The organism is Frateuria sp. Soil773 (assembly GCF_001428405.1).
In the GTDB taxonomy this organism is placed as follows: Bacteria; Pseudomonadota; Gammaproteobacteria; order Xanthomonadales; family Rhodanobacteraceae; genus LMSL01.
Map to the genome: position 1 here is coordinate 1 of NZ_LMSL01000012.1, position 57,671 is coordinate 57,671.

At 70.0% G+C, this 57,671-nt stretch carries 42 protein-coding genes; 27 read left to right on the forward strand and 15 right to left on the reverse strand.

The annotated features are described in order from the left end of the window. Positions 1–487 precede the first annotated feature (487 nt). The 3 genes from dinB to ASG87_RS05940 all read right to left on the reverse strand — a co-directional run bounded on the left by dinB (position 488) and on the right by ASG87_RS05940 (position 3,770). Entirely contained in the window at positions 488–1,576 is a 1,089-nt protein-coding gene (gene dinB, locus ASG87_RS05930) for a DNA polymerase IV (RefSeq protein WP_082582774.1), read from the reverse strand. 84 nt (positions 1,577–1,660) lie between these two features. After that, positions 1,661–2,005, reverse strand: a complete 345-nt coding sequence (locus ASG87_RS05935) for an antibiotic biosynthesis monooxygenase (protein ID WP_056002288.1) — start codon at positions 2,003–2,005, stop codon at positions 1,661–1,663. An 811-nt stretch (positions 2,006–2,816) separates the two neighbouring features. Further along, on the reverse strand, positions 2,817–3,770 hold the full coding sequence (locus ASG87_RS05940) for a UPF0104 family protein (RefSeq protein ID WP_056002291.1): 954 nt from the start codon (positions 3,768–3,770) through the stop codon (positions 2,817–2,819). 120 nt (positions 3,771–3,890) lie between these two features. On the opposite strand from ASG87_RS05940, the gene ASG87_RS05945 reads away from it, so the two are divergent. Both ASG87_RS05945 and ASG87_RS05950 read left to right on the forward strand, forming a co-directional pair. Next, positions 3,891–5,222, forward strand: a complete 1,332-nt coding sequence (locus tag ASG87_RS05945) for an amino acid permease (RefSeq protein WP_056002294.1) — start codon at positions 3,891–3,893, stop codon at positions 5,220–5,222. Positions 5,223–5,298: 76 nt separating this feature from the next. Beyond that, positions 5,299–7,446 carry a hypothetical protein gene (locus tag ASG87_RS05950; protein ID WP_056002297.1) on the forward strand — a complete coding sequence of 716 codons (2,148 nt, stop codon included), beginning with the start codon at positions 5,299–5,301 and terminating at the stop codon, positions 7,444–7,446. A gap of 132 nt (positions 7,447–7,578) precedes the next feature. On the opposite strand, the gene ASG87_RS05955 is transcribed toward ASG87_RS05950, so the two are convergent. The 5 genes from ASG87_RS05955 to ASG87_RS05975 all read right to left on the reverse strand — a co-directional run bounded on the left by ASG87_RS05955 (position 7,579) and on the right by ASG87_RS05975 (position 11,127). Next, positions 7,579–8,922 carry a hypothetical protein gene (locus ASG87_RS05955; protein WP_082582775.1) on the reverse strand — a complete coding sequence of 448 codons (1,344 nt, stop codon included), beginning with the start codon at positions 8,920–8,922 and terminating at the stop codon, positions 7,579–7,581. A gap of 70 nt (positions 8,923–8,992) precedes the next feature. Continuing rightward, positions 8,993–9,403 (reverse strand): hypothetical protein, encoded by a 411-nt coding sequence (locus tag ASG87_RS05960; RefSeq protein ID WP_056002299.1) that lies wholly within the window; start codon positions 9,401–9,403, stop codon positions 8,993–8,995. Beyond that, positions 9,400–9,870 carry an Mpo1-like protein gene (locus ASG87_RS05965; RefSeq protein WP_056002302.1) on the reverse strand — a complete coding sequence of 157 codons (471 nt, stop codon included), beginning with the start codon at positions 9,868–9,870 and terminating at the stop codon, positions 9,400–9,402. Before ASG87_RS05965 ends, ASG87_RS05960 begins: the two co-directional genes overlap by 4 nt. A gap of 28 nt (positions 9,871–9,898) precedes the next feature. Continuing rightward, positions 9,899–10,231, reverse strand: a complete 333-nt coding sequence (locus ASG87_RS05970; RefSeq protein ID WP_056002305.1) for a multidrug efflux SMR transporter — start codon at positions 10,229–10,231, stop codon at positions 9,899–9,901. After that, the gene (locus ASG87_RS05975) at positions 10,231–11,127 is read right to left on the reverse strand and encodes a phosphoribosylaminoimidazolesuccinocarboxamide synthase (RefSeq protein ID WP_056002309.1); all 897 of its coding nucleotides are present in this window, start codon (positions 11,125–11,127) and stop codon (positions 10,231–10,233) included. The genes ASG87_RS05970 and ASG87_RS05975 overlap by 1 nt, the downstream gene beginning before the upstream one ends. A gap of 101 nt (positions 11,128–11,228) precedes the next feature. Here ASG87_RS05975 and ASG87_RS05980 point away from each other — a divergent pair, with 101 nt between their 5' ends. From ASG87_RS05980 to ASG87_RS06050, 16 genes are all read left to right on the forward strand, one after another. Then, on the forward strand, positions 11,229–11,546 hold the full coding sequence (locus ASG87_RS05980) for a c-type cytochrome (RefSeq protein WP_056002312.1): 318 nt from the start codon (positions 11,229–11,231) through the stop codon (positions 11,544–11,546). Next, positions 11,543–12,352: a co-chaperone DjlA gene (djlA, locus tag ASG87_RS05985; RefSeq protein ID WP_056002314.1), complete on the forward strand. Its 810-nt coding sequence runs from the start codon at positions 11,543–11,545 to the stop codon at positions 12,350–12,352. Before ASG87_RS05980 ends, djlA begins: the two co-directional genes overlap by 4 nt. A 91-nt stretch (positions 12,353–12,443) precedes the next feature. Next, positions 12,444–13,112, forward strand: a complete 669-nt coding sequence (gene rpe / locus ASG87_RS05990; protein WP_056002317.1) for a ribulose-phosphate 3-epimerase — start codon at positions 12,444–12,446, stop codon at positions 13,110–13,112. Positions 13,113–13,256: 144 nt separating this feature from the next. After that, on the forward strand, positions 13,257–14,249 hold the full coding sequence (locus ASG87_RS05995; RefSeq protein WP_157510905.1) for a hypothetical protein: 993 nt from the start codon (positions 13,257–13,259) through the stop codon (positions 14,247–14,249). 440 nt (positions 14,250–14,689) lie between these two features. Continuing rightward, on the forward strand, positions 14,690–15,379 hold the full coding sequence (gene pdsR, locus ASG87_RS06000; RefSeq protein WP_056002323.1) for a proteobacterial dedicated sortase system response regulator: 690 nt from the start codon (positions 14,690–14,692) through the stop codon (positions 15,377–15,379). After that, positions 15,367–15,960, forward strand: a complete 594-nt coding sequence (locus tag ASG87_RS06005; protein WP_056002325.1) for a hypothetical protein — start codon at positions 15,367–15,369, stop codon at positions 15,958–15,960. Before pdsR ends, ASG87_RS06005 begins: the two co-directional genes overlap by 13 nt. Before the next feature lie 24 nt (positions 15,961–15,984). Continuing rightward, a complete protein-coding gene (locus ASG87_RS06010; RefSeq protein ID WP_056002327.1) occupies positions 15,985–18,012 on the forward strand; it encodes an ATP-binding protein in 2,028 nt (675 codons plus the stop codon). Positions 18,013–18,231: 219 nt separating this feature from the next. Next, entirely contained in the window at positions 18,232–19,707 is a 1,476-nt protein-coding gene (gene trpE, locus ASG87_RS06015; RefSeq protein WP_056002330.1) for an anthranilate synthase component I, read from the forward strand. A 155-nt stretch (positions 19,708–19,862) separates the two neighbouring features. Next, positions 19,863–20,045 (forward strand): hypothetical protein, encoded by a 183-nt coding sequence (locus ASG87_RS20570; RefSeq protein ID WP_200949006.1) that lies wholly within the window; start codon positions 19,863–19,865, stop codon positions 20,043–20,045. A 305-nt stretch (positions 20,046–20,350) separates the two neighbouring features. Then, positions 20,351–20,788, forward strand: a complete 438-nt coding sequence (locus ASG87_RS06020) for a hypothetical protein (protein ID WP_056002333.1) — start codon at positions 20,351–20,353, stop codon at positions 20,786–20,788. 103 nt (positions 20,789–20,891) lie between these two features. Next, entirely contained in the window at positions 20,892–22,391 is a 1,500-nt protein-coding gene (locus ASG87_RS19885) for a hypothetical protein (protein WP_235499578.1), read from the forward strand. A 48-nt stretch (positions 22,392–22,439) separates the two neighbouring features. After that, positions 22,440–25,925, forward strand: coding sequence for an exodeoxyribonuclease V subunit gamma (recC, locus tag ASG87_RS06035; protein ID WP_056002337.1), 3,486 nt, complete (start codon positions 22,440–22,442; stop codon positions 25,923–25,925). Further along, positions 25,922–29,488, forward strand: a complete 3,567-nt coding sequence (locus tag ASG87_RS06040; protein ID WP_056002340.1) for a UvrD-helicase domain-containing protein — start codon at positions 25,922–25,924, stop codon at positions 29,486–29,488. The genes recC and ASG87_RS06040 overlap by 4 nt, the downstream gene beginning before the upstream one ends. Then, the gene (gene recD / locus ASG87_RS06045; protein ID WP_056002343.1) at positions 29,485–31,275 is read left to right on the forward strand and encodes an exodeoxyribonuclease V subunit alpha; all 1,791 of its coding nucleotides are present in this window, start codon (positions 29,485–29,487) and stop codon (positions 31,273–31,275) included. Before ASG87_RS06040 ends, recD begins: the two co-directional genes overlap by 4 nt. Before the next feature lie 440 nt (positions 31,276–31,715). Next, complete coding sequence (locus ASG87_RS19190; RefSeq protein ID WP_200949009.1) at positions 31,716–32,078, forward strand: glycoside hydrolase family protein; 363 nt, start codon at positions 31,716–31,718, stop codon at positions 32,076–32,078. Positions 32,079–32,206: 128 nt separating this feature from the next. Next, a complete protein-coding gene (locus tag ASG87_RS06050; protein ID WP_157510907.1) occupies positions 32,207–32,641 on the forward strand; it encodes a hypothetical protein in 435 nt (144 codons plus the stop codon). Positions 32,642–32,697: 56 nt separating this feature from the next. Here the strand turns inward: ASG87_RS06050 and ASG87_RS06055 are convergent, their stop codons facing one another. The 7 genes from ASG87_RS06055 to ASG87_RS06085 all read right to left on the reverse strand — a co-directional run bounded on the left by ASG87_RS06055 (position 32,698) and on the right by ASG87_RS06085 (position 43,815). Further along, positions 32,698–33,759: a serine hydrolase domain-containing protein gene (locus tag ASG87_RS06055; protein WP_056002349.1), complete on the reverse strand. Its 1,062-nt coding sequence runs from the start codon at positions 33,757–33,759 to the stop codon at positions 32,698–32,700. A gap of 160 nt (positions 33,760–33,919) precedes the next feature. Further along, positions 33,920–34,597, reverse strand: a complete 678-nt coding sequence (locus tag ASG87_RS06060) for a M15 family metallopeptidase (RefSeq protein WP_056002391.1) — start codon at positions 34,595–34,597, stop codon at positions 33,920–33,922. A 131-nt stretch (positions 34,598–34,728) separates the two neighbouring features. After that, a complete protein-coding gene (locus ASG87_RS06065) occupies positions 34,729–36,357 on the reverse strand; it encodes a serine hydrolase (protein WP_326937883.1) in 1,629 nt (542 codons plus the stop codon). 241 nt (positions 36,358–36,598) lie between these two features. Further along, positions 36,599–37,810: a dipeptidase gene (locus ASG87_RS06070; RefSeq protein WP_056002352.1), complete on the reverse strand. Its 1,212-nt coding sequence runs from the start codon at positions 37,808–37,810 to the stop codon at positions 36,599–36,601. A 13-nt stretch (positions 37,811–37,823) separates the two neighbouring features. Further along, positions 37,824–39,125, reverse strand: coding sequence for a diaminopimelate decarboxylase (gene lysA / locus ASG87_RS06075; protein ID WP_056002355.1), 1,302 nt, complete (start codon positions 39,123–39,125; stop codon positions 37,824–37,826). Positions 39,126–39,180: 55 nt separating this feature from the next. After that, the gene (locus ASG87_RS06080) at positions 39,181–42,249 is read right to left on the reverse strand and encodes a TonB-dependent receptor (RefSeq protein WP_056002358.1); all 3,069 of its coding nucleotides are present in this window, start codon (positions 42,247–42,249) and stop codon (positions 39,181–39,183) included. A 42-nt stretch (positions 42,250–42,291) separates the two neighbouring features. Next, positions 42,292–43,815 carry a transglutaminase domain-containing protein gene (locus ASG87_RS06085; RefSeq protein ID WP_056002361.1) on the reverse strand — a complete coding sequence of 508 codons (1,524 nt, stop codon included), beginning with the start codon at positions 43,813–43,815 and terminating at the stop codon, positions 42,292–42,294. Between the two features lie 148 nt (positions 43,816–43,963). Between ASG87_RS06085 and ASG87_RS06090 the strand changes: the two genes are divergently transcribed. From ASG87_RS06090 to ASG87_RS06130, 9 genes are all read left to right on the forward strand, one after another. After that, positions 43,964–45,115, forward strand: a complete 1,152-nt coding sequence (locus tag ASG87_RS06090) for a DUF819 family protein (protein ID WP_056002397.1) — start codon at positions 43,964–43,966, stop codon at positions 45,113–45,115. Between the two features lie 26 nt (positions 45,116–45,141). Beyond that, positions 45,142–46,548: an SH3 domain-containing protein gene (locus ASG87_RS06095; RefSeq protein ID WP_056002400.1), complete on the forward strand. Its 1,407-nt coding sequence runs from the start codon at positions 45,142–45,144 to the stop codon at positions 46,546–46,548. Between the two features lie 44 nt (positions 46,549–46,592). After that, positions 46,593–47,690, forward strand: coding sequence for a dipeptide epimerase (locus ASG87_RS06100; RefSeq protein WP_056002364.1), 1,098 nt, complete (start codon positions 46,593–46,595; stop codon positions 47,688–47,690). A gap of 10 nt (positions 47,691–47,700) precedes the next feature. Then, the gene (locus tag ASG87_RS06105) at positions 47,701–48,555 is read left to right on the forward strand and encodes a MurR/RpiR family transcriptional regulator (protein WP_056002367.1); all 855 of its coding nucleotides are present in this window, start codon (positions 47,701–47,703) and stop codon (positions 48,553–48,555) included. Positions 48,556–48,650: 95 nt separating this feature from the next. Further along, positions 48,651–49,421, forward strand: a complete 771-nt coding sequence (locus ASG87_RS06110) for a L,D-transpeptidase family protein (RefSeq protein WP_056002370.1) — start codon at positions 48,651–48,653, stop codon at positions 49,419–49,421. After that, entirely contained in the window at positions 49,418–50,656 is a 1,239-nt protein-coding gene (locus ASG87_RS06115) for a cation:dicarboxylase symporter family transporter (protein ID WP_056002373.1), read from the forward strand. The genes ASG87_RS06110 and ASG87_RS06115 overlap by 4 nt, the downstream gene beginning before the upstream one ends. After that, positions 50,653–51,795 carry an FAD-dependent oxidoreductase gene (locus tag ASG87_RS06120; RefSeq protein WP_056002376.1) on the forward strand — a complete coding sequence of 381 codons (1,143 nt, stop codon included), beginning with the start codon at positions 50,653–50,655 and terminating at the stop codon, positions 51,793–51,795. Before ASG87_RS06115 ends, ASG87_RS06120 begins: the two co-directional genes overlap by 4 nt. Before the next feature lie 436 nt (positions 51,796–52,231). Then, on the forward strand, positions 52,232–55,288 hold the full coding sequence (locus tag ASG87_RS06125) for a TonB-dependent receptor (RefSeq protein WP_162258322.1): 3,057 nt from the start codon (positions 52,232–52,234) through the stop codon (positions 55,286–55,288). A 106-nt stretch (positions 55,289–55,394) separates the two neighbouring features. Continuing rightward, positions 55,395–56,990 (forward strand): tetratricopeptide repeat-containing sulfotransferase family protein, encoded by a 1,596-nt coding sequence (locus tag ASG87_RS06130; protein ID WP_056002382.1) that lies wholly within the window; start codon positions 55,395–55,397, stop codon positions 56,988–56,990. Positions 56,991–57,671 lie beyond the last annotated feature (681 nt).

Here is a 57,671-nt window from a genome sequence, read left to right on the forward strand (position 1 = left end):
AGGTGGGTTGCCTGTCCGTTCCTCCCCTCCTGACGTGGCATCATCCGTCCGCAGTCGCCGGCCCTCCCTCGCCCACGTTCCCGATCTGCAGGTATCCCCCTGAAACGTCATCCCAGCGAACCCCGAAAAGGGGGCAAGAGCTGGGATCCAGCGTCGTTGATCTTTGGTGCACCAAGTCACTGGATGACTCGCTGCGCTCCCCCTTCGGGGCGAGCCTTCGGCTGTTCAACGCTCGCAAGGCTCGCTTTTGTCCTGCTTGACCAGCCCTTCGGCTGTTGAAAAGCGCCTCGCAGGAATGATGAACAGGCAGCTGGAACCACCGATAGATCGTGAACAGTCTCCTAGACGTCGCCGGGCGGATGAACAGCGCCGTGCCCAATGGCCTCACGTGCCTATGGTTCGAGAATGCGAAGCAATGCCTTGAACTGCCCGCTTCGCAAACTGTCGAGCAGCGCCGACCCAAGGCAGCTTTTCTGGAACGCTTCACCTAGTCGAACAGATCACTTTGGGCGAAATAGCTGTCCCGGTCGACGAAGCCGGCAAGTCCCACGCCTACGAGGCGGTAGCGGACATCGACAGGCCGGTCGACGCGTTCCCGCAATGCGCAGGCGATATCGGCCAGTTGCCGTGCCGACGAGGGACGCAATGCCGGCGTCAGGCTGCGGGTCAGCGTATGGAAGTCGGACGTCTTCAGCTTCAGGACGACGGTGCGCGCGACGCGGCCGTGCTCTCCTTCGCTTTCGCGCTGGTGGGCCGCCCAGGTCTTTTCCGCCAGGCGACGGATGTGCGGTTCGAGTTCGTCCAGCGTGAGGTCGTGCTCGAAGGTGTCTTCGGCCGACACCTGCAGGGTCGGGCGATCCGGCTGCACGACGTGTTCGTCTATGCCGGCCGAAAGCTCGTGCAGGCGCCGGCCCCAGCGTCCGAAGCGCTGTTCCAGTTCCGACAATGGGCGGACGCGCAGGTCGCCGACGGTCCGTATGTCGAGCGCCGCGAGCTTCGCTTCCATCACCCTGCCCACGCCGGGAAGACGGTTGACCGCGAGCGGCGCGAGAAACGCCTCGACCTGCTGCGGCCGTATCACGAAAAGCCCGTTGGGCTTGTTCCAGTCCGAGGCGATCTTGGCCAGGAACTTGTTCGGCGCGACGCCGGCCGATGCGGTGAGCCGGGTTTCCTCGCGGATCGCCTGGCGGATGGCTTCGGCGGTTGCGGTCGCCGAAGGGAGCTTGCTGAGGGTCGTGGTGACGTCGAGGTAGGCTTCGTCCAGGGACAGCGGTTCGATCAGGTCGGTGTGCCTGGCGAATATCTCGCGTACCTGCCGCGACACCGCCTTGTAGCGCGTGAAGTCCGGCGGCACGAAGATGGCCTGAGGACATAGCCGTTCGGCCCGCGACGCGGGCATGGCGGAACGTACGCCGAAGACTCGGGCTTCGTAGCTTGCCGCGCACACCACGGAGCGCGCCCCGCGCCAGGCCACCACCACTGGCCGGCCGCGCAGGGAGGGATCGTCGCGTTGCTCCACCGATGCGTAGAACGCATCCATGTCGACATGCAGGATCTTGCGCGGAATCGGCGGCACGAAAGGGTGTGGTGTCGGGGACTATCGCGATTCTAGTCGCGTCGGGCCTGCCGTTGCCCGGCAAGAGAATGGCTTGCCGCGAAGCTATTCGAGCGCCTGGCGGGAATCGGCCGGTGCCTGGGTGCGTTCAAGCAGGCCGTAGTCGCGGTCGATCGTGGCGACGCGCAGCCGATAGTCGGCGAACAGGCCGCCACACCCGGCCCGCTGCACCCGGCGGTGCGCATCGAGTTCGCGCCATTGGCGGACCGCGGCCTCGTCGCGCCAGAACGAGAGCGACAGCAGCTTGCCGGGGTGGGACAGGCTCTCGAATCGCTCGATCGACACGAAACCGTCGATGGCGTCCAGCTCCGCCCGCAGCGCGGCGGCCAGGTCGAGATAGGCGGGCTGCATGCCGGCGGCCGGTACGACCTCGAAGATCACGGCGATCATGCGACAGGCCATGTTGCCTGTTTGCCGGTGACGCTTCGGACAAAGCGCCGCCCAAGGCATGGATCAGGCAACCTCATACCGGTCCGCGCGGAATTCGTGCCGGTTCTTGGAGCAGTGAGCGGCAGGCCAGGTATCGGCGCGGCGTTTCCGTGAACTGCCGGCGCAGCAATGGATGGTCGTTGCCCCGATGCTTCGGGGCCCCGTGCTTTCCACGCTATTTGCCCGACGGAGCGGCTATGGACAGGACTGGCGATGAGCATGAGGAGGCGACCCGGTGGGATGGGAGTCACTTTAGGTCTCTGCTGGCATGGACATTTCGCTTGCCGGCGAAACAGACGGCAAGGGATGAGTTGAACCGATAGCCGGTGCGGCGATCAGTCGCGAGCGATTGCGACGGCAGGGTCCGCCGATGGCGCAGGGTGCCCTGGCCGCCTTCACCACCGCGAACTACCCGGTGCGCCACGTGCGCCGGATGCGTCATGTCTACAGGGAGAGTAAGGAGTGGTGCCAGATGCCGCTCTAGGCGTTGGCACGGCACGACGACGGCCGCTGGCGAATCTTTCCCGCAGAGAGGGAATCCATCTGGCGGTAACACGGCGCCTGCGGGGGCAGAGCCGCGTACTGGCCGAGCGGGTGCCGGAAGCGAAGTCCGGGTCGAGGTGCTGGATCGCTACATTCTTCGGTGGTGTGCGGTTGAGCACGCTCTGTTTCGGTTCGGCATGATCGGCAGCCGGCGCATCGAGCCGGCGTTGTGCCGGCTGGCCGGTCTCCTGCACTGAGCGCCTGCATGCGGCAGGCCGGTGTGGGGACTTCAGTCCGTGCCGGCCGCCAGGCGCCGGTGCGCCTCGAAGGCCGCCAGCGCGCCGATACCGAGGACGAACGGCACGAGGTAGTAGATCACCCGGTAGCAAAGCAGCGCGGCCAGCACCTCGGCGCGGTCGCCGGAAGGAAAGCCACTCAACAGGATCGCCTCGAAGATGCCCAGCCCACCGGGCGCGTGGCTGACGATGCCGGCCAGCACGGCGGCCAGGTAGATCGGCACGAAATCGACGAAGCCCGGCGCCACCGACGGCGGCAGCAGCACGTACATGGCGCCGATCGCGGCGCTCATCTCGATGCCGCCGACCAGCAACTGCGTCGAGGCCATCGACGCGCCGGGCAGCGCGAGCGTCCACCCGCGCAACCGCAGCGTGCGCGGCTGCCGCGCGAGCCAGGCCAGCAGGAGCACCAGCAGGGCCAGCAGCGCCGCCCCGGCCAGCCGGCCCCAGCCGTGGGCGAAGGAAGGTTCCAGGCACAGCCCGATCACGCCGAGCACGGCGTAGCCGAAGCCGACGCCGAGGCTGGCGAGGCTGGCGATGCGCGCGACGTCGCCCACGCCGAGGCCGACGGTGGCATAGATGCGGTAGCGCGTCGCGTTGGCCGTGACGGCATGGAAACCGAGCGTGTTGGAAATCGCATGGGCGAGAGCGCCGGCGAAGGCGGCAAGCGCAACCGGAACGCGGCCGGGCAGCGCGCTGCGCGTCGCCAGCACGTCGAAAGTCGCCAGCATCGCCAGGCTCGTGGCGGTGGCGGCCAGCGCCATGGCGATCCGCGTGCGCGGCATCTGCGCCAGCGATGCCGTCACGTCGCGCCAGCGCAGGTCGCCCAGGTAGCGATGCAGCAGCCAGGCGGCCAGCGCCAGCGTGCCTGCCGAGAGCAGCCACGACACGGCGCGCCACGGGTGCGTGGAAGTGCCGGGTTCGGAACGCGGGGGATGGGGCTTCATGGCGGCCGAACATACGACGGATTCCGCGTGCCTGGCGAGTGTTCATCGTCATGGCGGTGACCGTGCGCCTCCAGTCACGCTATCGTTCACCGATCCGTCGCGAGGAAGCCCCCCCTTTCCATGTCCGCCGATTCTTCCAGCTCGTACCTGCGCCGCCTCGGCACCTGGGACGCCGCCATGATCGTGATCGGCGGCGTGATCGGCGCGGGCATCTTCCGCACGCCGTCCACCATCGCCGAACGCACGACCTCGGGGACGCAACTGCTCGCGCTGTGGGCGATCGGCGGCCTGCTCACGCTGGCCGGCGTGCTGTGCTACGCCGAGCTGGGCGCAAGGCGCCCGCAGGCCGGCGGCACCTACATCTACCTGCGCGAGGCGTTCGGCAAGCTGCCGGCGTTCCTGTTCGGCTGGACGATGGCGCTGATCAACTACCCCGGCAGCGTGGCGGCGGTAGCCACCACGTTCGCCGACTACTTCTGCTCCGCGATCGGCCTGCCGGCGATCTTCGTCAAGCCGGTGGCGGTGGGCGCGATCGGCTTCATCGTCGGGGTGAACCTGTTCGGCATCCGCGCCGGCGCCTGGATGCAGAACATCTTCACCGTGCTGAAGCTGGCGGCGATCGCGCTGCTGGTGGTGGTCGGCCTGGTGCTGGCGCGCGGCCACCTCGGCCTGGCGCTGACCCCGGACACCGTGCGCACGGTGCCGCCGGGCGCGCTGTTCGGCGCGCTGCTGCCGGTGCTGTTCACCTACGGCGGCTTCCACTACCTCAACGATCTGGCCGGCGAGGTGCGCGAGCCCCAGCGCACGCTGCCGCGCGCGCTGGGGCTGGGCATGCTCGGGGTGATGGTCTGCTACGTGCTGGTCAACTTCGCCTACCTCGCCGGGCTCGGCCATGACGGCCTGTCGAGCAGCCATGCGCCGGCCGCGGACCTGATGCAGCGCCTGTTCGGCGCCAAGGGCTCCACCCTGATCGCACTCGGCATCGCCTGCTCCACCTTCGGCTACTGCAACATCGCGATCGCCGGCGGCGCGCGCGTGCTGCAGACGATGGGGGCCGACGGCATGTTCTTCAGCGCGGTGGGACGCATCGAGTCGCGCAGCCGCGCGCCGCAGGTGGCGCTGGCCACGCTGGGCGTGTGGGCGATCGTGCTGACCCTGTCGGGCAGCTTCGGCCAGTTGCTCGACTACACCACGGTGGGCGAATGGCTGGCGCATGCCTTCGGCATCGCCACGCTGTTCTGGTATCGCCGCTACCTGGCCGACCAGCCCTCGCCGTACCGGGTGCCGTTCTACCCGTGGCTGCCGCTGGTCTTCGTGTGCACGGTGCTGGGCGTGATCGTCGCCACCGCGATCCACAACCCGGGCGATGCCGGCATGAGCCTGCTGATCATCGCGCTCGGCGTGCCGGCCTACTACGGCTGGCGCTGGCTGGAGCGGCAGAACATGGTCTGAGGGGCCTGCCCGGCGGCAAGCCGGGCTTCAGCGGCCGGCGGCATACTGGAGCCCTTTCGCCGAGGGCCCGGCCGCCATGAAACGAATCGCCTTCGCCTGGATGTGCTGCCTGCTGGCGCTGGGTGCCTGCAAGGCCGGCGACGGCGCGTGGCAGGCCGACCTGGCCCATCCGGCGGACGGTACGCGCGTCACGCTCGATCACGTGCAGCGCAGCGGCGCGGCGGAGGCGACGCGGGAGGGCGCCACGCTGCAGGGCTATGCCTTCCAGCCGTCCGCCTTGCCGCAACTGGGCGTCGAACCGGCGAAGGGTGGCTGGGACTGGTCGGGGCAGGGCGAACTGCACGTGCAGGTACGGAACGCGATGCCCTGGGCGGTGACGCTCGGCATCGATATCGACGGCATAGCGCATGGACAGCGCCTGCACGCCACGGTGGGCCTGCCGCCGGGGCCGGCGCAGACGCTGGCGATCCCGCTGCATGCCACCTCGCCGCGCGCCTTCGGCATGCAGGCCGGCCCGCCGATGCCGTTCGCGGCGGAAGGCGGCTCCCGCGTGCTGGCGACCACGGTGGAGGGCGGGCTGGACCCGCGCCGGGTGGGCGCGATCCGTTTCAGCGTGCCGGCGCCGCAGGCGGTGCAGACCCTGCGTTTCGGCCGGCTCGCCGTCGTGCCCGGCACGCCCACGCTGCACGCCGCCTATGCCGGCATCGTCGACCGCTACGGCCAGTACACGCGCGGGCAATGGCCGGAAAAGATCGATGGCGACGAAGCCCTGCGCAGGGCTCAGGCCCGCGCCCAGGCCGGCCTGGCGACGCAGGCGCCGGCCGGCCTGGACGCCTACGGCGGACGTATGGACGGCCAGGCGCTGGAGCGGACGGGCTGGTTCCACACGCAAAAATCGGCCGGCCGCTGGCAACTGGTCACGCCGGACGGCCATCCGTTCTTCTCGCTCGGCGTCAATGCGGCGACTTCGGACGGCGGACGCAGCTACGTCGAGGGCCGCGAATGGATGTTTAAGGACCTGCCGCCGGCCAGCGGCCCGTGGGCCGGGTTCTACGGCGTGGGCGACAGTCGCAATGGCGACGTCGGCGCGAACGCCGGCCTCGGCTACGACCACGGCCGCTGGTTCGATTTCTACGCGGCCAACCTGCGGCGCCTCGACGGCGACGGCTGGCAACCGGCCTGGCGCGCCCGCACGCTGGAGCGCCTGCGGGCCTGGGGCTTCAACACCATCGGCAACTGGAGCGACGAAGCCGTCGCCCGGGCGCACCGCATGGCATTCACCCGCTCGATCAACATCGCCGGCGACTACGGCAACGTCGCCACCGGCTACGACTACTGGGGCCGCATGCCCGACCCGTTCGACCCGCGCTTCGCCCAGGCCGCCGAAGCTGCGGCGGCCAAGGCGGCGCAGGGCGTGCGGGACGACCCCTGGCTGCTCGGCTATTTCGCCGACAATGAGCTGGCCTGGGCCGGCGCCGGCCCGCAGGGACGCTGGGCGCTGGCGCAGGGCACCCTGCGCGGCGAGCCGCGCAGCGCGGCCAAGCAGGCGTTCATCGCGATGCTGAGGAAGCAATACGGGGCGCCGGAAAAACTCGGCTCGGCCTGGGGCATCGCGCTGGGCGACTGGCAGGCGCTGGAGGCCACCGGGTTCGCCGCACCGGCGCCGGACGAGGCGCATCCGGCGATCGCGGCGGACTACGGCGCCTGGCTGCGCCGGTATGCCGACGCCTACTTCCGCACGGTGGCGGAGGCGATCCGCCGGCACGATCCGCACCACCTGTTCCTCGGCGGGCGCTTCGCGGTGAACACGCCCGAAGCCGTCGCCGCCTGCGCGCGGTATTGCGACGTGGTCAGCTTCAACGTCTACGCCGACCTGCCGCAGCACGGCATCGACCTGGCGGCGCTGCATGCGCTGGACAAGCCGGTGCTGGTGAGCGAATTCCATTTCGGCTCCGACGACCGCGGTCCGTTCGGCAAGGGCGTGGTATCGGTATGGAACGAGGCGCAGCGCGGCGAGGCCTACGCGCGCTTCGTCGCGGCGGCGGCCGGCGATCCGGCCATCGTCGGCGCGCACTGGTTCGAGTACGCCGACCAGCCGGTGAGCGGGCGCCTGCTCGATGGCGAGAACAGCCATGTCGGCCTGGTCGGCATCACCGACCTTCCGTTCGGCAGCTTCGTCGAGGCCGTGCGCGCGGCAAATGCGCAGGCCCTGCGGAAGCCGTGACGGCGCATGCCCGCGGTAATGCGGCGAAGCGCAGCCCGAGCAGAAGACGCCCGGATGGACGCTGCCCGCAGGCGCGGTGCGAAACCTGCCGCCGGCGCCGGAAGCCGGCCCCGACGACGTCGCCGGCAAGCGTCAGCGCGGCTTGCGCTCGCGCCGGCGGTGCTCGCCTTCCGCCATCGCCTTGAACCGGTTGATGCTCTGCAGCCACAGCGCATTGCCTTCGGCCTCGCTTTCGCCGGCGTCGGGAATGCGGTTGAACGGGATGCGCATCGGTGCGGCGTCGTGCGCCAGCGCCGCCTGCATCCCGGCGAAGTAGACCTTGTTGAGGCCGAACTTGGCGTTGATCCGGTCGACCACCGCATCCACCGGGCGCTGCGCGATATCCGGCGCGAACAGCGAGCCGCTAGTCTGGCCGTGCTCGGCCAGGCGGTGCAGGGTGACGCTCACCGACAGCGGCACGGCGCGCGCGCGGCCGGGCAGGGCCTGTCCGGGGCGGCGCTCGCGGTCCAGCGCCAGGTTGAGCAGGTGCAGCAGCTCGCGGCTGTCGTCGGTGGGATCGAAGGCCAGGTCGCCTTCCCAGCGCCGCTCGACGCCGATGAAGCGGATGCGCACGGCCATCGCGCCGGCCAGCAGGCCGTCGCGGCGCAACCGCATCGCCGCCTTCACCAGCAGCTTCTTGAGCACGGCGAGCGCGCCGTCGGGCGTGCGCAGTTCCGGCCCCAGCACGTGCGAGTGGCCGAGCGAGCCGCGCTCGGTGGGCGCGGCGGGCAGCCAGGCGCCGCGCAGCAGACCCCACATGCGCTCGCCCTCGATGCCGCCCCAGGCGCGGCGCAGGGTCAGCTTGGACGCGGCGGTGAGTTCGGCCACCGTGTCGATGTCCTCGTCGTGCAGGCGCGCTTCCATCGAGGCGCCGATGCCGCACAGGTCGCGCAGCGCCAGGCCGTGCAGGGCATGCGGCAGGTCGGCCTGCTCGATCACGGTGAGCCCGTCGGGTTTGACCATGTCCGAGGCGGTCTTGGCCAGGAAAGGATTGGGCGCGATGCCGATCGAGCAGCGGATCGCGCCGCCGGGCGCGGCGCGCGCGATCTCCGCCTTGACCTGCCGCGCGATCCGCTCGGCCTCTTCGCGGCGGCGCTGGCGGCCGACCAGCTCGCAGGCCATCTCGTCGATGGAGCCGACGTGGTCGATCGGGATGGCGTGGTCGATCGCTTCCTTCAGCGTGTTGTGCCAGGCCACGTAGCGCTCGGGCCGGGCGGTGACGATGGCGATGCCGGGGCACAGCCGGCGCGCCTCGCGCACCTGCGTGCCGGTGCCCACGCCGAAGGCCTTGGCCTCGTAGCTGGCGGCGATCAGGCTGGTGGTCTCCGCCTCCACCGGCGCCACGCCCACCGGCCGCCCGCGCAGTTCCGGCGCCTCGTGCTGCTCGACCGAGGCGAAGTAGCTGTTGAAGTCGATGAACAGGCTGCGCAGGCTCATGCGTGGTTCCGGAAGCGGGCCGGAGGTATAGCGTGCACCCGTCTCGCGCCTGGAGACAGGCGCGGGCCGTTCAGGTCGCCAGGCTGGTCGCCACGCCGAACGCTATCGCCATCACCGCGGCCACCGCCATGCAGGCGCTGGTCGGGCGGATCCGCCGCGCGTCGACGCGCGGGATCAGCCGCCACAGCAGGAACGCGCCGACCAGCATGTCCAGCACCAGCGCGAAGCGCAGCGTGCCGGAGGCCAGCAGTGGCGCGTACGGCGGCTTCACGTGGCCCTCGTGCATCGCCACGCCGGCCACCAGCAGCAGGCCGGCCATGGTCCACAGCAGGCAGGCGAGGTAGACGCGGTTGAACACCACGTTGCTGCGCTCGGTCCAGCGCAGCATGGCGTAGGCGATCAGGGCGAAGAACAGCGCGAAGATCGAGCTGTACAGCACCCACCAGAGCAGGCTGCTGAGCAGGGTGAGGAAGGTGGTCATGCGAGTGCTTTGAATCCCAGTTTGCGCAGCAGCTTTTCCATCAGCCATGCCGGGCCGATCAGCAGGTAGGAGAGGTCGGTGAGGAAGCTGGGCTTGCGCCCTTCGTACTTGTGCCCGACGAACTGCCCGATCCAGGCGAGCACGAACACCGCCAGCGCCAGCCAGCGCAGGTTCGCCGCGCCCAGCCGCTCGAACAGGAAGGCGGTGAACAGCGCCAGCACGGCAAAGGCGAGCAGCAGCGCGATGCCGAGCCGGCGCGAGTGCTTCCAGTACCACACGAAGGCGAGGAACATCGCCAGCACCGCCCAGGCGCCAGGCCGCGCGTAGGCCGCGGGCACCGGCACGGTCCACAGCAGCGCGATCACGGTCCACACGATCGGCGGCACGCAGATCCAGTGCAGGCGCTGGTTGGTCGGGTTCTGATGGTCGGCGCTGTAGCTGTCGAGCCAGCTTTGCATGGTACGCATCGATGAACTCCCCGGTCGTGGCGTGCCGTCAATGGGCACTCGATTTGGATAGCAGGTTGAGCACCAGCACGCCGGCGACGATCAGTGCGATGCCGAGCATGCCTGCCAGGTCGATCTTCTGGCGGAACAGCGCCACGCCGACCAGCGCGATCAGCACGGTGCCGGCGCCGGACCACACCGCATAGGCTACGCCGACCGGGATCTGCCGCAACGCGAGGCTGAGGAAATAGAACGCGGTGCCGTAGCCGGCCAGCACCACCAGGCTGGGCCAGGGCCGGCTGAAGCCCGCGGACGCCTTCAGCGCGCTGGTGCCGATCACCTCGGCGACGATCGCGACGGCGAGCGTGAGCCGGGCGTCCATCAGTCCAGCCGGATGCCGGCCAGCTTCTGCAGCGCCTCGGCGTATTTCGCGGCGGTGCCGGCGATCACCTCGGCCGGCACGTGCGGGCCGGGCGCGGTCTTGTTCCAGTCCAGCGTCTCCAGGTAGTCGCGCACGAACTGCTTGTCGTAGCTGGGCGGGCTGATGCCGACGCGGTAGCCGTCGGCCGGCCAGTAGCGCGAGGAGTCCGGCGTGAGCATCTCGTCCATCACGTACAGCCTGCCGTCCTCGTCGGTGCCGAACTCGAGCTTGGTGTCGGCCAGGATGATGCCGCGTTCGGCCGCATAGGCCGCCGCCCAGCGGTAGATCGCCAGGGTGGCGTCGCGCACCTGGTTGGCCAGCTCGCTGCCGACGGCGGCCACCACCGCGTCGAAGCTGACGTTCTCGTCGTGGTCGCCCACCGCGGCCTTGGTCGAGGGCGTGAAGATCGGCTCGGGCAGCTGCTGGGCCTGCTGCAGGCCGGCCGGCAGGGCGATCCCGCATACCGCGCCGCTGCGCCGGTAGTCCTTCCAGCCGGAGCCGATCAGGTAGCCGCGCGCGATCGCCTCCACCGGCACCGGCTTCAGCCGCTTCGTCACCACCGCGCGCCTGGCGTACAGCGCCAGCTCGGTGCCGGCCGGCAGCACCTCGTCCAGCGGCGTGTGCAGAAGGTGGTTGGGCACCAGGTGCGCGGTCTTGTCGAACCAGAAGTTGGAGATCTGCGTGAGCATCTCGCCCTTGCCGGGGATCGGATCGGGCAGCACCACGTCGAAGGCGGACAGGCGGTCGGTCGCCACGATCAGCAGGCGGTTGCCGGGCAGCGCGTAGACGTCGCGCACCTTGCCGCGATGGATCAGTTCGAGGCCGGGAAGGTTCGATTGCAGCAGGGTGGTCGGCACGACGGCGGTTCCGCGGATGGGGAGCGGCCTATTGTAGCGGCTGCCGGCGCGCGGCCGGGCGCGCTGCTAGAATCCCCGACCTTTAGCCCCATGTGTTGCCGATGCGAACCGTACTGATCGCGGCACTTCTGGCCGCCAGCCTGCCAGCTCTCGCCGCCGCACCGGCCGACGTACCGGCCAGGCCGGCGCGGCTGGGCCTGTGCGCGGCCTGCCATGGGGAGACCGGCCAGGCGCAGGTCCCGGGCGCGCCGAACCTGGCGGGCCAGAAGCTGGACTACCTACGCGAGGCGCTGAAGCAGTACCGCGACGGCCGCCGCAACGCGCCGCTGATGCGTGCGGCGATCGGACCGGTCTCCGACGCCGACCTGGACGCGCTGGCCCGCTGGTACAGCGCGCAGGCGCCGCAGGCCGCGCCATGAATTTCTCCTGGACCCTGATGCTGGCCTTCTTCGGCCTGATCCTCGGCCATGGCCTGCCCGGCGCGATCGTCGGCGGCATCGTCGGCTTCGTCATCGACAGCCTGCGCCAGAGCCAGCGCTACCGCGCCACGCCCGAGGTGGGCGGATTCATCGGCCCGCTGTTCGCCCTGCTCGGCGCGGTGGCGAAGTCCGACGGCCGCGTGTCCGAGGCGGAAATCGCGATCGCCGAGCGGCTGATGACGCGGATGGGCCTGGACGCCGAGCAGCGCAAGCAGGCGGTGGCCAGCTTCAACAGCGGCAAGCAGCCCGAGTTCGACGTGACGCCGGCGATCGAAGGCCTGCGCCGATGGGTCGGCCTGCGCCGCGACCATGCCTTCCCGGTGCTCGACGTGGTGATCGAGACCGTACTGGCCGAGGGCAACCCGCCGCCGGAAAAGATGGCCCTGCTGCGCCAGCTCGCCTTCGCGCTGCGCATCAGCGACATGGAGCTGATGGCGCTGATGGCGATGAAGGGCTACGCCTGGAACGCCACAGGCGGCGGCAGCCGCGGGCGCGGCCATGGCTCCGGTGGCGGCTATGTGCCGCCGCAGCGCAATACGCAGGGTCCGGACCCTTACGCCGTGCTCGGCATCCAGCGCAGCGTGGACGACCGCGCGGTGAAGCGCGCCTATCGCAAGCTGATTTCCGAACACCACCCCGACCGCCTGGGCGACCTGCCGGAAGACATGCGCAAGCGCGCCGAGGCGCGCGCCAGCGAGATCAATGCGGCCTACGAGCGGATCAAGTCCGAGCGCGGCTTCAAGTAGGCCGCATCCAGGACGTGGATGATCGGGAATAGGGAATCGGCGGGTGTTACGCTTCCCGAATCCCGAATCCCGAATCCCGAATCCCGACCCCATGAGCAAGCAGCCGCCCGTCATCGCCCCCTCCATCCTCTCCGCCGACTTCGCGCGGCTGGGCGAAGACACCGCCAGGGTGCTCGCGGCCGGCGGCGACTGGGTGCACTTCGACGTGATGGACAACCACTACGTGCCCAACCTCACCATGGGCCCGATGGTGCTCGAGGCGCTGCGCGACTACGGCATCAGCGCGCCGATCGACGTGCACCTGATGGTCAGGCCGGTCGACCGCATCGCGCCGGACTTCGCCAAGGCCGGCGCCAGCCTGATCAGCTTCCACCCGGAGGCGAGCGAGCACGTCGACCGTACCATCGGCCTGATCAAGGACGCGGGCTGCCAGGCCGGGCTGGTGTTCAATCCCGCCACGCCGCTGAACTGGCTCGACCACGTGCTCGACAAGCTCGACCTGGTGCTGATCATGTCGGTCAACCCCGGCTTCGGCGGGCAGAAGTTCATTCCCGAGGCGCTCAACAAGCTGCGCGAGGTGCGCCGGCGCATCGACGAGAGCGGACGCGCGATCCGGCTTGAAGTGGACGGTGGCGTCGGCATCGCCAACATCGGCGAGATCGCCGCCGCCGGCGCCGACACCTTCGTGGCCGGCTCGGCGATCTTCGGCGCCCCGGATTACCGCGAGGCGATCCAGCGCATGCGGCAGAACCTGGCCTGAGCCGTTGCGGCCCGCGAGGCGGCGCCTCGACGGCCATGCCGCCCGTCCCGTTCCGCCGCTGCTCCGGTCGATGGTACAAGAAGATCCCGGCGCAGCAGGCTGCGCCGGGATAAGCGTCGTCGGATGACGCGTGAGGAGACCACCATGGCAGGCGTTTCCACCGCTGCCAGGAACGTCGGCAGCGGCGGTGTTCCACGGCAATGGACGCCCGCCACCAAGGTGGACCGGCCCGCTGCCGGTTGGTTCCGCGATCGGAGCAGAATTTTTCGATCGGCGCGTCATAAAGGGGTACGCTTCGTCCATCCGGGAGGGCGGGGTTCTGTGAAGGAGATACAGGCGATGAAGAGACGGATGATGGCGGTTGCCTTCGTGCTGGGATCCGCCGCGCTTGCAGGCGCGCAGGCAAGTACGGCCACGGGCCAGCCGGACCAGGCCGCCGGGAGCGGCGTCAGCCTGGAAGAGCTCGGCAAGCTCGAATGCTTCCCCGGGCTGGAGCGTTTCCTCCCCGGCGTGTACTACTACTGCGTCGGTGCCCGCGACCTGGCCAACCATCGGGATGCGAGCGGCGTGGAAATGCTCAAGCTGGCCGCCACCTGGGGCAGCAAGCCGGCGCAGTTCACGCTGGGCGTGGGCTACTTCAAGGGCGACATCGTCGCGCAGGACCGGCCGCGGGGCCTGGCCTGGCTCGGTTTGGCGCGGGAGCGCCATGATCCCAGTTACCAGGCGGTGCTGCGTTCGGCCTGGGAGCAGGCCTCGCCGGCCGAGCAGGCGAAGGCCAACGCCCTATGGAAGGAAATGCTGCCCACCTACGGCGACGCACGCGCCGCGAGACGCGCCGAACGACGCTTCCGGAACGAACGCGCGCAACTGCTCGACGGCGCGACGTCCGGCCGCCGTACCTGCATTGCCGGCCTGACGTCGCGCACCATCGCGCCACTCCCCAGCCCGAAGATCAGTCAGCCGCTATCGTCGCTCCAGCTCTCGAGCGGCTGCCCCGGCGGCATGGAGGCAACCACCGTGATCCATCGCCTGGACAGCTATGCAGGCAGGCTGTTCGACGGCCTGGAAGGCCAGGTCACCGTCGGTCCGCTGTTGCCGGTCGCCAGCCCGGCAAGGCAGGATGGCGGCAAGCGATAACCGGCAAAAAAATCCCCTCGCCAGGGAGGGGGAAGGAACGATCGGCCAACGGAGGGCCTCGCGGGAATCCATGACCGGTAGCGGCACCCGTCGCGCTTCCCTGCGCGACGGTGCTTCCACGGCAAACGGGATGGCCGAACCGGCGATATGGCCTGCTTCAATGGAAGCAGGCGACCAGTCCCAGCAGCAGGGCGCCCAGCGCCAGTACCACGCGCAAGGGCTCGAAGTGGTGCAGTTCGGCATTGGGATCGGGCTTGGCGGTGTCGATCATGGCTGCCTCCGAGGAATGGCTCCATGGAACCGCCCGGCCGGGCGCGCGCAGCGACGCCGGACGGGCGAAGCGCGGGCCTGATCGGGCAAAACGCGGGCACCTGCGGCGCGCGGCTTGCGCGCCGCGGACGCGCATAGCACCCTGCGCACCATCCAACAGGGAGCCAGCCATGGGCCGCAGCATTGCCATCGTCGAGGACGAACCGCTGATCCGCGCCAACTACGTCGAGGCGCTGAACCGCTTCGGCTACGACACGCGCGGCTACGGTTCGCGGCAGGAGGCGTCCACCGCGTTCGCCATGAAGCTGCCGGAACTGGTGATCATCGACATCGGCCTCGGCGACGAGCCGGAGGGCGGCTTCGACCTGTGCCGCGAGCTGCGCGCGAAGTCGGCCACCCTGCCGATCATCTTCCTCACCGCGCGCGACTCGGACTTCGACGTGATCTCCGGCCTGCGCCTGGGCGCCGACGACTACCTCAGCAAGGACACCAGCCTGCACCAGTTGGCCGCGCGGATCGCCGCGCTGTTCCGCCGCATCGAGTCGCTGAAGGCGCCGGCGTCGAGCGAGACGGTGATCGAGCACGGCCCGCTCAAGCTCGAATCCGAGCGCATGCGCATCACCTGGAACGATGCCGAGATCCCGCTCACCGTCACCGAGTTCTGGATGGTGCACACCCTGGTGCGCTTCCCCGGCCACGTGAAGAACCGCGACCAGTTGATGCGCGAGGCGGAGCTGGTGGTGGACGACGCCACCATCACCTCGCACATCAAGCGCATCCGCAAGAAATTCATCGCGGTGGCGCCGGAGTTCGACGCGATCGAGACGGTGCACGGCGTGGGCTACCGGTGGAAGCCGTGAGGCATTGTCTGTGGCTGGCATGCGCATGGCTCGCGTTCTGCGTTTCGGCGCAGGCCGCGGACGGGCCGGCGGCGGCCGGGCCGCTGGCCCGCGGCGCGGGCGACGGTGCCGTACCGGCCTGGACGATCGACGCCGCCACGCCGGCCGGCTGGACGCGCGACTGCTGCCTCTACGCGCGCGCGATCGGCGTCGATGCGGTGCTCTACCGGGGCGAATGGACCGGCGAACCGCAGCGGGTGATGGTGCTCAACGTGTGGCCGCGCAAGCTGCCGACCCTGGCCGCCGAACTCGAAGCCGACCGCAAGCGTTTCCTGCAGCGCGACCCGGCGGCGAAGGCGGGCGATTTCCCGCTGCGCCATCGCGCCATGCAGTGCGAGGTGGCCGTCTACCAGGGCACCGACCGCATCGATGACGTGGTCGCGTTCTGCGACCCGGGCCAGGCCACGGGCGTGCGCCTGAGCTGGTCGATGGCGCTGGCGCACGACGATCCGCAGCGGCGCGCGCTGCTCGACGACTTCATGCGGGTGGTGGTGGCTTCGCGCTATGCACGCGGGCCAGCTCCGCCCGTGCATGGCGGCTGAGCGTCCAGCCGTGGGCCTGCATCGGTGACATTGCGCCACAAGTTGCTGCTGGTTGCGCTGTGCACGCTGGCCCTGCCGGTGGCCGGCTGGCTGTACGTGCGACAGATGGAACTGCTGCTGCGCGAGGGCCAGGAGCAGGCGCTGGTGGCCTCGGCCGGCGCGGTGGCGCGCAGCCTGGTGGTGACCGGCGCGGCGCTGCCGGTGGGCGCGCAGGGCTGGTACGTGCAGCAGGCGCTGAATCCGATCACCGTCGACGGCTACGGCGACGACTGGGCGCCGCTGACGCCGTGGAGCCAGCCGTTGGGCGCGAACGGCAAGCTGCTGCTGGCCGAGGACGCCGACTGGCGCTACCTCTACGCGCAGGTGCGCAGCGCCCGCCGCAGCCGCGCCGATGCGGCGGACGCCGACGCCCTGCGCGCCGACCACCTGATCCTGCGCCTGGAGCGGGACGGCCGCCACCAGCGTTACCTGCTGGCCAGCGCGGCGCCGGGGCCGTTCATGGCGCGCCTGATCGACCCGCCGGTCGACGGCCTGCCGGCGCAGCTCCCCGCGCAATGGCAGGAAGACGGCAGCGGCTACCGGGTCGAGCTGCGCCTGCCGCGCGACCTGCCGCTGGACCGGCTCGGCCTGGGCATCTACGACGCGGCGGCCGGCGGCGATCCGCTGGCCGCCGACAGCCGGCCGCTGTGGCACTACTCGGGCCGCCTGGCCACGGAGCTGGTGCAACTGGCGCCGGACGGCGTGCAGGCGCGGCTGCTGGCGCCGCAGGGCTGGCTGCTGGCGCAGAGCGGCCGGCTGGGCGCGGCGGTCGCCGGCGGCGCCCAGCCCGGCTGGTTCGCCTCGCTGGTCTACCGCTCGCTGCTGGCGAACCGGCTGGAGCCGGCCGAGCTGTGGACCCAGGATGCGCCGCGGCTGGACCTGCCGGAGATCCGCCGGGCCGCCGCCGGCGAGCCGGCGACGGTATGGCGCGACGGCGAGGCGCGCGGCAGCGTGGTGCTGGCCGCGGCCGTGCCGGTCGGTCCGCCGGGCGAAGTGCGCGGCGTATTGCTGCTGGAGCAGGCCAGCCGCGCGGTGCCGCTGCTGGCCAATCGCGCCCTGCTCGGCCTGCTGCTGACGAGTTTCGGCGTGCTGCTGGTCGCCGGCGGCATCCTGCTCGCGTTCGCCACGCGGCTCAGCCTGCGGCTGGGGCGGCTGCGCGACGCGGCCGAGCGCGCGCAGCTCAACGACGGGCGCCTGGACGGGCTGTTCGACAAGGGCCGCTTCCCGATGACCGCGGCCGAGGACGAGCTGGGCGACCTCGCGCGCAGCTTCGAACGCCTGTTCGAGGTGGTCGGCGGCTATACCGACTACCTGCGCACGCTCGCCTCCAAGCTGTCGCACGAGCTGAACACGCCGCTGGCGATCGTGAAGTCCTCGCTCGACAACCTGGAGCACGCGCTGCAGGCCAGCCGCCCGCTGCCGGAAGAAGTGCGCCCCTACCTGGCCCGCGCGCACGACGGCGTCGCGCGGCTCGGCACCCTGGTGCGCGCGATGAGCGAGGCGAGCCGGATGGAGCGCGCGATCGCCGCCGCCGAGCCGGAGGACGTCGACCTGCGCGAAGTGGTGCGCGGCTGCGCCGAGGCGTACCGCCCGCTGGCCGGGTCGCGCCGGATCGAGTGCGAGCTGCCCGCCGCGCCGCTGCGCATGCATTGCGCGCCGGAACTGGTGGCGCAGGCGTTGGACAAGCTGTTCGACAACGCCCTGTCGTTCACCCCGGCCGACGGCTGGCTGCGCCTGAGCCTGCGGCCGGAGGCCCGGGGCGCCACCATCGAGCTGGCCAACCAGGGCCCGCCGCTGCCGGCGGCGATGCAGGGACGGCTGTTCGATTCGCTGGTGAGCCTGCGCGACAAGGCCACCCCCGGCGACGCGCCGCACCTGGGCCTGGGCCTGTACGTGGTGCGGCTGGTGGCCGAGCGCCACGGCGGCGTGGCCGCCGCGCGCAATCTCGACGACGGCAGCGGCGTGGCCTTCAGCCTGCTGCTGCACCACATGCCGCGCCAGCGGCTGGCCTGAGGCCCGTTTCGGGGCTGGATGCCATCGCGGCCAGCCGGAAGCTGCCGCGCATTTCATGCCGGGTTCGTACCGTATCTCGGGGGACTGCGGACGGCGTTTGCGGCGTCCGTGCCGCCATTGGCGCGATGCCGCGCAACGCGGAAACGCCGGACCTCGCCCGGTTTTCCGTCGCTGCCCCTACAATGGCCGCTCCTCCGTTTGGCCATCCGGATTCCCCACGTGATTTCCCGAGACGAGTTCGACGCGCTGGTCGCGCAAGGGCATACGCGCATCCCGCTGGTGCGCGAGGTGTTCTCCGACCTCGACACGCCGCTGTCGGTGTACCTGAAGCTGGCCGACGGCCCGTACACCTTCCTGTTCGAGTCGGTCGAGGGCGGCGCCACCTGGGGACGCTATTCGATCATCGGCCTGCCGGCCCGGCGCGTGTACCGCCTGCGCGGCCACGAGCTGGAAGTGGAGGATTCGGGCGAGGTCGTCGAGCGCCGCCATCTCGACGACCCGCTCGGCGAGATCGAGAAGCTGCGCGCGCAGTACGACGTGCCGCGGCTGCCGCAACTGCCCGCGTTCAGCGGCGGCCTGGTCGGCTATTTCGGCTTCGAGACGATCGGCTACATCGAGCCGCGGCTGGCGCAGTGGGACCGCCCCGACGAACTGGGCACGCCCGACGTGCTGCTGATGCTGGCCGAAGAGGTCGCGGTGTTCGACAACCTCAAGGGCCGCCTGTACCTGATCGTGCATGCCGACCCGGCGCAGCCGCAGGCATACGCCGAGGCGCAGCGCCGGCTCGACGCGCTGGTCTATCGGCTTCGCCAGGGCGGTGCCTCGTACCCGCAGCTCACCCAGTCCACCGCGCTGGACGAGGGCGACTTCAAGTCGTCGTTCACCCGGGAAGAATTCGAGGCGATGGTCGAGCGCGCGAAGGAGTACATCCGCGCCGGCGACATCTTCCAGGTGGTGCCGTCGCAGCGCCTCAGCGTGGGCTTCAATGCGCGGCCGGTGGATGTCTACCGCGCGCTGCGCGCGCTGAACCCGTCGCCGTACATGTACTTCGTCGATCTCGGCGGGACCCAGATCGTCGGTTCCTCGCCGGAGATCCTGGCGCGGCTCAAGGACGGCAAGGTGCTGGTGCGCCCGCTGGCCGGCACGCGCAAGCGCGGCGCCACCGAGGAGGAGGACAAGGCGCTGGAGGCCGAGCTGCTGGCCGACCCGAAGGAGCGCGCCGAGCACGTCATGCTGATCGACCTGGGCCGCAACGACATCGGCCGGATCAGCGAGACCGGCAGCGTGGAGGTGAGCGAATCCTTCGTGGTGGAGCGCTACTCGCACGTGATGCACATCGTGTCGCAGGTGCAGGGCACCGCGAAGCCGGGCCTCGGCTACATGGACGTGCTCAAGGCCACCTTCCCGGCCGGCACGCTCAGCGGCGCGCCGAAGATCCGTGCGCTGGAAATCATCCAGGAGCTGGAGCCGTACAAGCGCAACATCTACGCCGGCGCGATCGGCTGGATCGGCTGGTGGGGCGACGCCGACACCGCCATCGCGATCCGCACCGCGGTGATCCAGGACGGCCGCCTGCACGTGCAGGCCGGCGCCGGCATCGTCTACGACTCCGACCCCGCCGCCGAGTGGGAGGAGACCATGAATAAAGGCCGCGCGCTGTTCCGTGCGGTGGCGCAGGCGGCGAAGGGGTTGTAACCGTGCCCACGAGCCAATGATTGTCTGCGAGTGATGGGTTGAGAGTGCTGCCAGGCATTTTCCCCGGCTACTTCACAGTACCCATTTCCCTGGCTTGACGCTGGAAGAAAGGGGTGCCGAAACTCGGCAACCCTTTTGACGACAGGATGTTGTCCATGGCAAACGAAAACATGCGCCTCAGTGCTGCGGGTTACGCGGCGCTTCGTACGAATGAAGGTGTCGTGATGCATTATTACGACGACACCGGAAACAACTGCACCTGGGTGTCGGAACGCATGCACACTATGGGCCTTGCACTCCGGAGGAGTTACGGCGCGCCGTTCTTCCCGAGCAAGTGAACGCGTTATTGTCTGCGCGCGTAAGGGAGGCCGAGCGTATCGTGCGTGCGACGGTGACCCGGCGGGCACTCACCCAAGCCCAATTCGATGCTGCTGTATCGTTCGCCTATAACTCCACCAACACCCGGCATGCGCTGGATCCGGCGAATACGGGAGACCGCCGCCGTGGCCCGGCGCATGAGAAGCAACGTCATGGTCACTCCGAGGGACAGGCACGGGCATGCCACTGAAGCCGCGAGGCTCAGTCGCGGACTGGTCAATCGTCGCAACCGTGAGTCGGCACCGTTCTCCCAGGGGGAGCCCTGATGTTCGGCAAGAAGATTGTCGTCGCACTTTGGGCTTTCTCGGGAGCCTGCCTGGCCCAGCAGTCATCCCCGGCCGCATCCCCGACGAAGAAGGATTTCGAAGGGCGATGGATGGTGACTGAGGTCGTCGGCTACGCAACCGAGGGCGGCGGAATACCTCATGCCAAGGAGTTGCTGGGCAAGCTCATGGAGATCACGACCCATGGCATCGACTTCGACGGGAACCGATGTACGGCCTACAAGGGGTTCAGGCTGCGGGAAGTGGATAGTGCCGTGGAGTTGCGCGCCAACGCGGGGGCGACCCGCGAAGATGCAGAACTGCCGGGAAAGGTGTTCCTGCTCGACAGCGACAATTGCACGGCGATCTTCTGGCTGCGCGAGAACAAGATCGAGTTCGATGACATGGGCGTGTTCGTGAGGGCGTATCGCACAAGGTGACTATTGCCTTGAGGCATGGCTTGAGCCCCGGCCACGCCGGGGCTTGTCGCTTGCGGATCGGTTACGCTTCCCGCCGTTGTTGCGGATGGCGACGAGGATCACCGTGCGATTGGCCTTGACCCTGTTCATGCTGTCCTTGCCTGCCATGGCGGCGGACAGGGCGACTCCGGTCGGAGTGGACGATTTCGGCCAGCGCCTGAGGGCGCTGGCGCTGCTGCAGACCCTCAACGCCGACCTGCTCAGCCACGACAGCGCCACGCTGACGCTGGAGCGATGGTGCGGCGCGCATGGCATGGCCGCGCCGGCGAAGGTGGTGGCGCGTCGCGTGCGCGGGCAGGCCAAGCCGTTGCCGCCGGACCTGCGCGCGCGGCTGATGATCGGTGCGGACGAGCCGGTGAAGTATCGCCGCGTGCAGTTGGCCTGCGGCGATCATGTGCTGTCCGAGGCGGACAACTGGTATCTGCCGGCGCGGCTGACCGCGGCGATGAACCGCACGCTCGACGACACCGACACGCCGTTCGGCAAGGTGGTGCTGCCGCTGCATTTCCGCCGCAAGACGCTGGACGCCGAGCTGTTGTGGTCGCCATTGCCGGCGGGCTGGGAGATGCGGGCCGCACCGGTGCCGGCCAATGGCGGCGCGCTAGCGATACCGCACGAGGTACTGCGCCACCGCGCGCTGCTGTTCGACGCGAACAATCGCCCCTTCAGCGCCGTGGTCGAGACCTATACCGACCAGGTGCTGGCGTTTTCGCCCGTAGCGCAGACGGCTTCGCCGCTGTCGTTCGACGGGCCGGCGACGCTGTACCAGCCCGATCGCGTATCGACGCAATACTCCGAGGTTCGCGTCGCGGTCAGCCCCGATGGCGACACGGTGCTCTGGGGCAGCGTCGACCGCCCGGGCGGGCCGGGCGGCTGGGACATCTGGATGATCCGCCGCCGCGGCGGCCAGTGGAGCGCGCCGCAGCCGGTGCCGTTCGACACGCCGGCGCACGAGTTCGATCCCGCCTTCGGCGCCGACGGCCACACCGTGTGGTTCTTCTCCGACCGTCCCGGCGGCCAGGGCGGCGACGATATCTGGAGCGTGGATTTCGATCCGCGCACGGCGCGCTTCGGCACGCCGCGCAACGCCGGGCCGGCGATCAACTCGGCCGGCGACGAATGGGCGCCGCCGCCCTCGCCGGACGGCAGCCAACTGCTGTTCGCCACCGACGGCCGCGGCGGTCGTGGCAGGCACGACCTGTTCCTCAGCACGTGGCGCGACGGCGCCTGGCAGCCGGCCGTGCCGCTGCCGGGCGAGGTGAACACCGCGCAGGACGAGTTCGACGCCACCTTCGTCGCCGGCGGTCGCGGCCTGGTCTATACGCATGCCGCCGACGTCGACAAGGACCCGAGCGAGCTGTGGTTCGCGCTGCGCGGCAAGGATGGCGGTTACCACGCGCCGCGCCGGATCGGCGAGAGCGTCAATGCCGCCGGTGGCTGGGCGATGGGGCCGGCGATCGATCCGCGGCGGCCGGGCGTGCTGCTGTTCTCCGGCAAGCGGTCGGAGGCGCAGCGCGGGCGATCCGACGTCTACGAAATTCCCTTCCACCTGGACGGGGAATGACCGCCCCGCATCGCAGGCGCTGCGACCGCGCGCCGCTATCATCTGCCGATGCCGAACGCGTTGACCGATGACCTGACCGACGGCCTGGTGGTGTACCGGGCCAGCCGGCTCGAAGCCCTGCTCGATCCGCTGCAGCAACTGCTGGACAGCGTGCCGCCGGCGCACGTGCTGGCGCCGCAGACGGTGATCGCCGCGCATCCGGGCATGCGCCACTGGCTGTCGGCCGCGCTGGCGCGCCGGCGCGGGCCGGGCGGCATCGTGGCGAACCTGCGCATCAGCCTGCCCAGCCTGTGGCTGGACGAGCTGGCGCAGAGCGAACTCGGCGCGGCGGCGGTGGCGCTGGCGCCGTACCGGCGCGACCGCCTGCGCTGGCGCATCCACGAACTGCTGCCGGAGGTCGCCGACGCGCAGGTCGGCGCCTATCTGGCCGGCGGCGATGCCGCGCGCCGCCGCTACCAGCTCGCCGACCGCCTGGCGCGGCTCTACACGCAATACCTGGTGTACCGGCCGGACTGGCTGCACGCCTGGGAGCGCGGCCGCGACGACGTGCCGGAACCCACCTTCATGGCGCCGCTGTGGCGGCAGTTGCGCACGGCGATCGGCCTGCCGCACCGCGGCGAGCGGGTCGAGGCGCTGGTGCGCCACCTGGCGCGCCACCCGCAGCGCCAGGCCACCGGCGAGCCGCTGCACATCTTCGGCGTCAGCCACCTGGCGCCGGCGGAGCTGGCGCTGCTGCGCGCGGTGGCGCGGCTGCGACCGGTGATCCTGTACGTGCCCGATCCCTGCCGCGAGTTCTGGGCCGGCCTGCGCGGCGAGCGCGAACAGTTGCGCGAGCAGGCGCAGCGCGTCGATTTCAGCGACGCCTCCGAGCAGTTCTTCCTGCAGATGGGCCATCCGCTGCTGGCGAGCTGGGGTCGCATGGGCCAGCACTTCATGCTCAACCTGCAGGCGTTCGACGACGCCATCCGCATGGACGTGCGCCACTGGCAGGACGAGGCGCCGCAGCAAGGCGAGGGCGACGGCCTGTTGCAGCGCCTGCAGGAAAGCATGCGCCAGCTCGATCCGTCGCTGCTGCAGCCGTTGCGCGACGGCGTGCCGGCGGCGCTTGCCGACCGCTCGCTGCGCGTGCACCTGTGCCATACCCGCCTGCGCGAGCTGGAAGTGCTGCGCGACGCGCTGCTGAACGAGCTGTCCGCGCGGCCGGACCTGAAGCCGTCCGACATCGTGGTGATGGCGCCGGACATCGCCGCCTACGTGCCGCTGCTGCCGGCGGTGTTCGGCGAGGCCGGCCGCCACCAGGGGCCGCTGCCCTATCACCTGGCCGACGTCGCGGTGGCGCGCACGCATCCGATGCTGAACGCGTTCAGCCGCCTGCTGTCGGTGCCCGAATCGCGGCTCACCGCGCCCGAGCTGCTCGACCTCATGCAGGTGCCGGAGGTGGCGCGTGCGCTGGGGCTGGACGAGGGCGACCTCGACACGCTGGCCCGCTGGCTGCGCCAGAGCCGCGTGGCGTGGGCGCTGGACGGCGCCTTCCGCGAAGGCTTCGGCGTGCCCGGCATCGACGAATACACCTTCGCCTGGGGCATGGACCGCCTGCTCGCCGGCTACGTGCTGGGCGAGGCCGAGCCGGGCGCGGCGGAGGCGGAACAAGGGTGGACCTTGCCTGATGGTGAACTGTGGCCGGTGGAAGGCGTGCACGGCCCGCAGGCCGCGGCGCTGGGCGCACTGGACCGGCTGCTGCTGACGCTGGCCGAACTGCACCGCGACGCCGCCACGCCGCGCACCGCCTCGGCCTGGGCGAACCGGCTGGAGCAATTGCTCGACGCGCTGTTCCGCATCGACCCGCGCGACCGCGAGGCGGTCGAGGCGCTGTCCCTGCTGCGCCGGTTCCTGCAGGCGACCAAGCTGGAGACCGCCGATTGCGGGCTCGATCCGCTGCTCGATTTCCCGGTGGTGCGCGAGGCGTTGCGCGAGCGCCTCGCGGCGGCGCCGGAGCGCCAGCGCTTCCTGCTCGGCGGCGTCACCTTCTGCGGCATGGTGCCCCAGCGCGCGATCCCGTTCCGGGTGATCGCCGTGCTCGGCCTCAACGACGGCGAGTTCCCGCGCATGGCGGGCGATGCGGGGCTGGACCTGATGCAGCGCCATCGCCGGCTGGGCGACCGCGACGTGCGCAACGACGACCGCTACCTGTTCCTGGAAACCGTGATGGCCGCGCGCGAGGTGCTGCACCTGTCGTACGTGGGCGAGGGCATCCGCGACGGCAAGCCGCGCAATCCCGCCGCCCCGCTGGCCGAACTGCTTGGCCTGCTGGACGAGCGGGCCGGCCTGCGCGGCGAGGAAGCCGATGCCGACGAGCGACCGGCGCCCCCCGGCGAACCCGGGACGATCCGCCGGCCATGGCGCGTCAAGCATCCGCTGCAGCCGTTCGACCGGCGCTATTTCGACGGCAGCGACCCGCGCCTGTTCTCGTTCGATGCGGGCCTTGCCGGCATGGTGCGCGGCGAGGCGCCGGCGCCGTTCGCGGATGGCACCGATGACGATGCGGCGGACGACGCGGCCGCGGCGGTTCCGCTGCGCGACGTGCAGGCGTATTACCGCGATTCGGCGCGGCAGGTACTGGCGCAGCGGCTCGACATCCGCCTGGACGCGCTCGCCGACGACCGCCTGCAGGAAAGCGAACCGTTGCAGGCCGGTTTCAGCGCGCTGGACCAGGTGGCGCGGCGGCTGTTCTTCGACGCCGTCGGCCAGGGGCGCTTCGATCTGCCCGAACAGGCGCCGGCCTGGCTGCGGCTGAGCGGCGCGCTGCCGAGCGGCCGCCTGGGCCTGGACGCCTGGACGGCCGAACGCGAGGCGGTGCAGGCGCTGCTGGAGGCCGCACGCGCGCATCCGCTGTTTGCCGGCGCGCCGCCGCAGCGCCAGCCGCGCATGCTGGCGCTGGTCGTGGACGGCGTCGCCGTCGAAGGCACGCTGGAGCGCGTCTACGCCGCCGGCGACGGCCTGTGGCTGTTCGAGGCCTGGCCGGGCCGGAAGGCGGCGGCGCTGACTTTCCGCGAACGGGTGCCGTTGTTCCTGGACTGGGCCTTGCTGCGGCTCGCCACCGATCCCGCCGTGCCGGTGCGCGTGGGCGTGCTTGCCGCCGACGGCGGCGCGGAGATCGAGGCACCGATCAATGCCTGGGCCGATGCGTTTGCGCAAACAGCCCACGACGCCTCCGCCGCGCGTGCCATGCTCGACGGGCTGGCCCGGCGCGTGGGCGCGCTGCTGGCGATCTGGCGGCAGGCCCAGCGGCGGCCCGTGTCCTACTTTCCGCGCACGAGCTGGGCCGCGCTGGACGAAAAACCCGAGGCCGCGCAATGGGCGTGGGAGGGCGACTTCGCCACCGGCGAGCGCGACTACGCACCGGGCTATGCGCGCCTGCTCGCGGGCGACGCGCATTTCGAGCCGGGCCATCCGGATCACGCCGCGTTGCAGGCGCTGGCGAGGCGGCTCGCGGCGCTGATCGACCTGTCGGCGGCCGGGGAGGAGCACGCATGAGCGGCACGGCGAGCGACGCCCCCGCCCTCGACTGGACCCGGCTGGCGCTGGCCGGGAACGGCCGCACCCTGATCGAGGCCAGCGCCGGCACCGGCAAGACCTGGACCATCGCCGTGCTGTACCTGCGCCTGCTGCTGGAGCAGGGCCTGGGGCCGCGCGCGATCGTCGTCACCACCTTCACCGACGCCGCGGCGCAGGAGCTGCGCGAGCGGCTGCGCGCCAAGCTGGCCTGGGGCGAAATGGCCGCCGAGGCGTGGCTGGCCGGCGATGCGCCGGCCGCCGCCGCGCCGGACCTCGCCTGGTTGCAGTCGCGCTGGCGCGACGAGCCCGCGCAGGCCGAGCGCGACCGCCTGCGCCTGCGGCTGGCCCAGGCCGAACTCGACATGGCGCCGGTCGGTACCCTGCACGGCCTGTGCCGGCGCATTCTCGGCGACTACCCGTTCGAGAGCGGCGGCGGCTTCCAGCTTGGCGAGATGGTGTCGTCGGAAGCGCTGTTCGACGAATGGTCGGCCGACCTGTGGCGGCGGTTGCAGCAGGGCGCGCAGGACGTGCCAGCCGCGCCGCCCTCGCTGGCCGCGCTGCGCCGCCAGCTCAAGGCCTACCTGCAGCCGGGCGTGGCGCTGTGGGCGCCGGACGCGGCCCAGCTCGACGCCGCGCTGCCGGCGGCGCAGGCCGACGTGCTGGAATCGTTCGCGGCGGAGAAGGCGCACTTCCTGCCGCGCAAGACCGCCCTGAAGAACGCCCTGCTCGCCCTGGCCGCGTGGCTGCGCGAGCGCGGCGAGCCGCCCAGGGCTTCGGCGATCGCCAACCTGCTCGCGGCCGAGGCCGATGCGCCGGAGCAACTGCAACCGGAGGCGCTCGCCAAGGCGGCCACGCGGGACGTGCTGGCCTTCGCCACGCGCGCCGCGCGGCTGCTGGAATACGCCGCCGAGGCCGACCACGTGCATGCGTGGCAAGGCTGGCTGGCGCAGGTGCAGGCCTGGCGCGAGCAACGCCTGGCCGCGCGCGCGCAGCTCACCTTCGACGAGCTGATCGCGCGCGTGGGCACCGCGCTCAAGCGCGAGGACCGCGTGCTGGCCGACCGCCTGCACGCGGCGTGGCCGGTGGCCCTGGTGGACGAGTTCCAGGACACCGACGGCCAGCAGTACGACATCCTGCAGGCGATCTACAGCGATGCGGCCGGCGCCGCACGCGGCCGGCTGGTGATGATCGGCGACCCCAAGCAGGCGATCTACCGCTTCCGCGGCGGCGACATCCACACCTACCTGCGTGCGGCCGGCGCCGCCGACCAGGTGCTGCGGCTGGATACCAACCACCGTTCGTCGCGCGCGCTGGTGGCGGCGGTCAACCAGTTCTACGCGGCGGCCGGCCCGGTGCTGAGCGCGTGCGCCGACGGCCCGATCCGCTACGAGCCGGTGCGGGCCAGCGGCCGCCGCGACGGCGAGGCCTACACTGTCGACGGCATGCCGGTGGCGCAGCCGCTGCAATTGCACCTGAAAACGGCTTGCCCCGCCGCGGTGCCGGCGCGCACGCGCGAGGCGCTGGAAGCCTGCGCGCGGCAGATCGCCGCCCTGCTGCAATCGCATGGCCATCGCATCGGCGAGGCGCCGGTGCGCCCGGGCGACATCGCCGTGTTGCTGCCCGGCAACCAGGACATCGCCGCGCTGCGCGCCCTGCTGCAGCGGCACGGCGTGCCCTGCGTGGGCGCGGGGCGTTCCAGCGTGTTCGCGCTGGACGTCGCGCGCGAGCTGCAGATCGTGCTGTACGGCATCGACCACGCCAGCGACGAAAGCGCGGTGCGCGCGGCGCTGGCGACGCGCCTGCTCGGCCTGTCGTTCGGCGCGCTGAAGGCGCTGCGCGCGCAGCCGGAAGCATGGCTGGAGCACGAGCAGCAGTTCCAGCAATGGCGAGCGCGCTGGCAGCGCGAGGGCGTGCTGGCGGTGGTGCGCGCGCTGATCGAGCGCGCCGCGCCGGCGCTGCTGGCCGGCGACGAGGGCGAGCGCACGCTCACCGATCTGCGCCATCTGGGCGAACTGTTGCAGGCGCAGTCGGAACAATTGCACGGCAGCGAACAACTGCTGGCCTGGCTGGCGCGCCAGCGCGAGGGCGAGGCGGCCGGCGGCGACGCCGCCGACGAGCAGCAACTGCGCATCGAGTCCGACGCGCACCGCGTGCGCCTGATGACCCTGCATGCGAGCAAGGGGCTGGAGTTCCCGATCGTGTTCCTGCCCCTGATGTGGGACCACACGCGCAGCGGCATGGACACCACGGCGGTGATCGACGAAGCCCTGTGCGGCCGGCGGGTGATCGGCTTCGGCAAGGCAGCCAGGGCGCAGTACGACCGCGAGGGGCAGGACGAACGCTTCCGCGTGCTGTACGTGGCGCTCACCCGCGCCATCCATGCCTGCCACGTCTACGTGCTGCCGCCGGACCGGCCGGCCGACGCGCGCAGCGACAAGCCGCTGCGCGACCCCGCGCGCGCGCCGCTGGACGTGTCGGCCGAGCGTCTGCTGGCGGCGCGGGCCGCCGGCCTCGACCTCGCTACCGACGCGCCGCAACTGGGCTGGCTCGAGGACGAGTGGCCGTGGCAGGCGGGCCGCATCGCGCCGGAGGCGCCCGACGCCGGCGCGCGCGCGGTGCGCGCGATGCCGCCGGCGCACCCCGACGCGCGGGTCTACAGCTTCTCCACCCTGACCCGCGGCGCGCAGGCCGGCACGCTGGAGGACGCCGCCGCCAGCGACGAGTCGCCGGCCGCCGACGACGTCGCCGATGCGCTCGACACCCTGCTTCCCGAGGCGGCGCCTGTGCCGGCGCATCCGGAACTGGCCGCATTGGCGGCGATCCGCGGCGCCGACATCGGCAATGCCTTGCACGCGATGTTCGAGCACCGCGTGGTGGGCGAGCCGATGACCCGGCAACTGGAGCTGATCGACCGCGAGCTGCGCGAGGCCGGCGTGCCGCTGGACGAGCGCGAGCGCCCCGCGACGATCCAGCGACTGGCGCGGCGGCTGCAGGCCAACCTCGACGCGACCCTGCTGCCCGGGCTCGCGCTCGGCGCGGTGCCGCCGGAGTGCCAGCTCGCCGAGATGGAGTTCCACTACGTGCTGGACGACGCCTCGATGGCCGGCCTGCGCGACGCCTGCGCGCGGCATGGCGAGCCGGCGCTGGTGCCGTTCACGGCCGCCGGCCGGCTGCGCGGCCGCATGACCGGCAAGATCGACCTGATCCTCGAACACGACGGGCGCTATTACGTGCTCGATTACAAGAGCAACTACCTCGGCGACCGTGTGGACGGCTATCTGCCCGCAGCGCTCGGCGCGGCGATGGACGCGCACCAGTACCGCTTCCAGGCGCTGCTCTACACCGTGGCGGTGGACCGGATGCTGCGCCAGCGGCTGCCCGGCTATCGCCGCGAGCGGCATCTGGGCGAGGCGATCTACCTGTTCGTGCGCGCGGTCGGCCTCGCGCCCGAGGCCGGCATCTGGCGGCACCGCTTCGACGATGCGCTGATCGACGCCGCCGATGCCGCGCTCGCCGGCGCCGACGCGGGAGTGGCCGCATGAGCGCCTACCGCTTCCTCGCCTCGCCGTTGGAGCTGGCCGACGCGCCGTGGCGCCCGCTCGACCGCGCGCTGCTGCGCTGGACCCTGGGGCACGGCGGCTCGCCCCTGCTGGCCCGGATCGCGGCATGGGCCAGTTTCGCCGACGGCGAGGGCGACACCGCGCTGCCGTTGGCGGGCGCCGCCGCTGGCCGCCATGGCATGTCATGGCTGGACGAGGGCGAGATCGAGGCATTGCGGCACGAGCCGCTGGTCGGCGACGGCCGCGCGCCGTCGCCGTTCGTTATCGATGGCGAGGGCCGCTTCTACCTCTGGCGCAACCATGCCCACGAGGCCGCCGTGGCCCGGCTGCTGCGCGAGCGCCGGGGTGCGCAGGCGCAGGCGGCGGTGGACGAGGCGCTGCTGGACGAGCTGTTCCAGGGCGACCGCTCGGCCGCGGTATTGCGCCAGCGCGAGGCCGTGGCCCGGGCCGCCGGGCGCCGCCTGTTCGTGCTCACCGGCGGCCCCGGCACCGGCAAGACCACCACCGTGCTGCGCATGCTGCTGATGCTGCAGCGGCAGGCCGGCGGCCCGCTCGCGATCCAGGCCGGCGCGCCCACCGGCAAGGCCGCGCAGCGGCTGATGCAGTCGCTGCGGCAGGGCAAGCAGGCGCTGGCCGCGAGCCTGGACGGCGCATGGGCGCCGCTGCTCGCCGCGATTCCCGACGCCGAGGCGCTTACTCTGCACCGTATGCTGGGCTACGACCCGCGGCGCAACGGCTTCGCCCGCGACGGCGCGCATCCCATCGCCGCCGACGTGGTGGTGGTGGACGAAGCCTCGATGGTCGACCTGGCCATGCTGCATGCCCTGCTCGCCGCCGTGCGCCCGGATGCCACGCTGATCCTGGTGGGCGACGCCGACCAGCTCACCTCGGTGGCCGCCGGCTCGGTGCTGATGGACCTGGTCACCGCGCTGGAAGCGCAACAGGCCGACGACATCGTGCGGCTGGAACACAGCTTCCGCGCGGAACGGCAACTGGTGCCGATCAACCGCGCCGTGCGCAGCGGCGATATCGACGCCCTGCGCCAGGCCTTCGACGCGGCGGGCGCGGATGCGCACTGGCGCGCCATGAACGATGCCGATGCCTTGCGCCGCGTGCTGGCGGACTGGTGCGGACAATTGGCCGAGCTGCCGATCCGCCCGACCCTGCCGGCGCGCACGCAGGACGGCGACGACGCGCGCGCCGCGCAGGCGGTGCAGGCCCTGCGCGCGCTGGCCCGGCGGCAGTTGCTGTCGGCGCTGCGCGAGGAAAGCTTCGGTGCGCGTGCGCTCAATGCCTGGATCGAGCAGCGGCTGAAGCGCCTGTGGGGCGTGCCGGAGGATCGCGTGTGGTACGCCGGCCGTGCCGTGCTGATTACCCGCAACGACTACGCGGCGCGCCTTTACAACGGCGACGTCGGCCTGTGCCTGGCCGAGGCCGACGGCTCGCTGCGGGTGTGGTTCGAGACCGTCGATGCGGACGGCCATGCCACCGCGCGCAGCTTCGCCCCCGGCACCTTGCCGCTGCACGAGGGCGGCTTCGCCATCACCGTGCACAAGAGCCAGGGCTCGGAATACGACCTTGCCGCGGTGCTGCTGCCGCCCGATCCGGATCACCGCATCCTGTCGCGGCAACTGCTCTACACCGGCCTGTCGCGGGCCAGGCGGCAGGTCGAGCTGTGGGCCAGTCCGCCGGCGGCGGCCGCCGCGTTGGCGCGACCGATCGAGCGCGTGAGTGGGCTGGTGGCCCGGTTGTCGGCGGCGGCGGATTGATTTGGCGCTTCGCGATCGGTTGTCGACGACTGTGGCGAGGCGCGGTTTCTATCTGGCGTTTTTGCGACTGGCTTGCCTGCAACTAGAGGGAGTCCTTACGGCGCGGACCAGAAGAACTTCCCTGCGGTGACCGAAGGAAGTTTCTGTGGGGCGAGGTTTCTACTCGGGGATTTCGGCGACTTGGCCCGCCGTAGGCGAGCCCAGTCGCCAATATGCCCAAGTAGAAACTCGTCTTCACGGGCACTCATTTCGGTATCGGTACGAGGACGCAACCATCACTCCCGCGATTCAGGCCGCTAGCAGTGTGAGCTTCAAACAAGGGCTCGGGCTGAAGCGAGGTTTGCTGATACTTTCGTCACAAGACCGGGACGGACCGATTGATCAGGGGCGACCGGAGACGTTACGTTGGTCGTTATTCACCATGACGAAGGAACGTCGATATGGCCAATGAGAACATGCGTTTGAGCCAGGCGGGTCGTGCGGCGCTTACGCATACTGAAGCAGTACGCCGCACTCATTACAACGATCAAGGTAATAACTGCACCCTAGGAGTGGGCACTCTCGTTCACTATGGCCCTTGCACGGCGCAGGAAATGGCAGCGCCGCCCTTACCCGATGCCGTGGTACGGCAACATTTGGATCGCGGTGTTGACCGAGCCGAACGTTTGGTACGCCATGCGGTTCGAGCGCACGACCTGACGCAGGCGCAGTTCGACGCCGCGGTCAGCTTTGTCTACAACACGGGCGCGACGCGGCCACTGCGTGTAGCCAACACTGGCAACCTGGCCGAAGTGGCACGCTAGATGATGCAGTACACGATGGTGTGTCAGCATGACCAGCACACAGGTCGCGCGATCAACGGAACATGCCGCCAGAGCGGCGGTCTGTTGAATCGACGGCGGCGAGAAGCTGCGCCCTTTGGTACCACTCCGTGAAGCGCCTTAGTTTGTGGGTGTGTATGTGCCTGGCGATCGGCGCATGCCACGCATCGCAAATCGTCGCTCGGGTCAGCGCCAGTGACTTCTATGGCACCTGGACAGTCACGAAAATCAACGCGGTGAGCAGGGTTTCGGAAAGCGAGGAGCGGATGAACGCTCTGGTAGGTACGGTGCTCACGATCACGGCAGACAAAGTGGTCGAGGCGGGCGAAGATCCATGCCCTATCGTGAAGCCATACCCCATCGTCTCGGTGGTCGATACCCTTGACGAGGTTCCCATCCAGGCTGCGCCGTCACCAGCTGCAGCTGGCCTGCCGGCGCGAGCTCCCATGCTGGACAGTGGCTGTCTTGCGATCTTCAAGGTCGGCGACCACATCGTTTTCGGCGACCGCGGCGCCTATTACGAGGCAAAGCGGTCCATGCCATAGTCGGCGAGCATGGATACCCGCTCCGTGCCCTTTGCCTCGTTGAATGTCTACCGCCTTCAATTACTCAGGAACGGCTGCGCGATCTTCAGCACCGTCTGATACGGCTCCGGCTCATTGCGGTTGCTGAGCAGCACAATGGTGAGGTGCTGCCTGGGCCAGCGCACGATCACGTTGCGGAAGCCGATGCTCTCGCCCGAATGCCACAGCGTGTCGCCGGTGATGCGCCAGCCGAAACCGTATTTCGCCTCGTAGGGTTCGCCCGTGACGGTGGCGTGCGGGCTGAAGGCGAGCTTGCGCGAGGCGTCGCTGAGCAGGCGGTCGTCGTACAGGGCCGCATCCCACTTGGCGAGGTCGTCGGTGTTGGAATAGATGCCGCCATCGCCGCGCGTGGCGCTGGTGAGGTCCTGGTCGGTGCGCGTCCAGCGTCCCTTGGTGAAGCTGTAGCCGTAGGCGCGCCGAGGCACCTCCGGGCCCTTGCCGTGTTCGTAGAGCAGGGTGTGGTCCATGTGCAGCGGCGCGAAGATGCGCGCCTTGAGGAAGGCCGGCAGGGTCTGGCCGGAGGCTTTCTCCACCACCAGCCCGAGCAGTACGTAGCCGGAGTTGCTGTAGCGGTAGCTGGTGCCCGGCGCGAAGTAGCTCTTCGAGGTGGCCGAGAGCAGCTTGAGCACGTCCTGGTCGTCGAGCTGCGTGGCCTGGCTGGCGGGCATCAGGTCTTCGTAGTCGATCAGGCCGCCGGTATGGCTGAGCAGTTGGCGCAGCGTGACCTTGTCGGTGCTGGCAGGCAGCGAGGGCAGCCAGTGGCGGATCGAATCGTCCAGGGTCAGCTTGTGGCCCTCGGCCAGCAGCAGGATCGCCGCGGCGGTGAACTGCTTGCTGATCGAGGCGAGCCGGTAGTCGGTGGCGGGCGAAGCCGCTTCGTGCTGCTCCAGGTTCGCCAGCCCGTAGCCGCGGCGCAGCAGCGGCTTGCCGTCCTTGAGCACCAGCAGCGAGGCGCCGGGGACGTCGCCGGTGTATTTCCGCATCAGGCGGTCGGCGTTGCGGACCGCGTCCGACGTTGCGGCATGGGCGAAACCGGCGGTGGACAGCAGCGCGATGAGGAGGACGGTGGCCAGGCGCATGGTGGATCTCCGTGCGGTGAAGATTGAGCCCCTCTCCCGTCGGGAGAGGGGTTGGGGAGTGGGTGCGGACGGAGCGATATGTCGCGTTTCGCCCGTACCCTCTCCCGCCTGTCGGCACCCTCTCCCGTCGGGAGAGGGATTCGGCCATGGAGGATGGCGTTTACTGCACCGGCACGTCGTACAGCGTGTGCGGCGTGGGCTCCGGCGTGAAGGTGTAGTGCCACCATTCCATCGGGTAGTTCTTGAAGCCCTCGCGTGCCATCGCCGCAAGCAGACGCTGCCGGTTGGCGCGCTGCGCGGGCGTGATGCCCGGGTCGTCGGTGTTCGCGCGGGTACCGAAGTAGTCGAAGTCGGTGCCCGCATCGAGCAGTGCGCAGTGCGAATCGTCGGCAGCGCATTGCTCGAGGCCGAGGTCGACCGTGGCGCCGCGGCTGTGGCCGGATACCGAGGCGATGTAGCCGTCCAGCAGCTTGGACTTGTCCAGCGTCGGGTAGTGCTGCGGCTTGGTGCGCTGGTCGTCGAGGTCGTGCGCCCAGCGCACGAAGTCCGCCACCGCGCGGGCGGGGCGGTAGCAGTCCCAGATCTTCAGACGCAGGTGCCGCGCGCGCAGCTCGTGTTCGACGCGGGCGAGAGCTTCGGCGACGGGACGCAGCAGGAAGCACTTCGGCGCGCGGTAGCCGTCTACCGGCCGGCCGACGAAGTTGTCGCTGCCGGCGTACTTGATGTCCTCGGCGATGTCCGGCACCAGGCTGCGGATATCGACCAGGTTGGCGGCTTCGGCGGTGGTCGCGGGCGACAGCGTCGGGGGTTGCTCCTTCGCGTGGACGGTGGCGAGCATGCCGAACGCGGCGAGCAGCAGGGCGGCTCCGGTTCTTCGCAGGAGCGTAGCCCGTGCGCGAAGGCGTGCGGCCATGCCGGCGTTCATTCGTGCATGGCGCGTGTTGCCATGGGTGGAGACGTTCGCAGGGGTCATGGGCGGCAGCTCCCGGTGCGCTGGAAATCGAGGTCTTCGTAGTCGGAACTGAAGTCGCCTTGCGGATCGAGCTTGGCCATGCGCAGGGCGACCGGCTGCTTGCCGCTGGCCGGATGGAAATCCAGCCACGCGTCCAGGTTGCCCGAGTCCCAGTGCACCAGGTAGCGGTCGCCCAGGCGCATCACCGTGCCGGCCAGCGTGGGCGATTTCGCGGCGGAGAAATGCACCTGGTCGCCGCGCGGGCACAGCGCGACGTCGCCGAACCACGGGTCGCGGTAGTTGCCGGTCCATGCCGCCAGTTCGGCGGCGGTGGCCGGCCGCTGCGACGAGGTGTCCGGCATGCGGGCGGCGGCGGGGCGCTGCCTGGCCTCGCGCTCCAGCGCGTCGGCGTACCAGTTCGCGTCGCGCGCCTCGCCGGGCGCGGTGAAGTGCTTGGTCAGCATCTCGCCCAGCACGGTGCGCGCATCGTCCGCCTCGCCGTTGATGAGGAAGACGAAGCCGCTGCGGCGGTCGGGCAGCAGCGACAGCATCGAGTACATGCCGTTCAGGGTGCCGGTGTGCCATACGTTCCACTGGCCGTCCACGTCGGCCATGCGCCAGCCGTAGCCGTAGGCCATCACGTGCGCGTTGTCCCAGGCGCGCCGCTGCGCGGAGACCGGGATAAGCATGTGCGGCGACTGCAGGACCTGCCGCTGCGCCGGCGACAGCCAGGCGAGCTGGGCCGGCGTGGGGACGAGCCAGTTGCGCGCCCAGCTCAGCATGTCGGTGAGGTCGCAGCGGATGCCGCCGGCCGCGGCCGAGGTGATCGCCGGGATCTGCGCGCCGTCGGCGTCCACCACCACGTTGCGGCCGTGCTCGCGGCCGTGCGGCTGCGCCACGTCGCCCACCGCGTCGCGGTCCCAGGCGCCAACCTGGCAGCGCGAGAGGCCGAGCGGCTCGAACACTTCGCGGCGCATCAGCGTCTCGTACGGCGCGCCGCCCGCGGCGGCGGCCACCTCGCCGGCCACCACGTAGAGCAGGTTGTCGTACTGGTACTGCGAGCGAAAGCTGTAGCCGGGCTTGATGTAGGCCAGGCCGTGGATGATGTCGGCGCGGGTGAACGCGTTCGGCTCCGGCCACAGCATCAGGTCGCCGCCGCCCTCGGGCAGGCCGCTGGAATGGGTCAGCAGGTCGGCCACGCGCATGTTCGCGGTGACCCACGGGTCGTGCATGCGGAACGGCGGCAGATACTTCGTCACCGGGTCGTCCCAGCGCAGCTTGCCCTGGTCCACCAGCCGGCCGAGCAGGGCGGTGGTCATCGCCTTGCTGTTGGAGGCGATCTTGAACAGCGTCTGCGGGGTGATCTCGTGGCCCGAGCCGGCGACCGTCTCGCCCACGGTGCGGACGTAGGCGACCTTGCCGTCCTCGACCACGCCGACGGCAAGGCCGGGCAGGCGGTAGCGGGCGACGACGTCGTCGACGATGCGGTCGTAGGCGCGGGTGTCGGCGGTGGCGATCGGCGCAGGTGCCGCGGTGGATGCGATCGGGGCGGCTGGTGCGACCGGCGGGAAAAGCGCCGCCGGACCGGTCGATGCCGTCGGCGTCGCGGCCTGTGTTGCGGTAGCGGCAAACAGGCCGAGCAGCACCGCCGTCATTCCTGCGAAAGCAGGAATCCAGCGCCTTTGGGCCTCCTCGCGATGTCTGCCGGGTAAAAGGCACTGGATCCCGGCCTTCGCCGGGATGACGGCGGGTGGGATGAGGGAGCGCGGGATAGCAGCGGACGGGGTATGGGCGGGACTGGTGGGAAGCGCGAAGTCTGCGGGAATGGCGGAGGAGGGAACGCGGCGGTGGGCCGTGCAGCGAAGGCCGCCAGGACCGCGCTTGCACTCAATGCCGCGCATGACGTTCCACCTCGCCCCACACGCGCAGCAGGTTGCCGCCCCACAGCTTGGCGATGTCGGCGTCGCTGAAGCCGCGCTTGCGCAGGGCGGCGGTGACGTTGCGGGTCTCGCCGGCATTGGCCCAGCCGGTGATGCCGCCGCCGCCGTCGAAGTCCGAGGCGATGCCGACGTGGTCGATGCCGGCGACCTTCACCATGTGCTGGATCTGGTCCATGTACTCGTCGAGCGAGGCCAGCGGGTACTTCTTCTGGATCTCCGCCATGCCCTTGTCCATCGCGGGCAGGTAGTCGTCCTTGTCGCTGTCGTACTCCTTGTCGCCGAGCTGTTTCGCGATGGCATCCTGCAGCTTCTTCTCGGCGGCCTCGCGGCCCGGGTCGTTCTTCAGGAATTCCTTGTAGGCCACCGCGTCGATCACGCCGCCCTTGGCGGCGATCGCGCGCAGCAGGTCGTCGGGCAGGTTGCGCGGGTGGTCGAGCACGGCGCGGGCGCCGGAGTGCGAGGCGTAGATCGGCGCCGTGGACAGCCTGAGCGCCTCGCGCACGCAGGCGTCGGAGGAGTGCGAGACGTCGACCAGCATGCCGAGCTGGTTGGCGCGTTTCACCACGGCGCGGCCGAAGTCGCTCATGCCGGTGTCGCCGGCGCTGTTCATCGCCGGCTCGTGCAGGTCCTTGTCGGGCAACGAGCTGGTGCACAGGTCGTTGTTGCCGACGTGGGCCAGGCCGATCGAGCGCGCGCCGCGGTCGTAGGCGGCGTCGAGGCGATGGATGTCGTGGCCGAGCGAGTAGCCGTTCTCGATCTCGATCGTCGCCGACAGCAGCCCGGCCTTGCGGTTGGCCAGAAGTTGTTCCGGCGTGGTGGCGAGCCGGATGCGGTCGGGATACATCATCAGCATGCGGCCGATCGCCTCGTACTTCTGCTCGGCCTGTTCCACCGCCTTGGCGTAGCCGGCGGCGTCGAGCTTGTGCTGCGGCACCCAGACCACGAAGAAGGCGGCATTGAGTCCGCCGCGCTCCATCTTGCCCAGGTCGACCAGCAGCGGCGTGGGCTTGCCCACGTCGAAGCGCGGCTCGCGCATGTAGTTGAAGGGGATGTCGACGTGGGTGTCGATGGTGACCGGCGGATCCTGCTCGGCATGCGCCGGAAGCGTGCCGGCCAAGGCCAGCGCGGCGAAGAGGGCGGTGCGTGCGATCGTGTTCATGGAGTCTTCCCGTTCACAGGGTTTGCCAACTGCGCGCCGGCTGCTCGCCGGCGATCATGTCCTCGAAGTGCTGGCGCCGCCGCACCACGGCATAGCGGCCGTGGTCGAGCAGCACCTCGGCCGCCAGCGGCCGCGAGTTGTAGGTGGACGCCATCGAGGCACCGTACGCGCCGGTGGCCTTGATCAGCAGCAGGTCGCCGGCGGCGCATTCGGGCACCGGCCGCGCCCGCGCGAAGGTGTCGCCGGTCTCGCAGACCGGGCCGACGATATCGTAGGTCGCCACCGGCCGCGCGGCATGCTCGGCGGATACCGGCACGATGTCGTGCCAGGCGTCGTACAGGCTGGGCCGCTGCAGGTCGTTCATCGCCGCGTCGAGCACCAGGAACCGGCGCTCGACGCCGTGCTTGATGCGGATCACCCGGGTCAGCAGCACGCCGGCCTCGGCCACCAGGTAGCGGCCCGGCTCCAGCAGCAGGCGACCGCAGTAGTCGGCCAGCGTCTCGCGGATCACGTCGGCGTAGTCGGACGCCGCCACCGGATGGTCCTCGCCGGCGCGGTAGCACACGCCCAGGCCGCCGCCCACGTCGATGCTCTCGATCGGGTGGCCGGCCTGCACCAGCTCGCGCCAGAACGCCGCGACCCGCTTCAGCGCCAGCCGGAACGGCTCCACGCTGAGGATCTGCGAGCCGATGTGCACGTGCAGGCCGTCGAGCCGGACGTGGGCGAGCAGGGCGCTTCCGGCGAACCAGCGGCGCGCCTCGTCGATGCTCACGCCGAACTTGTTCTCCGACTTGCCGGTGGAGATCTTGGCGTGGGTCTGCGCGTCGACGTCGGGATTGATCCGCACCGCGGCGCGGGCGGTCACCTGCTGCGCCTGGGCCAGCCGCTCCAGCGTCAGCAGCTCGTCGTGCGACTCGACGTTGAAGCGCAGGATGCCGGCGGTGAGCGCGCCGGCGATCTCGTCCTCGCTCTTGCCGACGCCGGAGAACACGATGCGGTCGGCGGGAATGCCCGCGTGCAGGCAGCGCCGCAGCTCGCCGGCGGAGACGATGTCGGCGCCCACGCCGGACTGCGCCATCAACTGCAGGATGGCGATGTTCGAATTGGCCTTGACCGCGTAGCAGAGGGTGGCGTCGAGCCCGCCGAGCGCCTGCTGCAGCTCGCGGATGCGCTGGCGGATCGCGCTGGCCGAGTAGGCGTAGCAGGGCGTGCCGACCCTGCGCGCCAGCGCCTGCAGGTCGACGCCGTCGAAATCGGGTTGCGCGGCGGTCGCGGGGGACGATGCGTCGTGCCGGGGGGGAATCGTCGTAGTCATGCGCGGGCCAAAAAAGGCGGCCCGCGAAGCCGCGGGCCGCCAGGCGGGGAGGCCGTCAGAAGTCCAGGGCGACGGTCAACTGGGTGAAGCGCGGCGACTGGAAGCCGATCGGCAGCTTGAAGGTCGAGTTGTATGCCGGGCCGGTGCCGGTGTCGTTGTCGCCCAGTCCGGTCTGCAGGTCCTGGTCCACCTGTACCGTGCGCTGCTGGTTGAGCAGGTTGTACACGGCCAGCTTCACGCGCAACTGGCCGCCGCTCTCGAACGGCAGGATGTAGCTGAGGCCGGCGTTGAGCGTGTAGGTCCACGGCATGCGGCCGTACTTGCCGCGCGGCGAGCGCTGGTAGACGCGCTGGTCGGAGGGGTAGGGCACCGGGTCGCCGCTGGAGTCGGTGGCGCCGGGGATGTTGCCGCACTTGTCCACGCAGATGAAGTAGCTGTGGTAGCTCTGCGCGTCGTACGGGTTGCCGACGCCGAAGCCGGTGATCGGGCCGCCCGAATGGATGTCCATGTCGCCGCTGACCTGCCAGTGCGGCGTGATGGCATAGGTGCCGCGCAGCTTGAGCTGGTGGCGGCGGTCGTTGGGCAGGAAGCCGTCGCCGCCGAAGTTCACCCACGGGTCGTCGAAGTTCTCGGTGCGGCCGGTGTCGTCGAAATCGGTGTCGGAATTGACCGGGCCCTCCGCGTTGCCGCGGTTCCACGCCAGCACGTAGGAGGCGTTGAACGACCACTTGTCGTCCCACGCGCGGTCGAGCTGGAATTCCAGCGCGGTGTACGTGCGCTTGGGCTTCACCCAGCCGCGCTGGCCGAGGTAGTTGCCGTCGGAGTCGTACATCGCCCAGCCTTCCTTCGCGGTGTTCACCGTGACATAGCCGTCGGGCGTGCCGTCGCAGTTGGTGTCGCCCCACACGGTGACCTTGCGGCCCGGGTTGGCCATCACGTAGCCGATGTAGCCGTCGGGGCCGCATTGCGCGGTGGCGCTGATCTCCATGTCGTCGATCGCGTTGTGCAGGCGCCGGTAGGTGCCGCTCACGCCCCACGACCAGTTGTTGCCGATCATCTGCTGGAAGCCGAGGATCGCCTCGTCCTGGTAGACCGGGTCCATGTTCTTGTCCACTTCCGCGCGCAGGTCGCCCACCGTGCCGTCGCCCTGCGAGGTGTCGGTGTGGCTGCCCGGCAGCGCGTCGCCCACGATCGGCATGAGGTACTGCGTGCCGTTGATCTCCAGCGTCTGCCAGCCCAGGAAGCGGTGGGCCGAGCGCTCGTCGAGCAGGGCGCCGGCCTGCTTGATGTTGATGACGTTGGCCACTGGCAGGTAGTAGCGGCCCAGGTTGCCGAACAGCTTGGTGCTGCCGTCGCCCTTCATGTCCCAGGAGAAGCCCAGGCGCGGCGCGATCTGGCGGTCGATCTTGATGTAGCTGCGCCCCGAGGCGTCCTGGTTGTCGAAGGCGTCGTTGCGCAGGCCGGCGTTGAGGATCAGGTTGGGGGTGACGTGCCAGTTGTCCTCGACGTACCAGGCGGAGTTCTTGGTGTCGAACGTGCCGGCCACCTCGTAGCGGCGCACGCGCACCCAGGCCGGATCGCCCAGCGGCACGTGGCCGCCGCCGTCGGTGGGCTTGGGATCGCCGTTGTTGGCGTAGACGTTGTAGTAGTAGCTGCCCGGGCCCGGGTAGTGGCGCTTGTAGTCGGAGCTGTCCAACTCGTGGTCGTAGCCGAAGCGCAGCAGGTGGTCGCCGAGGGTCCACTCGAAGTCCGCGCGGGCCTGCTTGCGGGTATCCACGCGCGAGGCCACCTGGGTGCTGGTGGTGCAGCCGATCGGGAGGTCGCCGGACGGCTTGGGCACGGACGTGTCGACGGACACCGGGTTGCAATCGTTGTCCAGTTGCGAGCTGACGTCGGCCTGGCGCTGGTTGCGGCCGTACATCAGCTTCATGGACAGGTCGTTGGTGAGGTAGCTGGTCCAGGTCAGCGCCCAGTTCCTGCCGCCGGTGTTGGTGTAGACCTCGTTGGTCTTGGCCAGGCGCGTATCGGTGTCGAAGTTGTAGCTGTAGACGTCGCCGACGTCCTTGTTCTTGTCGGAGAAGGCCATCAGCGACAGGGTGTTGTTGTCGGTGATGTTCCAGTCGATGGTGCCGCCCCAGAAACCCTGGTCGGCGCCGTGGTCGGTCATCGTGGTGCCGAGGTTGTTGGTGTTGTGCGGGCTGGCGCCGCGCGCCTCGTACATCGCGAAGAAGAACAGCTTGTCCTTCACGATCGGTCCGGACGCCCACACGTTGGTCTTGACCAGCGAATCCTGGTCGCGGCTGGAGGTGTAGTAGCGGTCGCCGTCGAAGTAGTGGTCCTTGCCGCGCGAATGCCAGTTGCCCGGCTCCATGGTGATCTCGGTGCCGGCCTTGAACTCGTTGGTGCCCGAGCGCGCCACCGCGTTGACCACGCCGCCGGTGGTGCGGCCGAACTCCACCGAGTAGCCGCCGGTCTTGACCTGGAACTGGTCGTAGAAGGCGAACGGCGCCTCGGAGAAGCCGTTGCGGTTGTAGAAGTCGGTGACGTTGAGGCCGTTGACGTAGAACGCGTTCTCGGCGATCGAGGAACCGCCGAAGGAGATGCCGCCGAAGCCGGAGTTGCCCTTGACCACGCCGGGCGCGAGCAGCGCCACCGAGGTGACGTTCTGGTCCACCGGCAGGCGCGCCAGCTCGGTGCGCGTGACGATGGTGGCCGACTCGGTCGAGCTGACGTCGATCACCGGCAGCACCGAGCCGGTGACGCTGATGGTGGACAGGTTGGTGGCGCTGACCGAGCCCAGGTCCACCGTGGTGGTGGTGCCCAGGGCCACCGTCACGTTGCGGGCGGGGCCGACCGCCTGGCCGTCCTTGCTCGCGGTGATCGTGTACTGGCCGACCGGGAGGAACGGGAAGCGGTAGTTGCCGTCGTTGTCGGCGGTGATGGTGCGGGTCAGGCCGGTGGCCGGGTTGGTCACGACCACGGTGGCGCCGGCCTGGGTGTGGCCGGCCACCGAGCCGTCGTTGTTGGCCGCGTAGGCTGCCGGAACCGCCAGCGCCGAAAGGCAGGCGCCCAGCGCCATGCAGAGCATGGTCCTGCGAACGTGTCGACTGCTATTGCTGCTCATGATCCCCGATCTCCCCGTCAATGCGCGCGTGAAGGGCGCTGGTTATTTGCCGCTGCGTCCGTGCGCCGCTGGCTGTATCTGCCACTTGAAGTCGTAGTCCCACTGGTCGTAGTAGAGGTTGCCGCCCTTCCACTCGGCCTCGCCGCGCTGGGAATCCACGTTGTCCGAGCGGAACGACCGCTTGGCCGGCACGAACGCCTGGCCGAAGTCGTCGTTGAAGGCGAGCCGGTAGTCGTCCAGCCCGCCGAGGTAGAACCATTCCAGCGCCTTGTCGTCGCCCGGGCCCGGCTGCAGGCGGCCGGTGGTGACGTCCATCGGCACCCAGCCGTAGGGCGCCAGGTACAGGTAGCCCCAGTCGTGGATGTTGCTGTAGTCGGTATCGGAGAACACCATGCCGGACTGCCAGCGCGCGGGGATGCCGTTGAGCCGCAGCAGGGTCATCAGCAGCAGGGTCTGCTGGCCGCAGTCGGCATGGCCGGCGTGCAGGGCGTAGTCGCTGATGTTGGTGATGGTGGAGTACTCGCGCGCGCCGGCCCACGGGATGCGGTCGACCGCGGCGAACAGCTTCTGCGCGATGCGGTACGGGTTCTTCTCGTCGCCGACCACCTTGCGCGAGAACGCGCGCATGGCGTCGGTGAACACGATGTGCGGCGGGCGCTCGGCGACGTAGGGCGCCAGTTCCGGCGTGATCGGCGCGCGGGTCACCTTGTCCGGGTCGATCGCGTGGTACTGCGCGTACTGGGTCAGCTCGTAGGTGACCGAGAACACGGTGGGCTTGCCGGCCTGCGCGGTCTTTTCCAGGTAGACGGTGCGCTGCATCGCCGATTCCGGCGCGATGCGGTGCGCGGCCGGCACGCTCCCGACGTAGCGGATGTCTTCCTGCTGGCCGGGGATGGCGCGCGGGTAGGGAATCCAGGCGCGCACGGTCTCGCCGGCGGGCACGGCATCGGCCTTCACCGTCAGCGACTGGGTCATGCGCAGGCGCCGCGGCAGCACGCTGCTGCGGTGTTCCTTGAGCGCCGTCCTGTAGATCGTGCGCTGGTAGTCGTTCAGCGAGGCCATCGGGCCGTCGTCGAACGGTGCCTGGTCCTTGCGCCGCGCGCGCGCCTCGGCGCTGATGCGGAACAGGTTGCCCGGCGAGCGCTTGAAGTAGAGCGTGCGGCCGTCGATCACCTGGTGCTCGAACAGGCCGGCGGCGTTCCACCTGTCGAACTCGGCGTCGCTAAGGTCCGGGATCTGCTTGCGCACGCGCGCCTCGACCTGATCGGCGTCGAGGGTGAAGTCGAGCAGGATGCGGCGCATGCGCTCGCGCTGGAACTCCAGCGCCTCGCGCTCGCCGGGCGCGAGTCCCGGCCTGGCGAGACCGGCGTCGATCGCCACCCCGGCGGCGCGGAAGTGGCCGGCGTCGATCTGCGCGATGATGGGCGCGACGGCCGCGTCGTCGGCGCGGGTGCCGGCGAAGGCCGCGGACGCGCCGAGCAGCAGGACGAGCACGAACGCGGCCGCGCGCCGGTCCGGCCTGCGCGGGCAGGCCATGGCTCCGGCGCTGTTCGGCAGTGTCTTCATCGTCCCACGTCCCCCGACGGCCATGACTGAAACCGCTGTGTAGCATGGTTGCAAAAGGTGGTCAATAATTTATGCTTCAATGGAATTCGAAAAGAATCACCTATTCTTTGGCGGCCGGAACGGCGCCACGATCCACGAGGGGACGCGAGTGATCCATACGGTCTGGCCTTACCTGGCGGTGATGTTGCTGGCCGCCGGACTGTTTCCTGCCGTGGAGCGGCGATTCGGCTGGCGCATGTTCGACGTGCTGCCGCCGATCGTGCTGACCTATCTCCTGGTCACCGCGCTGGCGGTGTCCGGGCTGTGGCAGGTCAACGAGGAGATCAAGGCGGCGCAATCCATGCTGGTGACGCACCTGGTGCCGGCGCTCTTGTTCCTGCTGATGATCAACTGCGACCTGCGCGCGATCTGGCGGCTGGGGCCGCGCGTGCTGGGCGTGTTCGCCTGCACCTCGATCAGCCTGTTCGTGGCCTTCGTCGGCACCTACCTGCTGTACCGCCGCTGGCTGCCGGGCGACGACTGGCACCCGCTGGCCGCGCTGTCGGGCAGTTGGGTGGGCGGCACCGCCAACATGATCGCGGTGAAGCAGGCGATCGGCATGTCCGACCAGCACCTGGCGATGTCGCTGCTCACCGACGCGCTGTGCTACTCGATGTGGGTGGTGGTGCTGTTCGCGGTGGCGCGCGCCGCGCCGGCGTTCAACCGCTGGACGCGGGCGAAGTCCAGCGGCGACCTCGTGGTGGAGGACACCCGCTCGACCGTGCCGGCCACCTACGACAGCGTGCTGCTGTGGCTGGGCATGGCGCTGCTGGTGGCGGCGCTGGCGAGCTGGGCGGCCGGCGCCCTGCCGACCTCCAGCATGGTCAGCGGCACCACCTGGGCGATCCTGCTCGCCACCGGCGCGGGCCTGGTGGTGGCGCACACGCCGCTGGCGCGGTTCCCCGGTGCCGGCACCATCTCCAGCGCGATGCTGATCAGCGTGGTGGCGGTGCTCGCCTCGCAGAGCAATTTCCAGGGCATCGCCGCGGCGCCGCTGTACCTGCTGTGCGGCGTCACCATCATCGCGATCCACGCGGTGCTGCTGGTCGGCTTCGCCAAGCTGTTCCGCTTCGACCTGTACCTGTGCGGCATCTCCTCGCTGGCGCACATCGGCGGCGTGGCGGCCACGCCGGTGCTGGCGGCCAGCTATTCGCGCGCGCTGGTGCCGGTGGGCATCCTGTTGGCGCTGCTGGGCTATATCCTCGGCACCGGCTACGGGCTGGTGGTGGCGAGCGTGCTGTCGAAGCTGGCCGGCGCGTGAGGGGCATTCACTACAGGACCATGACCATGCGACTTTCCCTGCTTGCCACCGCCGTGCTGGCCTTCGGCCTGGCCGCGGCCCCGCTGGCCGCGCGCGAGGCGGCTCCCGCGTTGGTCACGCCGCCGTCGGGCGTGCTCGGCGTGGAAGAGGCGCAACTGACGCCGCAATTCTGGATCGGGCTGCAGGCGCAGCCGGACCGGGTGATCCTCGACCGCAGCGCGATCGAGGCGCAGAACGCCCGGCTGCTGCAGCTCGACCCGTCGATGCACGACCTGCGCAAGCTGCCGGCCACGCTCGGCCGCGACCAGGTCAGCGGCTGGATCACCGGCCTGGCCGGGCGCCCCGGCAAGACGCTCTACGACGCGGCCGGCAAGCCGGTGCCCGCGGCCACGCTGGACGCGGTGCTCGACGCGCGCGCGCTCGACGCGATCCCGGCCAGCCAGCCCGCGCGCTACGGGCTGGTGGTGCGCCGCGCCGCGCTGCGCACCTTCCCGACCGCGCTGCGCGTGTTCGGCGAGCCGGGCGACACCGACATCGACCGTTTCCAGGAGACCGCCGAGTTCCCCGGCACGCCGGTGGTGATCGCGCACGCCAGCCGCGACGGCAAGTGGCTGTTCGTGGTCAGCCCGCGCTACGCCGCGTGGACCGAGAAGGAGAACGTGGCCGAGGGCAGCGCGGCGCAGGTGCTCGGCTATGCCGGCAAGGCGCAGGCATACCGGGTAATCACCGGCGCCACCGAGCGCACCGTGTTCACCCCCGAGCGGCCTGAGCTGTCGCAACTGCAACTGGACATGGGCCTGCGCGTGCCGCTGCAGGCCGGCCTCGCGCCCGACCAGCCGGTGAACGGGCAGGCCGCCTATGCGGCGTGGACGCTGGAACTGCCCTACCGCGACGCCGGCGGCAGGCTGGCGTTTTCGCCGGCGCTGCTGCAGAAGAACACCGACACCGCGGGCGACTACCTGCCGCTGACGCCGGCCAACATCATCCGCCAGGCATTCAAGTTCCTCGGCGAACGCTACGGCTGGGGCCACGACTACGACGGCCGCGACTGCTCGGGCTTCGTCTCCGACGTATACCGCAGCATGGGCGTGCAGATGCCGCGCAACACCAGCAGGCAGGCGGTCAGCCCGGCGCTGGCGCACCGCGCGTTCACCGCCGCCGACAGCCACGAGGCGCGGCTTGCCGCGGCCCGCGCGCTGCAGGTGGGCGACCTGGTCTACATCCCCGGCCACGTGATGATGGTGATCGGCCAGCGCGACGGCCAGCCCTACGTGATCCACGACGTCGGCGGCATGACCTACGCCCAGGCCGACGGCAGCCTCCGCCACGTCAAGCTCAACGCCGTGTCGGTGACCCCGCTGCTGCCGATGCTGACCGGCCGGCGCAAGCCCTACATCGACATCATGACCAGCATCGTGCGCATCCGCCGCTGAGCCGTGCCGCCGACCATCCAAGAACAAGAAAGACCGACGAAACCATGAAAATCACCGACATCCAGTTCGGCATGCTGCGGGTCCCGCTGAAGACCCCGTTCAAGACCGCGCTGCGCACGGTCAACCAGGTCGAGGACATCGTGGTGATGGTCCGCACCGACACCGGCCAGGTCGGCTACGGCGAGGCGCCGGCCACCGCGGTGATCACCGGCGACACCCACGGCTCGATCATCGACGCGATCCGCCACTACATCTCGCCGCGGCTGATCGGCCAGGACATCGCCGACCTCAACCACCTCACCCAACTGGTGCAGTCGGCGATGGAGAAGAACTCCAGCGCCAAGGCCGCGGTGGAGATCGCCATCTACGACCTGTGGGGCCAGCTCTACGGCGCGCCGCTGTACAAGCTGCTCGGCGGCGGCGACCCGGTGATCACCACCGACATCACCATCAGCGTGGACTACATCGACAAGATGGTGGCCGACTCGATCAACGCGGTGGAGCGCGGCTTCGAGTCGCTGAAGATCAAGGTGGGCAAGGACATCGGCGTGGACATCGAGCGGGTCAAGGCGATCTACGCCGCGGTGGAAGGCCGCGCGCTGCTGCGCCTGGACGCCAACCAGGGCTGGACCGCGAAGCAGGCGGTGTACGCGCTGCAGACGCTGGAGGACGCCGGGATCAAGCTGGAGCTGGTCGAGCAGCCGGTGAAGGCGCGCGACCTCGAGGGCATGCGCTACGTCACCGAGCGCGTGCATACGCCGGTGATGGCCGACGAGAGCGTGTTCGGCCCGATGGAGGTGATCGAGCTGATCCGCCTGCGCGCGGCCGACATCATCAACATCAAGCTGATGAAGACCGGCGGCATCTCCAACGCGGTGAAGATCGCCGACATCGCGGCGATGCACGGCGTGGAATGCATGATCGGCTGCATGCTGGAAAGCAGCATCAGCGTGGCCGCGGCGGTGCACGTGGCGGTGGCCAAGGCCAACGTGATAACCAAGGTCGACCTGGACGGGCCGTCGCTGTGCCAGTTCAACCCGGTCGACGGCGGGGTGATCTTCAACGAATCGGAAATCTCGGTGACCGACGCGCCCGGCCTCGGCATCCGCGAGATCCGCGGGCTGGAATCGGTGACGGAATAGGACGCCGCGCATGTCGCCCCTGGTGAAGATCCGTTCGGAACGCGACCAGATGTCGGCGGTGGAGCGCCGCATCGCCGACTTCGTGCTGGAGAACGCGCAACTGCTGCGCGATTACTCCTCGCAGCAACTGGCCAACGCGCTGGGCATCAGCCAGTCCAGCGTGGTGAAGTTCACCCAGAAGCTCGGCTTCAAGGGCTACCCGGACCTGAAGTATTCGGTGGGCGAGGCGATCGCCCGCGCCGACAACGGCGACGCGCCGGAGGAGGCTACCGCCGCCGGCGATCCGGGCGACACGCCGGCCGGCCAGTTGTGGCGGCGCAAGTCCGAGGCGGAGGAGGCGACCCGGCTGATCAACCCGCCGGAAACGATCCGCGCCGTCGCCGCGGCGATCGGCCAGGCCGGGCGCGCCGGCAAGGTGTTCATCATCGGCCTGGGCGAGGACGACATCTACGCGCGCAACTTCGCCCTGCGGCTGTCGCTGCTGGGCATCCTCACCGTGCACAACTTCGACACCGCGCGGATGACCGCGAACGTGTCGGTGGCCGGGCCGGGCGACGTGCTGCTGGTGTTCTCCGAGCACGGCAACCACCCCGCGCTGTGCAAGATCAGCCGCTACTTCCGCGAGCGCCGCGGCCAGGTGATCACGGTGACGCGGCACACCGCCAACCCGCTGCGCACGCTGGCCGACATCGCGCTGCTGGTGTCGGCGCACGACGAGCGGCCGTACATCCAGCCGCTGCTGTACCAGTCGGCGCTGCAGCACCTGCTCGACGGCGTGTTCGTGCTGCTGTGCGAAGGCCACGACGACCGCCATGCGCAGTTGCTGGCCAATCTCGAACGCATCCAGTCGATGCTGGAGCCGTAGAGGGCGGGAATGGGGAATCGCGAGAGCAAGAACCAAGGCGCCGCCCGCGGGCGGGCTCCTGCCACTGATGAAATGACTTGCCGGATGGAAAGCTGATGACTGTTCGTCGCCCAATCCTCGCCTTGTTGGCACTCGCCGCCACGCTGGCCGGTGCCGCGCACGCCGATACGGCGGCCGCGCCGTGGCGCGATTCCCGCCAGTTGGTGCTGGTCACCATCGCCGGCTGGAACGCCGACCACGGCACGCTGCGCACCTACACGCGCGGCGCGCACGGCTGGGTCGCCGCCGGGCTGTCGGCGCCGGTCACCATCGGCCGCAACGGCGCCGGCTGGGGGTTGGGCCTGAACGCGCCGCAAAGCGGCGGTCCGGTCAAGCGCGAGGGCGACAACCGCAGCCCGGCCGGGGTGTTCCGCATCGGCGAAGCCTTCGGCTACGCGGGCAGGGCGGACACGGCCATGCCGTACCGCGCGCTCACCGCCACCGACTGGTGCGTCGACGTCGACGGCGCGGCGCAGTACAACCGCATCGTCGATGCCAAGGTGGTCGGCGAGGCCGCGGTGAAGGGTTCTTCCGAGCCGATGCGGCGCGACCTGCACGCCAACGGCGACCAGCGCTACCGGCTCGGCTTCGTGATCGAGCAGAACCCGCACAACGAGCCGCGCGCCGGTAGCTGCATCTTCGGCCACCTGTGGAAGTCGCCGACCGACGCGACCGCCGGCTGCACCGCGATGACGCCGCCGGTGATGCAGTCGCTGCTGGCCTGGCTCAAGCCGGAGGACCAGCCGGTGTTCGTGCTGCTGCCCGAGGACGAATACCGCCGCCTGCGTGGCGCGTGGCAATTGCCCGCGCCGGGCGGCGCCCGATGAGCCCGACCGCGCGCGTCCTGCTCGGCCTGGCGGCGGGCGCGCTGGTCGGCCTGCTGCTGGCGGGCTGGAACCCGGCGGTGGCGCTGCAGGTCGCAGGCGCCGTGCAGCCGATCGGCAAGCTGTGGCTGAACGCGCTGCAGATGACCGTGGTGCCGCTGGTGCTGGCGCTGGTGGTGATCGGGGTGAACACCGCGAGCGACGCGGCCGCCTCGGGCCGCATCGCGCGCCGCGCCATCGTGGTGTTCATCGTGCTGCTGGCGGGCGGCGCGCTGTTCGCCGCGTTCGCCGCGCCGCTGGTGTTCTCGCTGTTCCCGCACAACCCGACCCTGACCGAGGCGCTCAGCCATGCGGTGGTGCCGGCCTCGGCGCAGGTGGCGCCGGTGGGCTGGGTCGATGCGATCACCGCGATCGTGCCGAGCAACGCGATCATGGCCGCGGCGCAGAGCGCGATGCTGCCGCTGGTGGTGTTCGCGCTGTTCCTCGGCTTCGCGCTGACCCGCATCGCGCCGGCGCGCCGCGCGGCGCTGGTCGAATTGTTCCAGGCGGTCGCCGACGCGATGATCGTGATCGTGCGCTGGGTGCTGTGGCTGGCGCCGCTGGGCGTGTTCGCGCTGATCCTGGCGGTGTGCGCGCGGGCCGGCCTGGGCATGCTCAGCGCGCTGGGCATCTACGTGCTGGTGGAATGCCTTTTGTACCTTGCGGTGACGGCGATGATGCTGCCGGTGGCGCTGGCGTGGGGCGGCGAGAAGCTGCGCCGCTTCGCCGCCGCGCTGGCGCCGGCGCAGGCGGTGGCGGTGAGTACGCAGTCCTCGCTGGCCTCGCTGCCGGCGATGCTGGAAGGCGCCGACCGCCGGCTCGGCTACCCGGCGCAGGTCACCTCGCTGGTGCTGCCGATGGCGGTGTCGCTGTTCCGCCTGACCAGCCCGGTGCAGTACGTGACCTCGGCCGCGTTCATCGCGTGGGCCTACGGCATCGACCTCACGGCCGCGCAACTGCTCGCGGGCGCGGCGCTGGCGGTGGTGATCAGCCTGGGCTCGGTGGGTTTGCCGGGGCAGGTCACCTTCATCGCCACCAACCTGCCGGTGGCGCAGGCGATGGGCCTGCCGCTGGGGCCGCTGGGCCTGATGCTGGCGGTCGACACCCTGCCCGACGCGCTGGCCACGCTCGGCAACGTCACTGCGGACCTCACCGCCACCAGCGTGGTGGCGCGGCAATCGGAACGGGATGCGGCATGAGCAGCGAGACCTTCGACTTCGACGCGATCGTGATCGGCGCCGGCATCGCCGGCGCCTCGGTCGCCTACTTCATGGCGCCGCAAGCGCGCGTGCTGGTGCTGGAGCGCGAAGCCTACGCCGGCATGCATTCGACCGGGCGTTCGGCCGCGCTGTTCAGCGAGACCTACGGCTCGCCGCAGGTACGCGCGCTGACCCGCGCCGCGCGCCCGTTCCTGGTGCGGCCGCCGGAGGGCTTCGCCGCCCATCCGATCCTGACGCCGCGCGGCGCCACGATCGTCGGCGGCGCGGCGCGGGCCGACGCCGTGCGCGAGATGTACGAGGCGATCCTGCCGTTCACCCGCGACATCGAACTGCACGACGCCGCGCGCCTGCGCGCCGAGGTGCCGGTGCTGCGGCCGGAGTTCGCGCAGCTCGGCCTGCACGAGCCGGGCGCCGCCGACATCGACGTGAACGAGCTGCACCAGGGCTTCCTGCGCGGCCTGCGCGCGCGCGGCGGGCAACTGCGCGTGGACGTGGGCATCCGCGCGATCGCGCGCGGCGCGTCCGGCTGGGAAGTGGACGACGGCGAGCGGACGTTCCGCGCGCCGCTGCTGCTGAACGCGGCCGGCGCCTGGGTCGACCAGGTGGCGGCGCTGGCCGGCGTGCAGCCGATCGGGATCGTCCCGAAGCGGCGCTCGGCCTTCGTGTTCGCGCCGCCGGAGAACCTCGACACGACGCACTGGCCGTTCGTCTGCGACGTGGACGAGGCGTTCTACTTCAAGCCGGACGCGGGCCTGCTGCTCGGTTCCGCCGCCAACGCCGACCCGGTGGCGCCGCACGACGTGCAGCCGGAGGAGTTCGACATCGCGCTGGGCATCCACCGCATCGAGGAAGCCACCACGATGAGCATCCCGCGGCCGATCCGCAGCTGGGCCGGCCTGCGCTCGTTCGTCGCCGACGGCGACCTGGTGGGCGGCTTCGCGCCCGACGCGCCCGGCTTCTTCTGGGTCGCCGCGCAGGGCGGCTATGGCATCCAGACCTGCGCGGCGATGGGCGAGGCCTGCGCCAACCTCGCGCTGGGCCGGCCGCTGCCGGCGGCGCTGGCCGATGCCGGCGTGTCCGCCGAGATGCTCGCTCCGCGCAGCCCGGCATCGCGCTAGCGGAAGGCGGATGCGAACGGCACACGGTCCGCTCCGCGATGCCGGAGCGGCGGACGCGTTTTGCCGTCCATCCGTCCATATGCGCGACGCTTCCCACAACCCAGGGTTATGCCACGCCTCGCTTTTTTCATTGGTGGACGGCGCAGGCGAATGACTATGCTGGTCCACGCAACGGTGACGGGGTGAGGGTGCGTACCTGAGCGATGCATGGCGCCTGGCGCATGCGGAGGGCCGACGGCGGGGAAGCGGCGCGATGCCGTCCCGCAGGCCCATCCCGCAGCCGGCCGGGCGCCGGTCACCGGCATCGGCTTCGCCTCGGGTACGGGTTCGTCCGTCGACTGACAAGGCCATTGGCCAAGTGGGGTGCATGGCGATGAAGGGCAAGCTTCCGCGTGTGCGATGCCGTATCGGCGCCTTCCGGCAAAAGGCGCTGGCCGTGGCGATCGGTTCCGCCACGATGGGTTTCGCGGGCGTCGCATGGTCGCAGGCGACCAGCGGCACCATCTACGGCACCGCACCGACGGCCGCCGGCGAAGCCGTCCAGGTCACCAACGGCGCGGGCTTCAACCGCACCATCCCGGTGGGTTCTTCGGGCAAGTATTCGATCACCCTGCCGGTCGGCACCTATACGGTGTCGCTGCTGCAGGACGGCAGGGTGGTGCAGAGCCGCACCGGCGTCAGCCCGGCGGCGGCGGGCGCGGTGGCGGTGGATTTCGCGTCCTCCGGCACCGCCGTGAACGCGGTGAACCTTTCGGCGATCGACGTGACCGCCAACACGCTTCCGCCGATCGACGTGACCACCACCAACCAGGTCACCACGATCAGCGCCAAGCAGTTGCAGCAGTTGCCCCTGGCGCGCAGCGCCGAGGACATCGCCATGCTGGCGCCGGGCGTCAACATGGGCTCGCCCGAGCTGTCCGGCGGTCCGCTCGGTACGCCGATCAACGTGTTCGGCGGCGCCTCCACGGCCGAAAACGCGTACTACGTGGACGGCATGAACGTCACCGAGGCGCTCAACAACCAGGGCGGCGTCACCTTGCCCTACGGCGCCATCGAGCAGCAGCAGACCTTCATCAGCGGCTACGGCGCCAAGTACGGCCGCTCCATCGGCGGCGTGATCAACCAGATCGGCAAGAGCGGCTCCAACGATTGGCAGTTCGGCGCGCGCGCGCTGTGGCAGCCGGCGGGCCTGCGCGCCGATCCGATCAACTACCGCTTCGTCAACCCGCTGGCGACCGACCCGGGCAACCGGTCGGGCGACCTGGCCGTGTACCGCAGGGGCAACAGCTACAGCGAGAAGGTCTACGACGCCTATGCCGGCGGCCCGCTGATCAAGGACACGCTGTTCTTCTTCCTGAGCGCGGAGCAGGACGACACCCATTACAGGTCGACCGACGAGTTTGCCGGCCAGGGTGTTGCCAGCACATCGATGACCGTCCGCGATCCCAAGCTGTACGCCAAACTGAACTGGAACATCAATGACAGCAACGTGCTGACACTGACCGGCCTGAGGAATTCGCACCGGACCTCGGGGGCTTTCTACGACTTCGACTATGACACTTTGAAGCGCGGCGGTTTTGCGGGCCTCAACCAGACGAACAAAACCTCGTTTACGATGTGGGTGGCCAATTACACCGGCTATCTCACCGACGACCTGACCTTGAGCGCGACGCTCGGGAAGATGCGTGGCAACTATTACTCGAACCAGCCGGCCTATCCGGGCTTCGATCCCGAGCTGCCGCACGTTGCCAATGCCTCCATGCAGGACCCGGCCTTCGTTCCGCCGGGAGGCATCCGCAATTCGCAGGGCGAGTCGCAGCTCTCCGATCCGAAGCACCGCGAGTCGATCACCAACTATCGCCTGAACATCGACTACCGGCTGGGCGACCACGACCTGCAGGCCGGCATCGACAACATCAATTCCTGGGACCTGAACGACGGTGCCCAGAACACCGGCCCCGGCTATCAGTGGATGTACGGCAAGAGCGGCCCGGGCATGCCGGTCTTCGGCGTCGATCCGGACGTGCCGCCGTACGTCGCCCCGTCCACCCAGTGCCACGACGGCGGCTGCTACTACGTGCAGCGGCACGTCGACCTCAGCGTCGCCTCGGTGCGCGTGACCCAGCGCGCCCAGTACGTCGAGGACAACTGGCAGATCACGCCCACCCTGCTGCTGAACCTGGGCCTGCGCAACGACCAGTTCGTCAACTACGACGCCTCGGGCGTGCCCTACATCCGCGAGACCCAGCCGCAGTGGGCGCCGCGCCTGGGCTTCAGTTGGGACGTGCACGGCGATGCCAGCCTGAAGGTGTTCGGCAACGCCGGCCGCTATTACCTGGCGCTGCCGTCGCAGGTGGCGCTGTCCATCGCTGCGCCGGTGGTGAACGCCGGCGTGTACGGCACCTACAGCGGGATCGACCCGGCGACCGGCGAGCCGATCGGGTTCACGCCGCTGCCGCAGAACCCCTCGACCGGCGTGTCGGTGGACAGCGAATACGGCCAGGCGAAGGATCCTCGCGTCTCGGCTTCGCAGAACATCAAGGCCGAGTTCTCCGACAACTACGTGCTGGGCCTGCAGCAGCAGTTCGAGATGCTGGGAACGAAGTGGGTGTTCGGCGCCACCGGCACGTACCAGCGGATGAACCGCATCATCGACGACTACGACGCCATCCAGAACGAGTGCGCGGCGGGCCGTGCGCAAGGCTATGCCTGGATGACGCCGCAGGACTGCGACAAGTACGCCCAGAGCCTGGTCCTGGTCAATCCGGGCGAGACCAACCAGCTCCTGATGAAGGCGCCGGACGGCTCGCTCGTCCCGGTGACCTTCACGCGCGAGGACCAGGGCTTCGCGAAAGGGCCGGTGCGCCGCTACTACTCGCTCGACCTGTCGCTGGAGCATGCCTGGGACAGCAAGTGGTTCGCCAAGCTCGACTACGTGTTCTCGCGCACCTGGGGCAACACCGAGGGCCCGGTGAGCACGTACTCGCAGCAGGGCGGATCGTACGAGTCGCTCACCACCGCGTGGGATTTCCCGGAAAGGATGGAGTGGTCCAGCGGCGTATTGCCCAACAGCCGCAAGCACCAGTTCAAGTTCTTCGGCGCCTATGCGCTCACTCCGGAATGGACGGTCGGCGCCAATCTCTACATCACCTCGGGCACGCCGAAGCTTTGCCGTGGCGGATATGGCCCGAAGGAAGACGCGCTACACGGCTCCCACACCTATTACTGGTGCGGCGGCAAGCCGGTGCCTCCGGGGTCGCTGGGCACGACGCCCTGGGTCCACAACGTCGATCTCAGCCTGGACTACAAGCCGGCCTGGGCCCAGCACAAGCTCGACTTCAACCTGGCGGTGTTCAACGCGTTCAACGATCAGGCCACGGTGTTCTACAACGACTTCTACGGCACCACCAGCAGCCCCAATCCCGACTACGGGCGGGTGCAGGACACTCGCCCGCCCCGCAGCGTCCGATTCTCAGTGGCCTATGACTTCTGAGCGATACCGGCCTCCCCGCCGTCGCCGGGCGCATGCCCGGCGTTTTTTTGCGGCCTGTGCGCGACTTGTGTAACTTGGCTTGCCAACGCCACAGGATCGTGACGACATGACACTCCGGACCGAGCAACCGTCGCCACTCCCGCCGGGGGCCGACCGCTGGCTGGCGATGGCGCGCGAGGCATGGCGGCAGGGGCAGCTCGACGCCGCCGAGCGCGCGATCGCCCAGGTGCTGGCGCTGGTGCCCGGGCATGCGGATGCCCTGCGCATGCTCGGCATCGCGGCCCAGCACCGCGGCGACCACGCCAAGGCCGTCGACTGTTTCCAGCGGGTGCTCCCGGTGTGGCCGGAGGATTCCAACCTGCGCCTCGGGCTGGGCATCGCGCTGTACGAGCAGGGCCAGGTCGACGAGGCCATGGCGCAGTTGCGGCGCGCCTGCGAGCTGGCGCCCGACTCCGGCCCGGCCTGGTTCAACCTCGGCGAGGCGCTCTGGCGGCAGGCGCAGGCGCAGGAGGCCGTCGCGGCGCTGCGGCGCGCGCTCGAACTCGCTCCCTCGCATCTTCCGGCCCGGCTGTCGCTGGCCAAGGTGCAGGCCAGCCTGGGCCAGGTCGACGACGCGATCGCCGGCTTCCGCGAGGTGCTGCGCCTGGACCCGGACCACGCCGAGGGCTGGTTCGGGCTGTCCAACCTCAACACCGTGCGCTTCGATGCCGCGGACGCGGCGCGCCTGCAGCAGGCGCTCGCGCGCAAGGACCTGTCCGCGCGCCACCGCGAGCTGCTCGGCTTCACCCTGGCCAAGGCGCAGGAAGACCGGGGCGACTACGCGCAGGCGTTCGAGACGTTCCGGCTCGCCAATGCGTCGCGTCGCCAGCGGGTGCGCTGGGACGCCGCGGGCGAGCGCCGGCGGGTGGAGGCGATCGAGCGCATCTTCGCCAACGACATGCCGACGCCGCTGGACCCCGGACTCGGCCGCGAGGCCATCCTGATCGTCAGCATCCCGCGCTCCGGCTCGACCCTGGTCGAGCAGATCCTCGCTTCGCATCCGGAGGTCGAGGGCGCCAACGAGATCAAGGACATGCCGCAGGTGATCGATGCGGAGACGCACCGCCGCCGCTCGGCGTTCCCGCTGTGGGCGCCGGACGCCAGCGCGGAAGACTGGCGGCGCCTGGGCCGGGAATACCTCGCGCGTACCGCGCACTGGCGCCAGGCCAGGCCGCGCTTCACCGACAAGAGCCTGGTGACCTGGTACCTGGTCGGCGCGGCGCTGGCGATGTTGCCGGCGGCGCGCGTGGTGGTGGTGCGGCGCGATCCGGTGGAGACCTGCCTGGCGTGCTTCCGCCAATGCTTCACCGAGCACAGCGGCTTCACCTGCGACCTCGACGAGATGGCCGACTACTGCATCGACTTCCTGCGCCTGACCCGCTTCTGGCTCGACCGCTATCCCGGTCGCGTGCTCGACCTCCCGTACGAGTCCCTGGTCGCCGAGCCGGAACCGGCGATCCGCCGCCTGCTGGACTTCTGCGACCTGCCGTTCGACCCCGCCTGCCTCGCCTTCCACAAGACCGAACGCACCGTGCTGAGCACGCCCAGCGCCGCGCAGGTACGCCAGCCCATGCGCCGCGACACCGCACGCAGCGCCCGCTACGGCGACAAGCTCGACGCCCTGCGCCAGCGTTTGCGCGATGCGGGCGTGCTGACGGAGTGAGTGGGGCGTGGTGTGGCGACATGCCAAGCCAGCGTGGCGGACAGCCTCGTATGTGGAGTGATCGCCCGGTCGCCGCGCCCGGCGGTAGGGTTTTGGCCGAAAGCTGCATTGAAGCGGCGGGCGAAGGAATGGTTTATGGCTGGGGCCGGGGCGGAATCGTGTGCTGCTACGCGTAAGGCGCAGGTGCGCCATGGCCTTGATCACGATTTACCGTCGGCGGTGATGAGGTAGCCAGGCACAACGTAATTGCCACGCCCGAACGTGCATGTTCCACGCGACTGGTCAGGCTGAATGTTCCTATTTCTTGGTCCGATCGAGGGTGATGTCTTGTTATCGGTCATCGACCGGCTGGCCGATGGGTTAACCCGCAGCGTCGCCGATCCAGCCATCGCTTGCATGGTATTGGTGCCTGTTTTGTGCTTGGCGAGCTGACGGCTATCAGCTAAGCAGGCACTATCCGCGCCGTATATGGGTCATGGAACGCAAAGCTGGCCGGTTAGTTCGCACGCACATGAAAGAACTTGATTTCACTCAGGGCCGGACGTCGTCGCCGGTAAGCGCGTCATTGCGTGTAAGGGAATTCGCACAAGAATCGTTGGAAGTGTCCCATGCCTCTCCCCAATGGAGGCGCCCTACAGTGATGGGGCTGCTGGAGATCCAGTGGATGTAACAGGGGAAGTA

What these genes read in the sequence shown, in the direction of transcription:
- ASG87_RS05935 (WP_056002288.1), bottom strand. Translation starts at nt 2,005, where the DNA reads ATGATCGCCGTGATCTTCGAGGTCGTACCGGCCGCCGGCATGCAGCCC.
- ASG87_RS05940 (WP_056002291.1), bottom strand. Translation starts at nt 3,770, where the DNA reads ATGAAGCCCCATCCCCCGCGTTCCGAACCCGGCACTTCCACGCACCCG.
- ASG87_RS05945 (WP_056002294.1), top strand. Translation starts at nt 3,891, where the DNA reads ATGTCCGCCGATTCTTCCAGCTCGTACCTGCGCCGCCTCGGCACCTGG.
- ASG87_RS05950 (WP_056002297.1), top strand. Translation starts at nt 5,299, where the DNA reads ATGAAACGAATCGCCTTCGCCTGGATGTGCTGCCTGCTGGCGCTGGGT.
- ASG87_RS05955 (WP_082582775.1), bottom strand. Translation starts at nt 8,922, where the DNA reads ATGAGCCTGCGCAGCCTGTTCATCGACTTCAACAGCTACTTCGCCTCG.
- ASG87_RS05960 (WP_056002299.1), bottom strand. Translation starts at nt 9,403, where the DNA reads ATGACCACCTTCCTCACCCTGCTCAGCAGCCTGCTCTGGTGGGTGCTG.
- ASG87_RS05965 (WP_056002302.1), bottom strand. Translation starts at nt 9,870, where the DNA reads ATGCGTACCATGCAAAGCTGGCTCGACAGCTACAGCGCCGACCATCAG.
- ASG87_RS05970 (WP_056002305.1), bottom strand. Translation starts at nt 10,231, where the DNA reads ATGGACGCCCGGCTCACGCTCGCCGTCGCGATCGTCGCCGAGGTGATC.
- ASG87_RS05980 (WP_056002312.1), top strand. Translation starts at nt 11,229, where the DNA reads ATGCGAACCGTACTGATCGCGGCACTTCTGGCCGCCAGCCTGCCAGCT.
- djlA (WP_056002314.1), top strand. Translation starts at nt 11,543, where the DNA reads ATGAATTTCTCCTGGACCCTGATGCTGGCCTTCTTCGGCCTGATCCTC.
- rpe (WP_056002317.1), top strand. Translation starts at nt 12,444, where the DNA reads ATGAGCAAGCAGCCGCCCGTCATCGCCCCCTCCATCCTCTCCGCCGAC.
- ASG87_RS05995 (WP_157510905.1), top strand. Translation starts at nt 13,257, where the DNA reads ATGGCAGGCGTTTCCACCGCTGCCAGGAACGTCGGCAGCGGCGGTGTT.
- pdsR (WP_056002323.1), top strand. Translation starts at nt 14,690, where the DNA reads ATGGGCCGCAGCATTGCCATCGTCGAGGACGAACCGCTGATCCGCGCC.
- ASG87_RS20570 (WP_200949006.1), top strand. Translation starts at nt 19,863, where the DNA reads ATGGCAAACGAAAACATGCGCCTCAGTGCTGCGGGTTACGCGGCGCTT.
- ASG87_RS06020 (WP_056002333.1), top strand. Translation starts at nt 20,351, where the DNA reads ATGTTCGGCAAGAAGATTGTCGTCGCACTTTGGGCTTTCTCGGGAGCC.
- recC (WP_056002337.1), top strand. Translation starts at nt 22,440, where the DNA reads ATGCCGAACGCGTTGACCGATGACCTGACCGACGGCCTGGTGGTGTAC.
- ASG87_RS06040 (WP_056002340.1), top strand. Translation starts at nt 25,922, where the DNA reads ATGAGCGGCACGGCGAGCGACGCCCCCGCCCTCGACTGGACCCGGCTG.
- recD (WP_056002343.1), top strand. Translation starts at nt 29,485, where the DNA reads ATGAGCGCCTACCGCTTCCTCGCCTCGCCGTTGGAGCTGGCCGACGCG.
- ASG87_RS19190 (WP_200949009.1), top strand. Translation starts at nt 31,716, where the DNA reads ATGGCCAATGAGAACATGCGTTTGAGCCAGGCGGGTCGTGCGGCGCTT.
- ASG87_RS06055 (WP_056002349.1), bottom strand. Translation starts at nt 33,759, where the DNA reads ATGCGCCTGGCCACCGTCCTCCTCATCGCGCTGCTGTCCACCGCCGGT.
- ASG87_RS06060 (WP_056002391.1), bottom strand. Translation starts at nt 34,597, where the DNA reads ATGCTCGCCACCGTCCACGCGAAGGAGCAACCCCCGACGCTGTCGCCC.
- ASG87_RS06070 (WP_056002352.1), bottom strand. Translation starts at nt 37,810, where the DNA reads ATGAACACGATCGCACGCACCGCCCTCTTCGCCGCGCTGGCCTTGGCC.
- lysA (WP_056002355.1), bottom strand. Translation starts at nt 39,125, where the DNA reads ATGACTACGACGATTCCCCCCCGGCACGACGCATCGTCCCCCGCGACC.
- ASG87_RS06080 (WP_056002358.1), bottom strand. Translation starts at nt 42,249, where the DNA reads ATGAGCAGCAATAGCAGTCGACACGTTCGCAGGACCATGCTCTGCATG.
- ASG87_RS06085 (WP_056002361.1), bottom strand. Translation starts at nt 43,815, where the DNA reads ATGAAGACACTGCCGAACAGCGCCGGAGCCATGGCCTGCCCGCGCAGG.
- ASG87_RS06095 (WP_056002400.1), top strand. Translation starts at nt 45,142, where the DNA reads ATGCGACTTTCCCTGCTTGCCACCGCCGTGCTGGCCTTCGGCCTGGCC.
- ASG87_RS06100 (WP_056002364.1), top strand. Translation starts at nt 46,593, where the DNA reads ATGAAAATCACCGACATCCAGTTCGGCATGCTGCGGGTCCCGCTGAAG.
- ASG87_RS06105 (WP_056002367.1), top strand. Translation starts at nt 47,701, where the DNA reads ATGTCGCCCCTGGTGAAGATCCGTTCGGAACGCGACCAGATGTCGGCG.
- ASG87_RS06110 (WP_056002370.1), top strand. Translation starts at nt 48,651, where the DNA reads ATGACTGTTCGTCGCCCAATCCTCGCCTTGTTGGCACTCGCCGCCACG.
- ASG87_RS06115 (WP_056002373.1), top strand. Translation starts at nt 49,418, where the DNA reads ATGAGCCCGACCGCGCGCGTCCTGCTCGGCCTGGCGGCGGGCGCGCTG.
- ASG87_RS06120 (WP_056002376.1), top strand. Translation starts at nt 50,653, where the DNA reads ATGAGCAGCGAGACCTTCGACTTCGACGCGATCGTGATCGGCGCCGGC.
- ASG87_RS06130 (WP_056002382.1), top strand. Translation starts at nt 55,395, where the DNA reads ATGACACTCCGGACCGAGCAACCGTCGCCACTCCCGCCGGGGGCCGAC.